Source organism: Streptomyces sp. NPDC127098 (genome assembly GCF_042722465.1).
In the GTDB taxonomy this organism is placed as follows: domain Bacteria; phylum Actinomycetota; class Actinomycetes; order Streptomycetales; family Streptomycetaceae; genus Streptomyces; species Streptomyces millisiae.
The window spans coordinates 221,211-276,070 of the sequence record NZ_JBHXFJ010000002.1 but is presented as its reverse complement, the minus strand read 5'-3'; the positions used below and the strand labels follow the sequence as shown (position 1 = coordinate 276,070).

General features: G+C 73.2%; 53 protein-coding genes and 1 pseudogene (1 of these 54 only partly in view). 36 read left to right on the top strand and 18 right to left on the bottom strand.

Going from position 1 to position 54,860, the window contains the following annotated elements:
- Positions 1-204: 204 nt before the first annotated feature.
- The 5 genes from ACFWI8_RS02770 to ACFWI8_RS02750 all read left to right on the top strand — a co-directional run bounded on the left by ACFWI8_RS02770 (position 205) and on the right by ACFWI8_RS02750 (position 4,256).
- Positions 205-1,530 (top strand): hypothetical protein, encoded by a 1,326-nt coding sequence (locus tag ACFWI8_RS02770; protein WP_387084778.1) that lies wholly within the window; start codon positions 205-207, stop codon positions 1,528-1,530.
- A gap of 18 nt (positions 1,531-1,548) precedes the next feature.
- Complete coding sequence (locus ACFWI8_RS02765; RefSeq protein WP_311600013.1) at positions 1,549-2,031, top strand: sigma-70 family RNA polymerase sigma factor; 483 nt, start codon at positions 1,549-1,551, stop codon at positions 2,029-2,031.
- Complete coding sequence (locus ACFWI8_RS02760) at positions 2,015-2,797, top strand: DUF4232 domain-containing protein (RefSeq protein WP_387084776.1); 783 nt, start codon at positions 2,015-2,017, stop codon at positions 2,795-2,797. The genes ACFWI8_RS02765 and ACFWI8_RS02760 overlap by 17 nt, the downstream gene beginning before the upstream one ends.
- A 135-nt stretch (positions 2,798-2,932) precedes the next feature.
- A complete protein-coding gene (locus ACFWI8_RS02755; RefSeq protein ID WP_311600009.1) occupies positions 2,933-3,154 on the top strand; it encodes a hypothetical protein in 222 nt (73 codons plus the stop codon).
- Positions 3,155-3,236: 82 nt separating this feature from the next.
- Positions 3,237-4,256: a pyridoxal-phosphate dependent enzyme gene (locus ACFWI8_RS02750; protein WP_387084774.1), complete on the top strand. Its 1,020-nt coding sequence runs from the start codon at positions 3,237-3,239 to the stop codon at positions 4,254-4,256.
- Between the two features lie 3 nt (positions 4,257-4,259).
- On the opposite strand, the gene ACFWI8_RS02745 is transcribed toward ACFWI8_RS02750, so the two are convergent.
- Positions 4,260-4,895, bottom strand: coding sequence for an HAD-IA family hydrolase (locus ACFWI8_RS02745; protein ID WP_387084772.1), 636 nt, complete (start codon positions 4,893-4,895; stop codon positions 4,260-4,262).
- Positions 4,896-5,171: 276 nt separating this feature from the next.
- Between ACFWI8_RS02745 and ACFWI8_RS02740 the strand changes: the two genes are divergently transcribed.
- Complete coding sequence (locus ACFWI8_RS02740) at positions 5,172-6,149, top strand: hypothetical protein (RefSeq protein ID WP_387084770.1); 978 nt, start codon at positions 5,172-5,174, stop codon at positions 6,147-6,149.
- Positions 6,150-6,352: 203 nt separating this feature from the next.
- The gene (locus tag ACFWI8_RS02735; protein ID WP_387084768.1) at positions 6,353-7,138 is read left to right on the top strand and encodes a response regulator transcription factor; all 786 of its coding nucleotides are present in this window, start codon (positions 6,353-6,355) and stop codon (positions 7,136-7,138) included.
- 45 nt (positions 7,139-7,183) lie between these two features.
- Here the strand turns inward: ACFWI8_RS02735 and ACFWI8_RS02730 are convergent, their stop codons facing one another.
- The 3 genes from ACFWI8_RS02730 to ACFWI8_RS02720 form a co-directional block, all read right to left on the bottom strand.
- A complete protein-coding gene (locus tag ACFWI8_RS02730; protein ID WP_387084766.1) occupies positions 7,184-7,810 on the bottom strand; it encodes a hypothetical protein in 627 nt (208 codons plus the stop codon).
- A gap of 38 nt (positions 7,811-7,848) precedes the next feature.
- Positions 7,849-12,339, bottom strand: coding sequence for a DUF6531 domain-containing protein (locus ACFWI8_RS02725; RefSeq protein ID WP_387084764.1), 4,491 nt, complete (start codon positions 12,337-12,339; stop codon positions 7,849-7,851).
- 124 nt (positions 12,340-12,463) lie between these two features.
- Positions 12,464-12,850, bottom strand: a complete 387-nt coding sequence (locus tag ACFWI8_RS02720; protein ID WP_387084762.1) for a helix-turn-helix domain-containing protein — start codon at positions 12,848-12,850, stop codon at positions 12,464-12,466.
- Positions 12,851-13,063: 213 nt separating this feature from the next.
- Between ACFWI8_RS02720 and ACFWI8_RS02715 the strand changes: the two genes are divergently transcribed.
- On the top strand, positions 13,064-13,660 hold the full coding sequence (locus ACFWI8_RS02715) for a hypothetical protein (protein WP_387084760.1): 597 nt from the start codon (positions 13,064-13,066) through the stop codon (positions 13,658-13,660).
- 29 nt (positions 13,661-13,689) lie between these two features.
- On the opposite strand, the gene ACFWI8_RS02710 is transcribed toward ACFWI8_RS02715, so the two are convergent.
- On the bottom strand, positions 13,690-14,274 hold the full coding sequence (locus ACFWI8_RS02710; protein ID WP_387084759.1) for a hypothetical protein: 585 nt from the start codon (positions 14,272-14,274) through the stop codon (positions 13,690-13,692).
- A gap of 141 nt (positions 14,275-14,415) precedes the next feature.
- Between ACFWI8_RS02710 and ACFWI8_RS02705 the strand changes: the two genes are divergently transcribed.
- The gene (locus tag ACFWI8_RS02705) at positions 14,416-15,435 is read left to right on the top strand and encodes a hypothetical protein (RefSeq protein ID WP_387084757.1); all 1,020 of its coding nucleotides are present in this window, start codon (positions 14,416-14,418) and stop codon (positions 15,433-15,435) included.
- Positions 15,436-15,450: 15 nt separating this feature from the next.
- On the opposite strand, the gene ACFWI8_RS02700 is transcribed toward ACFWI8_RS02705, so the two are convergent.
- Together ACFWI8_RS02700 and ACFWI8_RS02695 are read right to left on the bottom strand one after the other, a co-directional pair.
- On the bottom strand, positions 15,451-15,744 hold the full coding sequence (locus tag ACFWI8_RS02700) for a hypothetical protein (RefSeq protein WP_387084755.1): 294 nt from the start codon (positions 15,742-15,744) through the stop codon (positions 15,451-15,453).
- 29 nt (positions 15,745-15,773) lie between these two features.
- The gene (locus tag ACFWI8_RS02695) at positions 15,774-20,351 is read right to left on the bottom strand and encodes a DUF6531 domain-containing protein (RefSeq protein WP_387084753.1); all 4,578 of its coding nucleotides are present in this window, start codon (positions 20,349-20,351) and stop codon (positions 15,774-15,776) included.
- Between the two features lie 144 nt (positions 20,352-20,495).
- Here ACFWI8_RS02695 and ACFWI8_RS02690 point away from each other — a divergent pair, with 144 nt between their 5' ends.
- The 3 genes from ACFWI8_RS02690 to ACFWI8_RS02680 are packed head-to-tail and all read left to right on the top strand — an operon-like array spanning position 20,496 to position 22,134.
- Positions 20,496-20,915, top strand: a complete 420-nt coding sequence (locus tag ACFWI8_RS02690; RefSeq protein ID WP_387084751.1) for a cytidine deaminase family protein — start codon at positions 20,496-20,498, stop codon at positions 20,913-20,915.
- Between the two features lie 2 nt (positions 20,916-20,917).
- The gene (locus ACFWI8_RS02685; RefSeq protein ID WP_387084749.1) at positions 20,918-21,652 is read left to right on the top strand and encodes an aminoglycoside adenylyltransferase domain-containing protein; all 735 of its coding nucleotides are present in this window, start codon (positions 20,918-20,920) and stop codon (positions 21,650-21,652) included.
- Entirely contained in the window at positions 21,649-22,134 is a 486-nt protein-coding gene (locus tag ACFWI8_RS02680; protein WP_387084747.1) for a hypothetical protein, read from the top strand. The genes ACFWI8_RS02685 and ACFWI8_RS02680 overlap by 4 nt, the downstream gene beginning before the upstream one ends.
- 30 nt (positions 22,135-22,164) lie before the next feature.
- Here the strand turns inward: ACFWI8_RS02680 and ACFWI8_RS02675 are convergent, their stop codons facing one another.
- Entirely contained in the window at positions 22,165-22,656 is a 492-nt protein-coding gene (locus ACFWI8_RS02675; RefSeq protein WP_387084745.1) for an SRPBCC family protein, read from the bottom strand.
- The gene (locus ACFWI8_RS02670) at positions 22,653-23,039 is read right to left on the bottom strand and encodes a metalloregulator ArsR/SmtB family transcription factor (protein ID WP_387084741.1); all 387 of its coding nucleotides are present in this window, start codon (positions 23,037-23,039) and stop codon (positions 22,653-22,655) included. Before ACFWI8_RS02670 ends, ACFWI8_RS02675 begins: the two co-directional genes overlap by 4 nt.
- 184 nt (positions 23,040-23,223) lie before the next feature.
- Here ACFWI8_RS02670 and ACFWI8_RS02665 point away from each other — a divergent pair, with 184 nt between their 5' ends.
- Complete coding sequence (locus ACFWI8_RS02665) at positions 23,224-23,634, top strand: hypothetical protein (protein WP_387084740.1); 411 nt, start codon at positions 23,224-23,226, stop codon at positions 23,632-23,634.
- A 10-nt stretch (positions 23,635-23,644) separates the two neighbouring features.
- Here ACFWI8_RS02665 and ACFWI8_RS02660 read toward each other — a convergent pair whose 3' ends face one another.
- The gene (locus ACFWI8_RS02660) at positions 23,645-23,962 is read right to left on the bottom strand and encodes a hypothetical protein (RefSeq protein WP_387084739.1); all 318 of its coding nucleotides are present in this window, start codon (positions 23,960-23,962) and stop codon (positions 23,645-23,647) included.
- Positions 23,962-24,177, bottom strand: a complete 216-nt coding sequence (locus tag ACFWI8_RS02655) for a hypothetical protein (RefSeq protein WP_311599984.1) — start codon at positions 24,175-24,177, stop codon at positions 23,962-23,964. Before ACFWI8_RS02655 ends, ACFWI8_RS02660 begins: the two co-directional genes overlap by 1 nt.
- A gap of 116 nt (positions 24,178-24,293) precedes the next feature.
- On the opposite strand from ACFWI8_RS02655, the gene ACFWI8_RS02650 reads away from it, so the two are divergent.
- Genes ACFWI8_RS02650 through ACFWI8_RS02640 form a run of 3 tightly spaced genes read left to right on the top strand, consistent with a single transcriptional unit; the run spans position 24,294 to position 25,587 of the window.
- Positions 24,294-25,142, top strand: coding sequence for a helix-turn-helix transcriptional regulator (locus tag ACFWI8_RS02650; RefSeq protein WP_387084737.1), 849 nt, complete (start codon positions 24,294-24,296; stop codon positions 25,140-25,142).
- Positions 25,121-25,315, top strand: a complete 195-nt coding sequence (locus ACFWI8_RS02645; RefSeq protein WP_387084735.1) for a DUF397 domain-containing protein — start codon at positions 25,121-25,123, stop codon at positions 25,313-25,315. The genes ACFWI8_RS02650 and ACFWI8_RS02645 overlap by 22 nt, the downstream gene beginning before the upstream one ends.
- Positions 25,312-25,587, top strand: a complete 276-nt coding sequence (locus ACFWI8_RS02640) for a DUF397 domain-containing protein (protein WP_387084733.1) — start codon at positions 25,312-25,314, stop codon at positions 25,585-25,587. The genes ACFWI8_RS02645 and ACFWI8_RS02640 overlap by 4 nt, the downstream gene beginning before the upstream one ends.
- On the opposite strand, the gene ACFWI8_RS02635 is transcribed toward ACFWI8_RS02640, so the two are convergent.
- On the bottom strand, positions 25,574-26,620 hold the full coding sequence (locus ACFWI8_RS02635; RefSeq protein WP_387084731.1) for an Rv2578c family radical SAM protein: 1,047 nt from the start codon (positions 26,618-26,620) through the stop codon (positions 25,574-25,576). The two genes, ACFWI8_RS02640 and ACFWI8_RS02635, sit on opposite strands and share 14 nt — an antisense overlap.
- A 131-nt stretch (positions 26,621-26,751) precedes the next feature.
- On the opposite strand from ACFWI8_RS02635, the gene ACFWI8_RS02630 reads away from it, so the two are divergent.
- The 3 genes from ACFWI8_RS02630 to ACFWI8_RS02620 all read left to right on the top strand — a co-directional run bounded on the left by ACFWI8_RS02630 (position 26,752) and on the right by ACFWI8_RS02620 (position 28,429).
- Positions 26,752-27,204 carry an SRPBCC family protein gene (locus ACFWI8_RS02630; RefSeq protein WP_387084729.1) on the top strand — a complete coding sequence of 151 codons (453 nt, stop codon included), beginning with the start codon at positions 26,752-26,754 and terminating at the stop codon, positions 27,202-27,204.
- 131 nt (positions 27,205-27,335) lie between these two features.
- Positions 27,336-28,142 carry a calcium-binding protein gene (locus ACFWI8_RS02625; protein ID WP_387084727.1) on the top strand — a complete coding sequence of 269 codons (807 nt, stop codon included), beginning with the start codon at positions 27,336-27,338 and terminating at the stop codon, positions 28,140-28,142.
- Positions 28,143-28,252: 110 nt separating this feature from the next.
- The gene (locus ACFWI8_RS02620; protein ID WP_387084725.1) at positions 28,253-28,429 is read left to right on the top strand and encodes a hypothetical protein; all 177 of its coding nucleotides are present in this window, start codon (positions 28,253-28,255) and stop codon (positions 28,427-28,429) included.
- Between the two features lie 50 nt (positions 28,430-28,479).
- Here the strand turns inward: ACFWI8_RS02620 and gap are convergent, their stop codons facing one another.
- The 4 genes from gap to ACFWI8_RS02600 form a co-directional block, all read right to left on the bottom strand.
- Positions 28,480-29,478 (bottom strand): type I glyceraldehyde-3-phosphate dehydrogenase, encoded by a 999-nt coding sequence (gap, locus tag ACFWI8_RS02615; protein ID WP_387084723.1) that lies wholly within the window; start codon positions 29,476-29,478, stop codon positions 28,480-28,482.
- A gap of 99 nt (positions 29,479-29,577) precedes the next feature.
- Positions 29,578-30,525 (bottom strand): GlxA family transcriptional regulator, encoded by a 948-nt coding sequence (locus ACFWI8_RS02610; protein WP_387084721.1) that lies wholly within the window; start codon positions 30,523-30,525, stop codon positions 29,578-29,580.
- 9 nt (positions 30,526-30,534) lie between these two features.
- On the bottom strand, positions 30,535-31,593 hold the full coding sequence (locus ACFWI8_RS02605) for an aldo/keto reductase (RefSeq protein ID WP_387084720.1): 1,059 nt from the start codon (positions 31,591-31,593) through the stop codon (positions 30,535-30,537).
- 84 nt (positions 31,594-31,677) lie between these two features.
- Positions 31,678-32,697: a helix-turn-helix domain-containing protein gene (locus ACFWI8_RS02600; protein WP_387084718.1), complete on the bottom strand. Its 1,020-nt coding sequence runs from the start codon at positions 32,695-32,697 to the stop codon at positions 31,678-31,680.
- 163 nt (positions 32,698-32,860) lie between these two features.
- Between ACFWI8_RS02600 and ACFWI8_RS02595 the strand changes: the two genes are divergently transcribed.
- Positions 32,861-33,265 (top strand): hypothetical protein, encoded by a 405-nt coding sequence (locus ACFWI8_RS02595; RefSeq protein WP_387084716.1) that lies wholly within the window; start codon positions 32,861-32,863, stop codon positions 33,263-33,265.
- Positions 33,266-33,442: 177 nt separating this feature from the next.
- Here ACFWI8_RS02595 and ACFWI8_RS02590 read toward each other — a convergent pair whose 3' ends face one another.
- Positions 33,443-34,414, bottom strand: coding sequence for an alpha/beta hydrolase (locus ACFWI8_RS02590; protein WP_387084714.1), 972 nt, complete (start codon positions 34,412-34,414; stop codon positions 33,443-33,445).
- Positions 34,415-34,773: 359 nt separating this feature from the next.
- On the opposite strand from ACFWI8_RS02590, the gene ACFWI8_RS02585 reads away from it, so the two are divergent.
- The 15 genes and pseudogenes from ACFWI8_RS02585 (at position 34,774) to ACFWI8_RS02515 (ending at position 53,258) form a co-directional block, all read left to right on the top strand.
- Positions 34,774-37,296 carry a SpoIIE family protein phosphatase gene (locus ACFWI8_RS02585; RefSeq protein ID WP_387084712.1) on the top strand — a complete coding sequence of 841 codons (2,523 nt, stop codon included), beginning with the start codon at positions 34,774-34,776 and terminating at the stop codon, positions 37,294-37,296.
- A gap of 157 nt (positions 37,297-37,453) precedes the next feature.
- A complete protein-coding gene (locus ACFWI8_RS02580) occupies positions 37,454-37,666 on the top strand; it encodes a hypothetical protein (RefSeq protein ID WP_311599962.1) in 213 nt (70 codons plus the stop codon).
- A 129-nt stretch (positions 37,667-37,795) separates the two neighbouring features.
- Positions 37,796-38,500, top strand: a complete 705-nt coding sequence (locus tag ACFWI8_RS02575; RefSeq protein ID WP_387084709.1) for a class I SAM-dependent methyltransferase — start codon at positions 37,796-37,798, stop codon at positions 38,498-38,500.
- 11 nt (positions 38,501-38,511) lie between these two features.
- Positions 38,512-39,348 (top strand): M55 family metallopeptidase, encoded by an 837-nt coding sequence (locus tag ACFWI8_RS02570; RefSeq protein WP_387084707.1) that lies wholly within the window; start codon positions 38,512-38,514, stop codon positions 39,346-39,348.
- A complete protein-coding gene (locus tag ACFWI8_RS02565; RefSeq protein ID WP_387084705.1) occupies positions 39,341-40,729 on the top strand; it encodes a M20/M25/M40 family metallo-hydrolase in 1,389 nt (462 codons plus the stop codon). Before ACFWI8_RS02570 ends, ACFWI8_RS02565 begins: the two co-directional genes overlap by 8 nt.
- Before the next feature lie 22 nt (positions 40,730-40,751).
- Positions 40,752-42,761, top strand: a complete 2,010-nt coding sequence (locus tag ACFWI8_RS02560) for a prolyl oligopeptidase family serine peptidase (RefSeq protein WP_387084703.1) — start codon at positions 40,752-40,754, stop codon at positions 42,759-42,761.
- Positions 42,762-42,876: 115 nt separating this feature from the next.
- The gene (locus tag ACFWI8_RS02555) at positions 42,877-43,293 is read left to right on the top strand and encodes a CBS domain-containing protein (protein WP_387084701.1); all 417 of its coding nucleotides are present in this window, start codon (positions 42,877-42,879) and stop codon (positions 43,291-43,293) included.
- A 180-nt stretch (positions 43,294-43,473) separates the two neighbouring features.
- Entirely contained in the window at positions 43,474-44,922 is a 1,449-nt protein-coding gene (locus ACFWI8_RS02550) for a glycoside hydrolase family 16 protein (protein ID WP_387084699.1), read from the top strand.
- A 68-nt stretch (positions 44,923-44,990) separates the two neighbouring features.
- Complete coding sequence (locus tag ACFWI8_RS02545; RefSeq protein WP_387084697.1) at positions 44,991-45,335, top strand: lipopolysaccharide assembly protein LapA domain-containing protein; 345 nt, start codon at positions 44,991-44,993, stop codon at positions 45,333-45,335.
- A 102-nt stretch (positions 45,336-45,437) separates the two neighbouring features.
- Positions 45,438-47,423, top strand: a pseudogene (locus tag ACFWI8_RS02540) (DUF5107 domain-containing protein).
- Positions 47,424-48,255: 832 nt separating this feature from the next.
- Entirely contained in the window at positions 48,256-49,017 is a 762-nt protein-coding gene (locus ACFWI8_RS02535; RefSeq protein ID WP_311604638.1) for a DeoR/GlpR family DNA-binding transcription regulator, read from the top strand.
- Between the two features lie 68 nt (positions 49,018-49,085).
- A complete protein-coding gene (locus ACFWI8_RS02530) occupies positions 49,086-50,450 on the top strand; it encodes an ABC transporter substrate-binding protein (protein WP_387084695.1) in 1,365 nt (454 codons plus the stop codon).
- On the top strand, positions 50,447-51,439 hold the full coding sequence (locus ACFWI8_RS02525) for a carbohydrate ABC transporter permease (RefSeq protein ID WP_387084693.1): 993 nt from the start codon (positions 50,447-50,449) through the stop codon (positions 51,437-51,439). Before ACFWI8_RS02530 ends, ACFWI8_RS02525 begins: the two co-directional genes overlap by 4 nt.
- On the top strand, positions 51,436-52,266 hold the full coding sequence (locus tag ACFWI8_RS02520) for a carbohydrate ABC transporter permease (protein WP_387084691.1): 831 nt from the start codon (positions 51,436-51,438) through the stop codon (positions 52,264-52,266). The genes ACFWI8_RS02525 and ACFWI8_RS02520 overlap by 4 nt, the downstream gene beginning before the upstream one ends.
- Positions 52,263-53,258: a zinc-dependent alcohol dehydrogenase family protein gene (locus ACFWI8_RS02515; RefSeq protein ID WP_387084689.1), complete on the top strand. Its 996-nt coding sequence runs from the start codon at positions 52,263-52,265 to the stop codon at positions 53,256-53,258. Before ACFWI8_RS02520 ends, ACFWI8_RS02515 begins: the two co-directional genes overlap by 4 nt.
- Positions 53,259-53,473: 215 nt before the next feature.
- On the opposite strand, the gene ACFWI8_RS02510 is transcribed toward ACFWI8_RS02515, so the two are convergent.
- Entirely contained in the window at positions 53,474-54,277 is an 804-nt protein-coding gene (locus ACFWI8_RS02510; RefSeq protein ID WP_387084687.1) for a methyltransferase domain-containing protein, read from the bottom strand.
- Positions 54,278-54,406: 129 nt separating this feature from the next.
- Between ACFWI8_RS02510 and ACFWI8_RS02505 the strand changes: the two genes are divergently transcribed.
- A protein-coding gene (locus ACFWI8_RS02505; protein WP_387084685.1) for an MBL fold metallo-hydrolase crosses the window boundary here: on the top strand, positions 54,407-54,860 show its 5' portion. The gene runs 590 nt beyond the window's last position; only the first 454 of its 1,044 coding nucleotides appear in the window; the start codon lies at positions 54,407-54,409; the stop codon falls past the right edge of the window.

The following is a 54,860-nucleotide window of genomic DNA, read 5'->3' as shown; positions in this document are numbered from 1 at the left end:
GCTGGCACCCGACCGGGGCTGAGCCGGGCCCGCTCCGGCAGCAGGCGCCGGCCGCCCCGAGGCGGCCGGCGCCGACGCGCTGTTGCACGCCTGTGACAACCGGACGGGCCTGGCCCCGGTCCATGAGGTGTCGGCGCCTTCCGGCGCCGGCAGCACGTACGTGACACGCCACGCACGACGCGCCACGTACGACGCACGCACCGCATGGACCGCGAGAGAGAGCGAGCCGCCGTGACCCCCCACCACCGCCAGCACCCGCCACGAGCCCGGCACGCCGAACGTGGTCTCACCCGCCGTGGCCTGTTCGGCCTGGGCGCCGCCGCGCTGCTCGGCGCCGGCGTCTACTCGACCGTCGCGGCCCCCGCCAAGTCCGTCGGCGCCAACCCCCCGCCGGAACCGGACTTCGGCGGCTCGGGCGACCAGCCCTCGGACCCGGGGCCCAGCGTCGACAACCCCCGGCTCATCGGCGACGGCTCCACCGCCGACACCGGACCCCAGCCGCACCAGCCGGCCGCGCCGCGTCCCCTCGAAGCCGGCGAGCGGCCCCCGCAGTTCGTCGTCGTCTCCTGGGACGGCGCGGCCGCCCTCGACGACGGTCTCTTCCCCCGCTTCCGCGAGCTCGCCGGCGAACTCGGCGCCGCCATGACGTTCTTCCTCTCCGGCCTCTACCTGCTGCCCGAGGCCAGGCGCGAGCAGTACCAACCGCCCCGCAACCAGGCCGGCGCCTCCGACATCGGCTACCTCACGGACGAGCACATCCGCGACACCATCGAGCAGTTGCGCACCGCCTGGCTCGAAGGCCACGAGATCGGCACCCACTTCAACGGCCACTTCCTCGCCGGCTCCGGATCCGTCGGCCACTGGACACCCGACGACTGGCGGAACGAGATAGCCCAGGCCAAGGCGTTCGTCACCCAGTGGCGCACCAACACCGGCTTCGACGACCTCGCTCCGCTGCCCTTCGACTACGAGACCGAACTCGTCGGCGGCCGCACCCCCGGCCTGCTCGGCCAGGAGAGCCTGCTGCCCGTCGCCGCCGAACTCGGCTGGCGCTACGACGCCAGCTCACCCGGCGGCCTCCAGATCTGGCCCGAGCGCCGCGAGGGCGTCTGGGACCTCCCGCTCCAGACCCTGCCGTTCCCGGACCACGACTTCGAGGTCCTCGCCATGGACTACAGCATGCTGGCCAACCAGTCGGGCGACACCACCCAGGGCGACCCGGCGATGCACGAGACCTGGCGCCGGCAGGCCACCGGGGCGTTCCTCGCCGGATTCGAACGGGCCTACACTTCGAACCGCGCGCCCCTTTTCGTCGGCAACCACTTCGAGCAGTGGAACGGCGGCATCTACATGGACGCCGTCGAGGACTCGCTGCGCGAGATGGCCGGCCACGACGAGGTGCGCCTCGTCTCGTTCCGCCAGCTGTGTGACTGGCTGGACGCGCAGTCGCCGCGGGTCCTCGCGAACCTGCGGGCTCTGGGCGTCGGGCAGGCCCCGGCCGGCGGCTGGGACATGGTGGTGACCGGCTGAGGAACGGGCGAGCGGCACGTGAGCGGAGACCAGGAAGCCGAGGCGCTGTTCGAGGCGGTCTACCCGCGGCTCGCCGGGTGGTGCCGCGGCCTGGTCGACGGCGACGAGGCCGCACACGACATCGCCTCCGAGGCGTTCACCCGCCTCTGGTCGCGCTGGACCACCGTGGACAACCCCGAGCCCTACCTGTTCAGCGTCGCCGCCAACCTGGTCAAGGACCACTGGCGGCACCGCGACCGGGAACGCCACACCGCCCGCCGCCTCGACCAGGGCGCCGAGCACGCGCCCGCCGCCGACCAGGGCCTTGACGTGCGGGCCCTCGTCGAGTCGCTGCCCGACCGGCTGCGGGTGCCGGTGCTCCTCCACTACTACGCCGGCCTGCCGGTCGACGAGATCGCCGCCGCGCTGCGGCGCCGGCCAGGCACCGTCAAGAGCGACCTCCACAAGGCCCGAGCGCGCCTGCGGACCGCCCTGAGGGGACTCCATGACCTCACCACATGACTCTGACCAGCCGGAACCGGCCGAGATCGGCCAGGCGTTCGCCGCGCTCGCCGCCCGGGAGCGCCGACTCGCGCCGCCCGCCGGCCACTTCCAGGCCGTCCGGCGCCGCGCCGCCGCCCGCCGGCGCCGCCGCGCCCTCGTCGTCGGCACCGCCACCGTGGCCTGCCTGGCCGGCGCCGGCATCGCCGCCGCCACCCTGCTGCCGGGCCCCGCCCCCGACGACCGGCCGCTCGCCGTCGAGGACCGCGGCAGCCCGGCCGACCCCGTCGAGCCCACCCCCACCCACCCCGCGCCCGGCACCGCCCACCCCGACGGCGGCCGGGAGACGCTGCCCGTCTGCCCGAGCGACCGGCTCGACGCCGCCGTCGCCGCCACCGAGGGCGCCGCGGGCTCCGTCACCCTCACCCTGCGCCTCACCAACGTCGGCGACTCGCTGTGCGCGATGACCGGCTTCCCCGGCGTCTCGCTCGTCGCCGGCGACGAGGGCGAGCAGATCGGCAACCCTGCGGAACGCGAGGACGACGCCGGCGGCCCGGTCCGCGTCGAGCTCGCCCCCGGCGCCGCCGCGGTCGCCCAGGTGCGCGTCACCCGGGCCGAGAACTACCCCGCCGACGCCTGCGAGCCGGTCGCCGCCCGCGGCCTGCGGATCTACCCGCCGGACCAGCGCGCCGCCCTCTTCCTGCCACACGACGGTCTCACCGGCTGCGCCGCCGAGGACGTCACCGTGCTGGCCGTCACCCCGGTCCGCCCCGCCGAGGCGGACTGAAGCGGGCCGAGCCCCCTCTCGGCGACCAACCTCTCCACCGTTGGGAGCAAACCGGCATGTCGGGCGCCGGACCCACCGGACTGATCATGCAAATTGCAGAGGAGTCCGAAAAACCACTCTCCGAGAGGAATGCCCGTGCGTATCCGTTCCGCGCTCGCCGTCGCCGCCATCACCGCCTCGATCTTCGGTGCCGCCGCCACCACCACCACGGCCCACGCCGACGCCATCGTGGCCATCGACATCACCAAGTTCGAGGACTTCTGCAACGTCTACGGCCAGACCTGGGGAGACTTCGTCGCCAACAAGGGCACCGAGAAGAACTACATCGCCTGCTCCTTCAACGAGCTGGAGCTCTGACCGACCCCACGGTCCGAGCCTCGACCGGCCCCGCCCAGCCTCCCCGGCCGGGCGGGGCCGGTCCGCGTCTAGGATCCTCACCATGCGGTCGACGTGGTCCCAGCAGGCGCTGCGCCGCCTCATCGCCGACGGCGAGGAGGCCCGGCCCACCCCGCTGCGTCCCGTGCCGCTCCCCGGAGTGCCGGACGTCGCCCTCCACCTCAAGGACGAGTCCGCGCTCCCCACCGGCAGCCTCAAGCACCGACACGCCCAGGCCATGCTCCACCGGGCCGTCGCCACCGGCGCGGTCGGCCCGGGCACCCCACTGGTCGTGGCCACCGGCGGTCCCTTCGCCGTCGCCGCCGCCCACCTCGCGACTCTCATCGGCCTCCCGCTCACGGCCCTCGTCCCGCCCAAGGTGCCGGCCGCCGTCCGGGCCCGCGTCGAGGCCGCCGGCGGCCACTGCCGGCTCGCCGAGGGCCCGCCGGCCGCGCTCCAACAGGAGGCCCGCGCGCTGGCGGCCCGCCTCGGCGGCCACTTTCTTGACCACTTCGCCGACGCCGCCCCCGCGATGTCCGACTATCCGGGGCCGACGGTCGCCGACGAGATCGAGGCCCGGCCCGGTTCCCCCGCCTGGCTGGTGACCGGCGCCGCGAGCGGCACCACGGCCGCCACCCTCGGCCGCCTCGCCGGCCGCCTGGCCGTGGCCGACCCCGAACACTCCGCCTACTTCGCGGCCTGGGCCAGCGACTGCCGCGACTACGCCACCGGCATGCCGTCCCGCGTCCCCGGCATCGGCCGCCCCCGCGTCGAACCCGGCTTCCCCCTCGACCGCGTCGACCTCGTCATCCCCGTCCCCGACGCCGCCACGCTCGCCGCCCTCCGCTGGCTCCACACCCTCGGCATCCCGGCGGGCCCCGCCACCGGCACCACCCTCTGGGCCGCCTGCCACCTCGCCGCCCGCCTCCACCGGGACGCCACCCCGGGCACCGTCGTCGCCATCATGGGTGACACCACCCCCACCCCGACCTGGCCCGCCGCCACCGACCTCGACCCCACCTCGTTCACCGAACGCCTGACCCGCCTGGCCACGACGGGTGACTGGGACTTCAGCCCCGGCTGAACGTCATCCCCCGAGCCCGAGGAGGCGCGCCAGCCGGTCCGTCGTGTCGGGGCGGCCGTCGGCGTGGAGGGTGGTGATGCCCAACGCCTCGGCGGGCGACAGGTTCTCCGGTCGGTCGTCGACGAACACGCAGGCGTCGCCCGGCAGCCCGACCCGCTCCAGGGTGAGGCGGTAGATGTCCGGGTCCGGCTTGGCCAGGCCCTCGCGCTCCGAGATCACGGTGACGTCGAACAGATCCCAGACGCCGATGTGCGCGTACGGGTCGTAGGGGTCGAGGCCGAAGCTGTTGGAGAGCATGGCCACCCGCAGCCCGGCCGCCCGCGCCGCGCGGGCCAGGGCGATCATGTCCTCGGCCGGCCGGATCCCGGCCCAGGCCCGGCCCATGAGGTTGTGCCCGTCGGCAAGACCGAGCGCGAGCGCGGTCCGCCGGTTCCACTCGTGCTGCGTCATGCGGCCACACTCCAGCGCGGCGTAGCACTCGCGCCCCGCCGGATCCCCCTCCAGGGCGTGCCGCCACGCCCCCGCCGGCAGCCCCTCGGCGAGGGACCAGGCCCGGATGGCGTCACTGATGCCGGTGGCCAGCACCCCGGCGAAGTCGAGAATCAACCCCCGGAAGGGGCGGGACGGTTGAGTGGTCACGCCACAGTCCTACCCCACGCCACTGACACCGGTAACGATCCTGTCTCGAACAGAGGTGCGATGCCCCGATCCTGGGCGAATTGTCGGGGTGGTCGCGAGGTGAGCGTGCGGTGGTCGACTTGCGTCGATGCGAACAGATCATGAAATCTTCGGGGCGCCGCGTTGGTGATTCGTGGGGGGATCGTGCTTCGCATGCCTGCCCTGCCGGTTGGACCGGCTCGCGTCAACGCCTGGCGATCTTGGCCACGTATCGGTTGCGGAGAAGAGAAGTACGACATGGGCAGGAACGACGACTCCAAGTTCCACGGCGAGCCCGAGGGGTGGCGGACCGGGCCGGAGTGGCGGCGGAGAGAGAGACGGTGGTGGGCCGGGCCGGTGGCCGGGCTCGTGACGGTCGTGGTGGCGGTGCTCGCCGTGCGGCCCGAGTTGTTGACCGACCGGCTGTCAGGGGGAGACGCGGGCCCCCCGCCGGCGGAGGTGCTGCCGGCCGAGACCGAGCGGCCGACGGCGCCGCCGCCGCGTGAGGCGCTGCCCGACCGGCCCACCCTCGACGACCCGTTCGCCGGCTCCCCGGCGCGGGAGTGGGCCGACAACGCGGACGGCATCGAGATGCCGGAGCCCGAGGCGGTCGGCGTCATCTCCGCCGAGCGGATGGCGGAAGCCCTCGACCTGGCCCGGGAGTTCCTCGTCGCGACCAACCTCGACCCGGAGGTGATCGCCGGGGAGGTGCCCGAGGAAGGGCTGGCCATCCTGGACCCGACAGCGGACGTCGACGAGTACGTGGACCGGGCGTTGAGCGACCCGAGCCGGGAGTACGACGCCGCGTCCCTCTTCAGCCGCTTCCACGCCGACCACGCCACCCTCCTCGGTGACGTCGTCAAGGTGCGCGGCCGGACCGAGGTCACCGAGGGCGAGGACGGCAGCGCCACCCTGCACCTCGACTACACCTTCGTCTACCCCCTCGTCGCGGCCGACGGTTCCGAGGAGGTCACCCGCACCATCGTCCGCCGCACCATCGACCTCCAGGTCCTCGACCCGGCGCGGTGGCAGATCACCCCAGGCACCCTGTGGCCGGGCGAGTGGCGGGTCGACCGGGGCAACGACGACTGCGCCGTCACGGACGGATTCCTCAACCCGCTCTTCGACTCGCAGTTGTGGGAGCAACCGCCGCCGTCCGGAGAGGAGCGGGACCCGTACGACCGCAGCGAAGAGGTGGCCGAGTCCGAGGAGTGCGGCCTGGTCTCCCGGATCTGACGTCCGCCGCCAGGAACGGCGCGGCGGGCCGCCCGGGCACCCCCCACTGGCGCTCGGGCGGCCACGTTGTGGGTGGTCTTTGTCGCACGGCGGGGGAGGGGCAGGCAAGAGCGGACGGGCGTTCGGTACGCGGAAGTGCGTACCTGGGCGGCGTGTCGGCCTAGACTCGCTGGGAGTCGTCCGGTCGGCACGAGGGGTGAGCGATGGCGCGGTTGGCGCCGCGTGAGTACGAGTTCCTGCTCGACCTGGCGAGCGACGTGTTGCACGGGCGGGGGCCCGAGCAACCGTGGCGGCAGATGATGGGGGAGCTGCGGCGGGCGCTGCACACCACCACGGTGGTGATGACGGAGGCCACCTGGCACCGGCGCGAGGGGCGGGCGCTCGGGTGGTCCGGGGAGCGGATGACGGCGAGCCGGCTGGCCGAGTTGTCGCCGCTGATGGTGCGGGCGGGGCATCCGCTGGCCCGGCACTACTCGACGCGCCGGGACGACGAGCCGCGCACGGCCGCGGACCTGGTCGGTGCGGCGGCCTGGCGGGACAGCGAGGCGTGCGGTCTCACCCGGGAGTTCCTCGGGGCCGAGCACGCCATGGGGATACCGCTGCACTGGGCGGCCGGCACGGCCCGGGGGTTCGTGGTCTACCACGCGGAGGGCGACTTCTGCGCCACCGAGCGGCTCTACGCCAGGCGCGCGCAGCCGTTGCTCGCCGGACTCGACACCCACCTGCGGCTGGTGGCGCGCTGGCGGACCACGGTCGTGGACGGCGAGGAGCGGGCGGAGGAGCGGCGGCTGACGCCCCGGGAGACGACGGTGCTGCTGCTCCTGGCCGAGTCGCTGTCGGCGGTGGCGATCGGCCGCCGCCTCGGGATCTCGCCGCGGACGGTGCAGAAGCACGTGCAGCGGATCTACCGGAAGCTGGAGGTCACCGACCGCGTCGGGGCGGTGCTGCGGGCGCAGGCGACGGGGGTGCTGCCGGTGCCTCGGGGGTGACGACGCCGACCGCGGGCCGTCCGCCTGGCGGCCGGTGGTTCAGGGTCAGGCAGCGGGCGTGACGACGTCTTCGAGCGCGTGGGCGTAGCCGCGTAAGGCGACCTTCGCGGCGTCCGTGGCCGGTGAGTCGGGGCGCAGCAGGCGGGGGAGATGGGCCACGCGCCACATGCGGAAGGTGTCCTGGGGGACCCGTCGATCCGTGCGGCCCAGCAACAGGCCGGCTCTGCCGACCGCCTCGACGATGAGGCCGACGGCACGTTCGAGACCGGGGCCACGAACCCGGGCGGCGCCGACCAACGCGTGCATGAACTCGGTGAGTTGCAGGTCCGAGCCGGTGGCCACCATGCGTCGGACCACCGTGGGGTCGTCGATGTCCGGTGGAAACGCCTCGATGGCACCGGACCAGAGCATCAGGTACGCGGTGGTGGTCGCCACGTCACGGCGGTCCTCCCAGCCGGACTCCTCGAAGATGTCCATGGTCCCGGGCTGGAAGTCACCGATCTCTCGGACCAGTTCGAGTAGTCCGTCCAGGGTGTCGCGGTGCGCCGCCACGAAACGGGCGAGCGAGACATCCCGGAGAGGGCCGCTGTCGGAGGCTGCGACGGCACCCAGCTCCACGATTCCCCACAGCGGGCCGAAGATGTCGCGGGCGATCGTGGTTTCCGAGAACAAGGTGAATCCTCCGTCGTTGCGGCGACGTCATGCCCTTGTCAGAAGCGACCGGCGAAATTCTCCATGATGGCCTGGGGGGTGGGAAGTACGCCCGTGATGCCGTTGTTGATGGTGGCAAGACCCTCGACGGTGTCGACGAAGAACTCCGGCTGGTTGCCATTCGGTCCGCCCATCTGTCTGATCGAGTTCGCGAACTCCTCGGGCACTTGGACCCGCACGATGTGTCCTCCTCGCCCGTACCCGGTGGCGGCCCGGTTGAAGTCATCGGTCAGATAGACGCCGGGCGCGGGCGTGCCGGGACGCCTCGCGGCCTGCGAGACCTCCAACGCGAACTCCGTGCCCTGCCAGTTCATCGAACCGTGATAGAGGATCACATAGGGGGCGAGACCGAGTGGATCGACCGCTACCAGGGGATTGGGAACATATGTGCACGGGTTGGGGGCCGGCTCGAGGCCCAGCGGGTCGAGTGAGAGGTAACGCGCTGTCTCCGCGTCGTAGTACCGCCGCAGGTTGTATGCGAGGCCGGTCTCCGCGTCGTGGTACTGGCCTGGGAAACGAAGAGGTGTGAACGCGACGCTGTCGGCGGACCAGGCCGTGATTCCCCACAGGGTGGCCTGCGCCCGCCAGGCGACGTTTCCCTCCGCGTCGACCAGCTCGGTGGGCGTGCCCACCACGTCGCTGACGATCGCGAAGAACCTGGCGTCGATCTCCTCCTGGCCCGCCGCGGTGGTCAGCCGTTCGGACTGGGCGATCGGGCGCAGGCCGTCGTGTTCCCAGGTGAGGGTGACGGCGTGGGGCAGCGCCGACCCTTCGGTGGTCTGCTCGACCAGAGTGGCGTCATCCCAGGTGAACAGGGTTTCCTCGGCGACGGTCACGCCGTCCGCCGCCATCCGCAGCTTCGCGATTCGCCGGCCGAACGGGTCGTAGTGGTACCGCCAGTTGGTTCCGTCCGGTGTCACCACGGACGTCAGCCGGTCCTCCGCGTCCCACTGGTAGCGCCAGACTTCCGGCTTGCCGGAGAGCCGGGTCCGGCGACGCTCCACCATCCGACCGGCGGCATCGTGCTCGTAGCGCACGGTGCCGGCTCGGGTCACTCGGTTGCCGCGGTAGAGGCGCTCGCCACGCGGTTCAGGGGCGGAGGGGCCGGCGGGCCAGACAGCGCGGGTCTGGTTGCCCACGGCGTCGTAGGCGTAGGACTCGGACCAGCGGTCGGCCCGTACCCGCGTGATGCGGCCGGCCGCGTCGAGCGTGAACCGGGTTTCGCCACGGAGCGGGTCGACCGTGGCCCACGGCGCACCGTCCGACCGGAAGGAGTAGGAGCGAAGCCGGGCTGGCTCTCGGGTGCCGACGGAGAGCTCCTGTGCGGCCAGCCGCCCGGCCGGGTCCCACCTCTGGTGGAGAGCGACGTCGTCACCAATGCGCCGGCTGATCTCCTGGCCGGTGGCGTCTCGTTCGAAGGAGAGCACCAGGCCCTGGGTGGTGCTGAGGGTGGCGGGCCGACCCGCCGCGTCGTAGTGGTAGGTCGTTCGCGCGCCGGTCGGCGTACGGCGCGCGGTCCTGCGGCCGGTGGCGTCGTGGTCGAAGGCGATGGTGCGGCCGTTGAGCGTCTCGGCGACGACCCGGCCGAGAGCGTCCCGCTCCCATGCGACCTCGCAGTTCGGACCGACGGCGCGAACCGGGCGGCCTGTGTCGGCCGAGTAGGAGAAGGTGCTGGTCGCGCCGTCGACGTTCTTGGCCGCGATGCGCCCGACCTCGTCGTAGGCGTAAGTGACTCGCTGGCCGAGGGCGTTGGTGCGCGCGGTCAGTCGGCCGGTGGCGTCGTGTTCGTAGCTCACCAGGCGTCCGTCGAAGTCCCGCTCACTGACGAGCCGGCCGGCCGCGTCGTACCCGTATTCCCAGGTCCAGCCATGGGGACCGGTGACGCTGGTCAGCCGCAGCGCCGCGTCGTAGGCGAACTCGTAGCGCGCCCCGTCCGGGCCGGTGCGTGCCGTCAGCGCGTCGAAGTGGGTGTACTCGAAGGTGGAGTTGGCACCGATCGGATCCGTGTGGCGGACGCAGTTGCCCTCTGCGTCGTACTCCCATGTCTCCTCGGCGCCGTCCGGGCCCAGGCGGCGCGCGAGCTTGCCCTCGGCCGTCCACCACGTCCTGGTCACGGCCCCCAGCGCGTCCGTCACCTCGATCGGACGTCCGAAAGGGTCGTACCGGCGCTGGTTCCGGTGCCCCAGCGCGTCCGTGAGCTCGACGGGAAGCCCGGCCGGGTCACAGCGGACGCGCGTGGTGGCCCCGAGGGGGTCCGTGACGGAGAGCAGCCCTCCGTGCTCGTCAAGCTCGCAACGAGTCGTCGCGCCGGTGGGGTCGGTGATGGCGGTGCAGTTGCCGCGCTCGTCGAACGTGCGTGTCCAACGGCCACCGGGGGAGCTGAGGATCGCCGTGCGCGTGGAGTCGTCGTAGGTCGAACGGGCCCGTGTGCCATCGGGGTAGGTGACGGTCTCCGTCCGACCGAGCGGGTCATACCCGACGTGGGTGGTGCGGCCCAGGGCGTCCGTGTAGCTGGTCAGGCGGTGATGTTCGTCGTATGCGGTGCGGATGACGTTGCCGACGGGGTCGATCTCGGCGACCACGTCGTGGCGTGCGTCGATGACGTAGTGGCTGGTGGCGCCGTCAGCGGTGGTGAGGGTGGTGACGCGGGCGTCCGGCCAGTCGGGGTGGGCGCCGTCGTAGGCGATGGTGAGGGTGAGGTGGCCGGCTTCGCCGCCTTCGGCGACGCAGCGGTCGCGGTCGTCGTAGGTGTAGGCGTAGCTGCGGTCGTTCCGGTCGGTCCAGGACGTCACCCGCAGCCGCTCGTCGTAGGTGAACCGGAGCGGCTGGCCTGCGGGGTTGAGGACGGCGGTGAGGTTGCCCTCGGTGTATCCGTAGCGGCGGATCACGGTGTCGCCCAGGGCGAGGGCGGTGATGCGGCCGTGCTCGGTGGTGAGGGTGAGGTGGTAACCACCGGAGTGCCGGATGGCGGCGGGGGCACCGTCGGGGTCGTAGTCGATGTCGACCCGGTTGCCGTTGCGGTCCGATATGCCGAGGAGGCGGCAGTCGCCGTCCCCGTCGGGGCGGCGGAAGTGGCGGGTGTGGCCGGCGATGGGGTCGGTGAGCGTGTAGCCGCCGTCCTCCTCCCGGGTGAGCGGCCAGCGGGGGCCGGTCTCGGGCAGCACGGCGGCGCCGGGTTCCCCGGGGTGGGGGTAGGCGAGGATCATGCCGTCCTCGGCGAGGAACACCACGCCCTGCTCGTCGATTTCGAGGCGCTGGTCGAGGGTGGAGGCCCAGGAGGGGCCGAACCAGCGGCCGGCGAAGTAGCCGGACTGGACCCGGCGGGTGAAGGCGAACGGCAGCGTGCCGGGCAGGGTGACGTCGGTCTGCGGCAGGTACATGTGGCCGGTGGCCAGGTCGACCGGGTCGGTGCCGCCGCTGCGGATCATGGTGCGGGCGCGGGCGTAGGCCGACTGCATCCCGTCCACGAGCATCGTCCGGCCACGCGACGCCAGACCGCGCAGCCCCTGTGCCATGCCACGCAGGCCCATCGACCCGAGGGAACGCAGGCCGCGGGCGAGGCCGCCGAGGGTGGTGAGACCCTTCATGCCCGGGATGCAGTCGAGCGCCGCGAACGCCACGTCCCACAACGAGGCGCGGCCGTTGGCGTAGTCGTAGAGCGTGTCGGCGAGGACGACGAGGGCGGCGGCGAGGACGACCCAGGCGAGGGGTCCGCCGATGATCATGACGACGATGCCGAGGACGGCGACGACGACCTTGCAGACCTCTACTATCGTGTCCCAGTTCTCCGACACCCAGTGGACGGCGTCCTCCCACCACCGCCGGTTCTGGATGCCAGCGTCGGAGGCGGCGTCGACCTCGGAGGCACAGGCGCTGGCGGCCTCCTCCCGCATCGTCCTGGCGTCGAGGGCGAGTTGACGCGCGGCGGACAGCGCCTCCTCGGCGCTGGCGACGCGGGACTGGGCGGAGGAGGCGGCGCTCTGGGCCGCGTTGGCGTCCCGGGTGGCCGCGCGGACCTCCGCCTCGGACGGTGGCTCGACGTTCTCGCGTTCGCCCTCGCGCTCCAGGCGTTCGGCCTCGTCACCGGCCCGGGACACCCAGTCCTGCGCGTCGGATAACGCCGCCTGGGCTGAGGAGAGGTCGGCCTGCGCCGCGATCGCGCGGTCCAGGGCCCGGTCCGCCATGCCCTGCGCGGTCTCCAGCTTCGGCCAGTACGTCTGTAAGGCCTGGGCGGCCATGTCGTAGGAGGTCTGGAGTTTCTCCAAGTTGCCCGGCACGCCGTCGAACTCCGAGCGGAACGCCTCGGCCGACAGGCCGGCCCAGTCCATCACCGCCCGGTCCTCGGCCATCCCCCTGATGCGGCCGAGTGCCTCGCCCACGTCGTCCGCGAAGGTCTGTAACTCGTCGGCCAGTTGCCGGACCTCGTCCGGATCTCCTGGTGTCGGGTCGGAGTCCATGTCGACGGGACTCCAGTCGGAAGGTCGTGCCATGATCCGCCCCCCCGGGCCGCCTGATGATCATGTACCTGACGCTCTGTGAGACGAGGTTAGGGGGGGCCGGTCCTGTGCGCAATGGCGCACGTGTCGGCCGGCCGGCGCGACTGGGCGTGGCGCGTCAGCCGTTGGTGCCGTTCCCCCGGGGCAGGGTGACGGCCGCGCCCGCGCCGAGGAGGGCGCCGGTGAGGAAGGCGAGGCCGATCGTGCGGGCGCCGTAGCGCCGTTGGCGAGGGAGGGGTGGCGGAGGCGGCGCGGCCGGGCGGCGTCGCCTCGATGCCAGCCACCAGGCGTGTCGCCACTCCTCGGGGTCGCCGCCGCACGCCTCGACGAAGGCGAGCGTGACCTCCAGCGTCGGCAGCCGCCGTCCGCCCGCCGCGTCGGACAACGTCGTGACCGAGTAGTTGCAGCGGCGGGCCAGCTCCCGGTAGCTGGGGCTGCCCGCCGCGTGGCGTAACTCCCGCAGGCCGGCCGCGAATCGGGCGATCGGGCCGGTCGCAGGGTCCAAGGGTCTCTCGGGTCTGCCCATCGAACACCCCCTCTGACGGCGCGCCGCCCGGCGCCCGCGTTGTCCGAGCATTGTCATGCAGGCCGCCGAATAACAGCGCATTGTCGGCCTTTGTTCGACAACTCGACGTCCACGCTGGCCGGACAACGCCGCGTGCGTCCTGAATGGGAGCGACGAGGGCCACCTGGGCCCTCACGCCTGAAGGGAGACTCCGTGAAGAGAGCCTTACGGGCGGCGGCCGTGCTCGCCGCCGCCTCGGGCGGGCTGGTCGCCGTCGCCGCCGCCCCGGCGCAGTCCGCCGACGCCGAGCGCGGCACCTGCGTCGCCGTGCTGGCGAAGGGCGAGACCGACCCCGTCGACACCGCCTGCTTCCACGACTTCCGCGCCCTCGCCTCCTGGGTCACCGAAGGCGAGCTCACCGACGCCCCGCGGGAGGCGGCCGTCGCCGCCGAGGACGAGGCGCTCCAGGACGACCTGGCCGCGCTGGACGCCGTCGTCATCGGCGTCGAGTACGAGCACGAGTGGCTCGGCGGTGCGTCGATCACCGTGATCGGCGAGGACGGCCCCTGCACCGGCGAGCTCACGGACCTGGAGTACGCCGTCGTCAACGTCGGCTGGGAGTTCGCGCCTCCGCCCGGACAGGGCTTCCCGTGGTGGAACGACCGCGTCTCCTCGTTCACCACGGGCGGCAACTGCTGGTCCAACCACTTGGCCGACGAGGGCTTCGGCGGCCGCAACACCGGATTCGTGCCCATCCACAACCACCTCGGCGGCATGAACGACGAGACCACGTCCATCATCTGGAGCTGACCCGCCGGCCCCCGGCGCGGCGGGGTGGATCACGGGACGGGCGCCACGTGCAGCACCAGGGCCTCGGCGTCGTGGGCGACGACCGTGAGCCGCGAGCCGTAGGCGTCGGTCGACCCCCCGGTACCGGTCACCGTGGTCGGCCCCTGGCCGAGGCCGCTTCTCATCGAGCAACGCTGGTTACAGGCGATGGAGCCGCCGGCGGCGGACGGTTCGAAGACGAACGTGTACTCGTCGGCGCTCAGGGCCTCCAGGCGCACCGGAGCCTGCGGAAGCGGGACCGACTCGCCCGCGGTGACGCGGACTTCGCACCGGCCGTCCTCGCACGCTGCCAGGTCCGTGCCGTCCGCCGCCTCGGGGACGGTCGGCGCCGGCGGCACGTCGGCGGGGGACGGGCGTTCGGTCGTGGGTGAGGGATCGGGCGTCCCGGACGCCGGCTCGTCGCCGCCCGGTCGCGAGGTGGTCGGGGACGCGTCGGGCGAGGAGGTGCCGCAGCCGGCGAGAATGACGCTCACCGCCGCGCAGAGCAGCAACCCGCCGTAGAACCTCCGGGCCCGGGGCCGACCGCGCGGCGCGGTCGGGCGCGTCGGGCTGGTCAACGGGTCGCGCCGATCCATGATGTCCTCCCTCGACTCGGGTCGCGGCACGGTCACCCAACCACCCATGGCCCGGGAGGGGTCCCGGACCGGGTCGAGCCGTCACCACCGGCGAGCGGAAAACACCTGCGCCACTCCCGCCCCCGGCGGCACACTGCCCGGATGGATCTCGACTCCGACAAGGTGGCCGCCCTCTTCGGGCTGGGGCGGTCACGGGGCCCCTGGCGTCCGCTGGCCAACGGCGACCACCCCTCCGACAGCCGGGTGTTGACCACCGACCGGGGGCGGTGGGTGGTGCGGAGAGACCGGTTGCTCAGCGACTGGCATCGCAGGCACGCGTACCGCGTGCACCGCCTGGAGAGCGCGGCGTGGCAGGCGGGCATCCCGATGCCGCGGCCGGTCGAGCCTCCCGCCCCGGCCGTCGGGTACTGGCACAACCCGGCAGGCGAGACGCTGGTGCGGGTGAGTGGGTGGCTTGAGGGCCACGATCTGCGGCAGCCTGGCACGGTGTCTCCCGCGACCGTCGCGGAAGCGGCCGGGTGGGTGGGCGCCACGCTGGCCCGCGTCGCCCTGCTCGGCACCGAGGACGACGCCGGCCCCGACGACGAGCCCACGCCGCACCCCCTGGCGGACTGGCACGAGTGGGTCGCCGAGGCCGAGGTGAGCGGCCACCCGGTCGCCACGCCGGCCCGCGCCCTGCTCCCGCTCGTCGAGGAGGCGACGAGGCTGATCCAGGAGGCCCGGCGCGACGCTCCCCGCGCCGTCCTGGTGCACGGGGACACCTCCCGGGCCAACGTGCTGCGCACCCCCGGCGGGTACGCGCTGATCGACTGGGACGGCACCCGGGCGGACGTTCCCTGGTGGGAGGCGGTGAACGTCGCCTTCCGGTTCGCCACCCCGTTCAACGGCCCCACCGCCGACGGCGACCCCCGCGTGGTCCACCCGCTGATCACGGCATACCTGGACCAGGGAGGACCGGCCGGGCCCGCCGACGTCTCGGCGTTCGCCGGCATGCTGCGCAGCCAACTCGCCGTCATCGCCTGGTGCCTCTGGCTGGCGCTGGGCCACCGCGGCGCCGACCCCGAACGCCGCGACTTCGGACTGCGCATCGTGACCTCGGCCGCGGCGGAGATGCCACGGGTGATGCGCGCCCTGGACGGCTGGGCTGACCTCCTGCGATGAGCGGCGAACGGTGGCTCAGCGCTCGCGCACCGTCCAGGACGGCGAGGCGGGGTCGGGCGCCGGCCGTACCGTCCAGGTGGAGCGGTCCGCGTCCTCGTCCCAGTACGGGACGTCCCCGTAGTACAGGCCGTACGCCCAGTGTTCCGGCAGCTCGTGGCAGATGATGTCGGGGTACGGGGCGAACTCCTGGTCCTTGAACGCCTCGTTGACCCGGGCCACGGCCTCCGGGTAGCCGATGGCGAACTCGTCGACCATGAACTCGGCGATCTCGCGGAAGTACTCCTGCATCTCGGGGTCGTCGGTCGCCATGAGGAAGTCCCCCACGGGTGGCCTCCGGGTCACGGCAGGAGCGAGCGGTTGAAGAGGCTGGCCACCTCGGGCGAGAAGACGGCGATCTGGTGGCCCCCGAAGACGGGGTCGGCACCGCGTCTGAGGAAGGGGCCGACGTTCATCAGCATGGGCCCTTCGACCAGGTCGTAGTCGTGCATCGCGCCGCCGTTCCTGTGGTGCCGGATGAAGTCCGCCAGCTCGGAGCTCGGCCCGTCGAAGACGCGCCGGTTGAAGCTCGTCAGCTCATTCTGCGGCACCCGGAAGTGCAGCACCTCCGCGACATCGCCGTTGCGGCCGGCCAGTCGGTTGGCCCACTGGCGGGCCTGGGCCAGGTCGTTGGTCACGTAGAAGCCGCCGCGCCCGAAGTCCATGGCCCGCATGCTGTACGTCAGGTTGATGCCCGCCGTGCGAATGTTCCGGGCGGCCGCGCCGAACGTACCGTGGAAGAGGGCGAGTTGGCAGCCGAGGAGGCCGAGCGGGTCGGCCCACACATGCGGGTTGTGGGGGTAGGCCCGCGGGTTGGGGCCCGGGCCGAGACCCAGCGGGTCCGGGGTGAGGTAGCGGGCGGTCTCGGGGTCGTAGTAGCGGTGGACGTTCTGGTGGAGGCCGGTCTCCGCGTCGTGGTACTGGCCGGGGAAGCGCAGCGGGATGTCCGGCGCGCCGGGTGGGGTGGGCGAGGCCGCGCCCCACAGCGTGACGCGCGGCTCCCACACGATCTCGCCGTCGTCGTCGACCAGCTGCGTCGGGGCGCCGACGAGGTCGGTGACGATGGCGAGGAACCGCCGGTCGTACTCGGCCTGTTCAAGGTCGTCGCCCGCCGCGCGGCCCTCGATCTGCAGGACGGGGTGGTGGCCGCGGTACTCCCAGGTGGTGCTCGACGTGGCCCGCAGCTCGGCGTCGACACCCAGCCGCTCGACCAGGATCGTCCCCGACCAGACGAACTCGGTGCGCTCGGCGACGCTCCCGTCCGGGGCGAGGCGGCTCTTGGCGACGCGCCGGCCGAGCGGGTCGTAGCGGTACTCCCAGCGGGTCCCGTCGGGTGTGGTGACGGCGGTGAGCCGGTCCTCGGCGTCCCACTCGTACCGCCAGGTGTCGGCCTCCTTCGCCAGTCCGGTCCCGCGCCGGACGACGAGCCGCCCCGCGGCGTCGTACTCGTACCGGCGGTGCCCGGCGCGGACGACCCTGGTGCCCTCGTACTGCCGCCCGCCGGTGGACGCGGCCGCGCCCGCCCCGGCGGGCCAGTGCGCGTCGGTCTGGTTCCCCGCGGTGTCGTAGGCGTAGGACTCCTCCCACCCCGGGGCGTTCAGCGAGGTGACCCGGCCCGCCCCGTCGAGCCGGATCTCGGTGTGCCCGGTGAGCGAGTCGGTGATGCCGCTCGGGTGGCCGTCGGCGCGGTAGGCGTAGGAGCGGCGGCGCGGTTCCCGGGCGCCGTGCCGGACGGTCAGCTCGGCCAGGCCGCCGCCGGGGCGCCAGCGGGACGCGACGCGCAGCCCGGGGCCGACGCGGCGCTCGACCTCGCGGCCGAGGGCGTCGTGTACGAACTCGACCGCGTGGCCCGCGCTCAGCAGTCGGGTGGACCGCCCGTCGTCGGTGTAGGACCAGGTGCTGGTCACGCCGCCCGGCGTGTGGCGCCGGGTGACCCTGCCGCGCGGGTCGTACTCGTAGGCGAGGGCCCGCCCGTCGCGGATCTCGGCGAGGACCCGGCCGAGGGGGTCGCGCTCGTAGCGGACCTCGGTGTGGTCGCTGGCGGCGCGGACCAGCCGCCCCGACGCGTCGTACTCGAAGACGCTGCGCGCGCCGTCGCTGTCCTTGCCGACGATCCGGCCCACCGGGTCCCGGTGGTACGCGACGTGTTGGCCCACCGCGTTGGTACGCCCGGTCAGCCGGCCCGCCGCGTCGTAGGCGTAGGCCAGGGCGTGGCCGTCGAAGTCGTGCTCGGCGACCAGGTTCCCCGCGGCGTCGTAGGCGTAGCGCCAGGTCGCGCCCGTCGAGTCGGTGACGGTCAGCGGCCGGCACTCGGTGTCCCACGTGTGGCGCGACCGCAGGCCGTGGGCGTTGGTCCTGGCCGTGAGCAGGCCGAACGGACCGTACTCGTTGGTCACCGTCGCGCCCGTGGGGTCGGTGTACCGGAGGCAGTTGCCCTCGCCGTCCCACTCCCAGCTCTCCTCGGCCCCGTCCGGGCTCCGGTGCCGGGCGGGCTTGCCCTCGGGCGTCCACTCCGTCTCGTCGACGCCGCCCTCGGGGTCGGTCACCCGGGTGACGCGGCCGAAGTGGTCGTACCGGTACCGGGTGACGCCGCCGTCCGGGTCCCGCACGGTGACCGGCAGCCCCAGGGGGTCGCACTCGATGGTGACGGTGTCGCCCCCGGCGTCGGTGACGGCGGCCGGGCCGCCCCGCTCGTCGTAGCGGTAGCGGGTGACCCGGCCCAGCGGGTCGGTCTCCGCGGTGCGGCTGCCACGCTCGTCGTACTCCCACCGCCAGGTGCGGCCGTCCGGCTCGGTCACGGCGAGGGGGAGGCCGGACGCGTCGTGTTCCACGGTCAGCCGTGAGCCGTCGGGGCGGACGACGGTCGTCGTGTTCCCGTGCGCGTCGTACTCGTGGCGGGTGGTGTTCCCCAGCGGGTCGGTGACGGTCAGCGGCCGGTCGTAGCGGTCGAACGTCCGGTGGGTGACGTGGCCCAGCGGGTCGGTCTCCGCGGCCAGCTGGTAGCAGTCGTCGAACTGGTAGGCCGTCGTGTGGCCGAGCGAGTCCGTGAACAGCGTGCGCCGGTTCTCCGGGTCGTAGTCGATCCGGCTGTCGAGGAACCCGCCCGCCCCCTCGGTGCCGACGCAGCGGCCCTCCGGGCTGTAGGCGTACCGGTACCAGCCGTCGTTCCGGTCCCGCCAGCCGGTGATCCGCCCCAGCTCGTCGTGGCTGATCCGCTGCGGCGCGCCGGAGGAGTCGCGGATCGCGGCCAGGCGTCCCGCCTCGTCGTACTCGTAGCGCCTGAGCACCGGTTGCTCGGGGTCGCTCAGCAGCCGCAGCTCACTGACGCGGTGCGCCACGGTCGCGATCCCGACGCGGTGGCCGCCGTCGTGGACGAGCGCGGTCGGGTCGCCGTGCGCGCCGTACTCGACGCGCACCCGGTTGGCGTGGCGGTCGCCGATCTCGGTGAGCGGCAGTTCGGGGCCCGGCCGGCCGGCGACGGGGCGGAAGGACAGCGTCAGGCCCGCCTCCCGCTGGTGGACGGTGAGCGCCGCGCCGGGCTCGCCCGACCAGGAGAGCTCCCAGCGCGGGCCCTCGACCGGCAGCACCGGCTCGCCGGGGATGGGACGCGGGTAGTGCAGCGTCATCCCGTCCTCCGCGTGGAGGCGGACGCCGTCGTCGGCGAGCACCAGTCGCTGGTCGAGGGTGCTGGTCCAGGACGGGCCGAACAGCCGGCCCGTGGTGACGGACGTCCGGTGGTGGCGGGAGAGGACGAGGGGCAGCACGCCGGGCAGTTCGACGTCCGTGGCGGACATGACCATGTCCCCGGTGGCCATGTCGACCGGGTCGGAGCGGCAGAACAGCGCGGACATGATCCGGCCGCTCCCGCGGAACCCCTGGGCGAGGCCGCGCACGCCGGCGGTCAGGCCGTGGAGTCCGGTGCTCGCCAGGCCACGGATGCCGCGGGCCAGGCCGCCGAGGGTGGTGAGGCCGCGCATGCCGGGGATGCAGTCGAGGGCGGCGAAGGCGACGTCCCACAGCGACGCCTCGCCGTTCGCGAACTTGATGAGGGTGTCGGCGAGGACGACGACGGCGGCGGCGAGGACGACCCAGGCGATCGGCCCGCCGATGATCAGCGCGATGACGCCGAGGACGGCGACGACGACCTTGCAGATGGCGACGATGGTGTCCCAGGCGTCCTGGACCCACCGGACGAGGTTCTCCCACCAACTGCGGTTCTGGATACCGGCGTCCGAGGCGGCGTCGATGTCGTCGGCGCAGACCCGGGCCGCCTCCTCCCGCATCTCCCTGGCCTGCTGGGCCAACGCCCGTGCGGCCGTGAGGCGTTCCTCGGCGTCGTCGACGCGGCCCTGGGCGGACGAGGCGGCCTCGCCGGCGGCGGTGGCGTCGCGGGCGGCGGCGCGGACCTCGGCCTCCGATGGCGGTTCCACGCCCTCGCGTTCGCCCGCCTCCTGTAACCGCTCTGCCTCGTCGCCGGCCCGGGACACCCAGTCCTGGGCGTCGGTCAACGCGGCCTGGGCGGTGGACAGGTCGGCCTGGGCGGCGATCGCCCGGTCCAGGGCCCGGTCGGCCATGCCCTGCGCGGTCTCCAGCTTCGGCCAGTACGTCTGGAGGGCCTGGGCCGCCATGTCGTAGGAGGTCTGCAGCTTCTGGAGATTGCCGGGGACCCCGTCGAACTCCGAGCGGAAGCGCTCCGCCGAAAGGCCCGCCCAGTCCTGGACGGCACGGTCCTCGGCCATGCCACGGATGCGGCCCAGCGCCTCGCCGACGTCGTCCGCGAAGGTCTGTAACTCGTCCGCGAGTTCGCGGACCTCGTCCGGACTACCGGGCGTCGGGTCGGAGTCCATGTCGACGGGACTCCAGTCGGCCGGTCGCGCCACGGTCTGCCCCCCAGGGCCGTCTCAAGATGGTGCGCCTGACGGTTCGTCACACAACGGTAGGCTCAGCCGTCTCCTCCGGCAATGGCGCCTCAGCCCCGGAAAGCCGGTGGCCGGCGCGCGGGCGTGGCCGGTAGCTTCTGGCAGATGACGACCACCACCGTGACCAACGACGAGCTCATCGCGGCGGCCGCCGCCGTGCTGCATCCGCACCGGGTGGGGGACCGGCTCTTCGGGGACGTCGCCACGGTGCTGGTCACCGAGGCCGGCAACCGTTACTCGGGGGTGTGTATCGACACCCCCTGCGGGATGGGCTTCTGCGCGGATCACGCGGCGATCGCCGCGATGGTCACGGCCCGCGAGTACCGCATCGCGAAGATCGTCGCCGTGTGGCGGCGCGAGGAGGACGGCGCGCTGCACGTGCTGCCGCCCTGCGGGCGCTGCCGCGAGTTCATCCGCCAGGTCGACCCGGCCAACATCGCCACCGAGGTGGTCCTCGGCCGGGACCGGTCGGCGACGCTCGCGGAGTTGCTGCCGGCCCACGAGTGGCCGAGCCCGCTGGACTGACCGTGCCGGACCGAGTCCTCGGCCACGTCGAGGCGATCGCGGCGACCCTGGTCGCCGGGCGCCTCGACCTGGTCGGCGTCTACCTGCACGGCTCCGCCGTCCTCGGCGGCTTCGACCCGGCGCGCAGCGATGTCGACGTGCTCGCGGTGGTGGCGGGACCGGAGGGCGAGTCCGCGCAACGGCGGACGGGCGAGGCGATCGCCGCGACGGGGGCGCGATGCCCGGGCGCCGGCCTGGAGCTGAGCGTCCTCACAGCCGCGACCGCGCGCGAGCTCGGCGACTGCCCGTTCGAGGTGCACGTCAACACGACCGGCGCCGAGCCCGTGATCGTGCCCGGTGCCGGCGCGGGCGGCGACCCCGATCTCGTGCTGCACGCCGCCGTCTGCCGGGAGTTCGGCCGCGCCGTGCTCGGCCCGCCGCCGGGCGAGGTCTTCGGCCGGCCGCCCCGTCAGCGGATCCTCGCGGCGATGGTGGCCGACCTGCGGTGGGCGATCGACGGGGGCCACGCCGCCTACGCCGTGCTCAACGCCTGCCGGGCGGCGCGGTTCGCCGAGGAGGGCAGGATCTGCTCCAAACTCGACGGCGCCCACTGGTACCTGGCCCGCCACCCGGACGACGCCACGGTGACCGCGGCGCTGGCACGGCACCTCGGTGGTGGCCCGGGCCCGAGCGGCGAACGGGCGCGCGCGTTCGTCGAGGGAAGCGGCATCAGTGGGTGGGCCGAGCAGGGGGGATGAGGGACATGGGAGACGGCGAGAAGAAGGTCTACGTGCTGCCGCGGGCGGCCACCGGTTTCCACCGGCCGAAGGACGGGCCGCCCCCCAGGACCGATCTCCGGCCGTTCCGCACCGGGCTCCACGCGGTCGCCCGCGCCGTCGGGGGCAGGGTGGGGGAGCTGGAGGAGATGAGCCATCCGCGCACCTTCCACGTCGCCTCGATCGTGGAAAACACCGGCGAGCGCGTGGTCCTGTGCCACGCGTACCACCCCTGGATCGCGTTCACCGACGTGCGGCGGGAGTGGTACACCGACCAGTTCCTCGCTCCGCCGCCGTGGGCCGACACCTTCACCCACCTGGGGTTCGAGGTGCTGGGCCTCGACCGGCTCAACCTGCCGCTCTCCGACGTCGACACCTCGGTGCTGAGCCACGGCGAACGGTGTGAGGTGCGGTTCTACCGCATCGACACGCTCGGCGGCGTCCTCTTCAACGGCTGGGACTGAACGGCGGCGGCGCGCCGACGCGGGAACCGCTCAGGCCAGGGACTCGAAGTAGGCCTGCTGGGCGGGGTAGTAGTCCGCGAAGTCGGGCCGGGGCTCGCCCGTGTGCGCGGCGGTGAGCATGTCCAGGTAGTACTCCCAGCCGGGACCGGTCGCCCCGAGGTGCTCGGTGGAGGTGAGATGGTGGACGAGGCGGAGCTCCGTCGTGCCGTCGGTCTCGGTCAGCAGCAACTCCATCAACCAGGATCCGGCCTCGTCCTCGGTTGAGACGGCGAGCCGCCGCGGCGGCTCACAGGACTCGATCCGCATGGGGTACCAGGGCGCCGACTCCTCGAACATCATCCGCACCTCGATGGTGCGGCCGGGCCCCGCCTCGCCGCGCCAGGGGCCGAACCAGCGGGCGGTGCGCTCGGGCTCCGTGACGCTGGCCCAGACGTCGACGGCGGGGGCCCGGTAGGTGCGGGTGAGGATCAGGTCGTGTCCCGTGGGCGTGGGTACGAGCCGTCCGGTGGGGGCAGGGGTCATGCGCTGTCTTCCTCTCTGCGGTGGCGCGGGGCGTCTGCCGACTCGACCCGGGTCCGGTCCCGGCGGGTGCGGTGGACCTCGGTGTCCAGGGCCGCCAGGCGCTGCGACCAGTCGGGCCGTTCGGCCTCGAACTGGGCGAGCCAGGTGGCGAGTCGACCCAGGCGGGAGGGGGCGAGCGAGTAGCGCCGGTGGCGTCCGACCTGCTCGTCCCGGACCAGGCCGCTCTCGCGCAGCACGCGCAGATGACGGCTCACCGCGGGCCGGCTGATGGTGAACCGCGCGGCTATGTCCCCCGCCGTCAGGGGGGCGTGGCGCAACATGACCAGGATCTCCCGGCGCACCGGATCGGCGACGGCATCCGCCACCGCGCTCAGCTCGTCCACGTGTGAAGCGTAACCCACTGGTTACGCGTCGGGTGGCCGAGCGGGCGCCTTCGTCACGGAGACGGTGCGGTTCTGTGACCTCCCTGTCGATCCGTCATCGGCTACTCGCGAGTAAGGTCCGTTTGCGAATGTGCAGTTGGGATCAGTACTCGCGGAGGGGGAGGCCATGAGGGGCAAGACGTAGTTGCTGGGCGGGATCGCCGCCGAGGGCTACTTCCTGGCCGCCGAGCACCAGGACACGGAGATCTGGCTCAGGGAGACCGAAGCCGCCGGTGGCCAGCGGCAGATGGCCTTCGAGACGGTGGGCGGCCCGGTGGGCTGCGGCGACACCGGGCCGCTCGTCGACCCCTCGATCGACACACCTGACACGCCGAACGGCCACTACGTCGAGTGCAACGTCGCGTCGGAGGGCGACTCGCTGATGCTGGCGCTCGTTCCCCTGGACACCCACTCGGGGAACGCGCAGTTGGAGAGCGGCGAAGAGGTGCCGATCGAGGTCTATGACATCCCGAGGGACGACTGGCCCGCGAGTCTCGCCGTGGCGACCGCGCGTTCCGACGACGGCTTCAGGCCGATCGTCACGGACCTGGAGTAGGGGACGGGGCCTATCCCCGGAACGCGACGAGCCAGGGCCTGGTCAGCGTCTCGGTGTAGGTGTGGTGCGTGGGATGGGCGGCGGCGTGCCGCAGTTGCCAGTCCTGCACCCGGCCGAACTCCACACAGCGGGGTGAGCGTTGGCCGCACGTGTCACACCGCATGCGGTGGGTCAACGGCGGCGCGTCGGCCGCGCGGTTCGGCTCGCTGACGAGGAGGGACCGGCCGAGTACCGGGTAACCGCCCAGCGTGTGGCGGCGGTTGCGGTCGCTGATGGCGTTGGCCTGCCGTAGCAGGGAGCCGAGCAACGGCCGCCGGTCCGGCGCCATCACGCGCACCCCCGCAGCACGGACGCCAGCTTGCGGACCATCGCGAGGTTGCAGCAACCGAGGTCCACGAGGGGCCGGTTGGCCTCCGCGGTGCAGGACGCGAGGTCGACGCGGAGCGAGGGCAGGACGACGCCGAGCGTCTCCAACGCCTGCCGCAGCTCTTCGGCGGCCGATTCCGCGTCCCTGAGCCGTTCGGCGGTGGTGGTGGCGGCCATGGGGGTCTCTCCTTCGGGTTCGCTTTCACGGAAAGTGTCACCAGCATGACGCTCCGGAAGTAGCGTGAGGAGCCCTACGGCGTTGCTCACGCGACAGGCAATCGAAGGAGTGGCCGATGGACCAGCGGCACGGCGATGTGATCCCCCCTCTGACCCCCCGAGGCCTCCTCGGCTACGAGGCCCGCCGCCTCCGCGAGGACGCGAAGCTGTCCCTCGCGGACGTGGCGAGGATCGCCGCGTGCGACAAGACGTACCTCAGCCGAGTCGAACGCGCGGAGAAGTTCCCCAGCGAGATCTTCATCGCGGCCGTGGACACCGCGCTGGGCGCGGGCGGCCTCCTCAACCGGCTGTGGGAGGCCGCGTACAACAGTACGTTCCCCGACTATGTGCGGCGCTTCATGGAGTTGGAAGCCAAAGCCGTCAAGATGCACAAGTACATGGCGCACGCTGTACCGGGCCTGTGGCAGACCGAGCATTACGCCCGCGCGGTCATTCGGTCGGCCAATCCCAACGCGACGGCTGAGTTCGTGGAGGAGATGGTTGTCGCCCGACTGGCCCGGCAGCGGATCCTGAACCGCCCGAAGCCGCCGTTGCTCTGGGTGGTGCTGGACGAAGCCGTACTGCGGCGCCCGATCGGAGGCGCACAGGTCATGGCCGCTCAGCTGTCCGCCGTGGTCAAGATGGCTGGGCAACCGAACACGGTCGTTCAGGTGTTGCCGTTCGGCGCCGGGGAACATCCCACTCTGGGAGGTTCCTTGACCATGCTCTCGTTCACTGACGACCACGATGTCGCCTACGTCGAGGGCGTGCAGACCGGTCAGCTCATGGAGGCGAGGGACACCGTCGCTGAGTACGGGCTCGGCTACGATCTGGTCCGGGCGAAGGCGCTCTCCCCCGACGCGTCCATCGACATGGTCCGGCAAGTAGCAGAGGAGTATCGGCAATGCGCAGCTCCGAGCCAGTAAACGCCCGGTGGCGGAAGTCGAGCTACAGCAACGGGAACGGCGACTGTGTCGAGGTGGCCGATGTCGTGTCCGGCGTGCTGCCGGTCCGAGACAGCAAGGCTCCGGTCGGCGAGGTGATCACGGTAGCTCCCGCCGCGTGGAACGCGTTCCTGCGGCACGTCGCTGAGTCGTGAGCTCTGTGATCGAAGAGTTGGTTCGGTGGCGGAAGCCGAGTCACAGCAATGCCAATGGTGATTGCGTCGAAGTGAGCGAGCGGCCGCTGTCGGAGCCGAACGGTCCCTGGCGCAAGTCCAGCCGCAGCAACGACAACGGTGACTGCGTCGAGGTCGCCGACGGCCTGCCCGGCATACTTCCCGTCAGGGACAGCAAGGTTCCCGCCGGCCAGGTGGTGACGTTCTCCGTGCCCGCGTGGAGCGCGTTCCTCACCGGCCTCAAAGAATCGTGAGCTGCGTCGGCTCCGGCTCCGCCGGAATCCGCTCCGGCGGAGCCGGGACCGGTTCTCGTAGGTTCCGGTGCGCGCCCGGTCTGGCCGCCGGGCCGATCCCGTACTCGGCCGCCAGTTCGTGGACCTGGCCGGTGATGCGCCGCTGGTACCACTTCGGTGCGTACGCACCGGCCGCGTACATCACCTCGTAGTTGCGGACGAGCCTCGGGTGGTGCGTGGCGAGCCACCGCATGAACCACTCCCGCGCGCCCGGCCGTAGGTGGAGCGCCAGTGGTGTCACCGAGTTCGCGCCGGCCGCCGCGATGGCGCGGACGGTTTCCCGTAGCTGCGCGGGTGAGTCCGTCAGGTAGGGGATGACCGGCGCCATCAGGACCCCGCACGGGATGCCGACGGCCGTCAGTCGGCGCACCACGTCCAGGCGCCGTTCCGGCGCCGGCGTGCCGGGTTCGATCGTGCGCCACATCGTCGGGTCGACGAAGCCCACCGAGACCGAGATGCCTACGTCCGTCACGGCCGCCGCCTGCCGCAGCAGCTCCAGGTCGCGCAGGATCAGCGTGCCCTTGGTGAGGATCGAGAACGGGTTGGCGTAGTCGCGGAGCGCGCCGATGATGCCGGGCATCAACCGATATCTCCCCTCCGCCCGCTGGTAACAGTCGACGTTGGTGCCCATCGCGATGTGGTCGCCCTGCCAGCGCCGGGAGGCCAGCTCGCGCCGCAGCAGGTCCGGCGCGTTGACCTTCACCACGATCTGGGTGTCGAAGCCGATCCCGGTGTCCAGGTCCAGATAGCTGTGTGTCTTGCGGGCGAAGCAGTACACACACGCGTGGCTGCATCCCCGATACGGGTTGATCGTCCATTCGAAGGGCATCCGGGAGGCCCCCGGCACCCGGTTGACGATGGACCGGGCCCGCACCTCGTGGAACGTGATGCCACGGAACTCGGGGGTGTCGAACGTCCTGGTCACGACGTCCGTGCCGAACAGTGCCGGGGTCGCCGACGCCGCAGGGCCCTCACTCAGGTTGTTCCAGCGCATGGGGCTCTCCTCCCGCTCGTCCCGGTATTAGGACACACGTTCGAATAGGCGGTGTCAAGCCAGATTTGGGCCCCGGACGCCGGGGGTGATTGGCTTTCCGCTCAAGTCCCTACGACGGCAGGAGCATTGACATGGCGTTGCTCGAAGTGGTTACGCAGCGTGACATCGCTGCGGAGCCGAACGACGTGTTCGACGCGATCGCGGACTACCAGGACGTGCATCCGCGACTGCTCACCGAGCACTTCTCGGAGTACGAGGTGCGGGACGGCGGCGACGGCGAGGGGACCGTGCTCCACGTCCGTTTCGCGGCCACGTCGCGGCGGGTTCGTGAGCTCCTGCTCGACATCACCGAGCCCGAGGACAACACGCTGGTCGAGAAGGACCGCAACTCCACCCTCGTCACCACGTGGACGGTCACGCCGAGTGACGGCGGCGCGGGGGCGCACGTGAGGGTGCGCACCACCTGGGAGGGCGCGGGCGGCGTCGGCGGCTTCTTCGAGCGCCGCTTCGCGCCGCGCGCGCTGGCCGGAATCTACGACCGGATTCTGGCCAACCTCGCCCGCGAGATGGAGAAGGGCGAGTAGCCGCACCCCGCGTCCCCCGGGCGCCCCGCCCCCGAGCGTTCCGCCGCCGTTCGTCTTCCGTTCGCGCAACCCAAGGGCCGTGGCGGGAGTCGAACGGGTGGACAGGCTCAATGGGGAAATGAGGGGGAATCATGCGAAAGGTGCTTGTCGTCCTGGGGGCGGGCATGCTCGCCGGGGCGGGACTCGGGGCGAGCCCCGCGTCGGCGGCCACCGGGGCCACCGTCTACGCCGTGGGCAACACGGCCCACTACACGGCGGGCGGCGGTCAGGCCAACGACGTGGCCGTCACGCAGGTCGCCAGTGCCGACGTAGGCGACCAGTGGCTGTACGTCTTCAACGACGTGTTCCCGATCGACCCGGGACAGGGCTGCTTCCGGCCCGAGGAGGTCGACCCGACCGTGGTCGCCTGCCACATCGCCGACAGCGGCGACATCCCGTATGTGGGTCTCGACCTCGGTGACGGGGACGACGAGGCGGCGGTCCGCACCACCGGCATCGGCTACGTGTTCGGCGGAACCGGCGACGACACCCTCCACGCCGCGAGCACGGGCCACGAAGTCCAGGGTGGCGCCGGGGACGACTCGCTCACCGGCGCCTACAACCAGTACGGCGGCTCGGGGAACGACACCCTCCTCCCGAGCCCGGGCGGTTGGGGCTACGGCGGCGAGGGAAACGACACGCTCGTCGGCAACGCCGGGGACGAGCGCCTGTACGGCGGGCCCGGGAACGACGTGATCTACGGCCAGGACGGGGACGACGTCGCCTACGGGGACGCCGGCGAGGACGAGATCCACGGCGGCACGGGCAACGACGAGCTGCACGGCGGCGCCGACGACGACCTCGTCTTCGGGAACAGCGGCGACGACCGGCTCTACGGCGAGGGGGGCACCGACGAGCTCTCCGGCGGCGCCGGGAACAACGTGATCCGCCAGGACTGACCCGAGCGCGCCGCGGGGCCGGTCCGGGGGGTCGGCCCCGCGGCGCGGTGACGGATCCGCGGGCGGCTAGGATCGCGCGGCGGGGACTGCTCCGAATGAGGGAGAACGAGATGGGGCGTGGCCTGAAGACGGCAGTGCGGGTCGGGATGGCGATATTCGCGCTGGCCGGCTGCGTCCTGGTGGTGGACGAGGTGCTCGGGGGCCGCTACCTGCGGGCGCTCGCGGTGGCCGTGCTGACCGTCGCCCTGCTCCTGATGGGCCGCACCGCCTTCCGCTCGGCGAGTTGACGGAGAGCTGACGGAGGGGTTCGACCGGCGACCGGCCGAACCCCCTGGGCTCAGTCGCGGGCCAGCAGCTCCAGCGTGTCGACCACGCGGTTGGAGAAGCCCCACTCGTTGTCGTACCAGGCGACGACCTTGACGTGCCGGCCTTCGACCCGGGTGAGGGCGGAGTCGAAGATCGAGGACGCGGGGTTCCCGGTGATGTCGCTGGAGACCAGCGGCGCCTCCGAGTACTCGAGGACGCCCTTCAATCGGCCCTCGGCGGCGGTGCGGTAGGCCGCGAGCACCTCGTCCCTGGTCACCTCGCGGGAGACCGTGGTGTTCAGCTCCACGATCGAGCCCACCGGGACCGGCACGCGGATCGAGTCGCCGGACAGCTTGCCGTCGAGGTTCGGCAGCACCAGGCCGATGGCCTTGGCGGCGCCGGTGGTGGTGGGCACGATGTTCACGCCGGCGGCGCGGGCCCGGCGCAGGTCGCGGTGCGGGCCGTCCTGGAGGTTCTGCTCCTGGGTGTAGGCGTGCACCGTGGTCATGAAGCCGTGCTCGATGCCGGCCAGGTCGTCCAGCACGGAGGCCAGCGGGGCGAGCGCGTTGGTGGTGCACGACGCGTTCGAGACGACCGTGTGCCGGGCCGGGTCGTAGACCTCGGTGTTGACGCCGTAGGCCAGCGTGACGTCGGCGCCGGCCGAGGGGGCGCTCACCAGCACGCGCCTGGCGCCCGCGTCGAGGTGCGCGCGGGCGGCGTCCGCCGCGGTGAAGCGGCCGGTGGACTCCAGCGCGATGTCGACGCCGAGCTCCGCCCACGGCAGCTTCGCCGGCTCGCGCTCGGCGAGCACCCGGACGCGACGGCCGTCGATCACCAGGTCGGTGCCGTCGACCGAGACGGAACGGTCGAGCTGGCCGAGCGAGCTGTCGTAGGCGAGCAGGTGCGCCAGGGTCTCCGGGGCGGTGAGGTCGTTGACGGCGACCACCTCGAGCTCGCTGTCCCGGGCGAGCAGGGCGCGGAAGGTGCTGCGGCCGATGCGGCCGAAGCCGTTGACGGCGATGCGGGTCATTGCGGGTTCCTTTCGACTCACCCCCCATGCTCGGCGGCGGCGCGCCGGGCCGCCACTGGCTCGAACGACAGCGTGCGCAAGGATCTCGCCAGGAGTGGCTCACGCCGAGAAGGTGTGCCGGTACTCGGTCGGTGAGGTGCCGAGGATGCGCTGGAAGTGCAGGCGCAGGTTGGCGCCGGTGCCGAGGCCGACGCGGGTGGCGATCTGTTCCACGCCCAGGTCGGTGCGTTCCAGCAGCTCGCGCGCCAGGTCCACCCGGGCCCGCAGCACCCACTGCATCGGCGTGTAGCCGGTGTCCTCGACGAACCGCCGGGAGAAGGTGCGCGCCGAGACGCGCGCGTGGCTGGCCAGCGTCTGGAGGGTCAGCGGCTCGTCGAGGTGTGCCAGGGCCCACTCGCGGGTGTCGGCGAACAGATCGCCCAGCGGCTCCGGCACGCTGCGGGGCACGTACTGGGCCTGGCCGCCGCTGCGGTACGGCGCCGCCACGAGACGCCGCGCCACGCGGTTGGAGAGCCCGACGCCGTGGTCGCGGCGCACCAGATGCAGGCACAGGTCGATGCCGGAGGCGGCGCCCGCCGACGTCAGCACCTCGCCCTCGTCGACGAACAGAACGTTCTCGTCCACCCGCACCCGAGGATGCCGCTCGGCGAGCGCTCGCGTGTAGTGCCAGTGGGTCGTCGCCCGCCTGCCGTCGAGCAGGCCGGTCGCCGCCAGCGCGAACGCGCCCGTGGAGATCGCCGCGAGCCGGGTGCCGCGCTCGTGGGCGGCGAGCAGCGCGTCGACGACGGCCGCCGGCGGCTCGGTGGTCGCCGGCTCCCGGTAGCCGGGGATGAAGACGGTGTCGGCGTGCTCGAAGGCGTCGAGGCCCTCGGCCACGTGGTACGAGAGGCCGTCGCCGCCGGTCACCGGGCCCGGCGCGGCGCCGCACACCCGCACCTCGTAGGGCATGCTCGGCCGGTTGGCGAACACCTGCGCCGGGATGCCGACGTCGAGCGGCTTCGCGCCGTCCAGCACCAGCACGGCGACCCGATGGTTGATCCGACTCATCGGACCTTCCTACCGCACCTCGGTGGTGGTGCGACGGTAGGTCGAGCGGCGGTCGACGATGTCGGCCGCGCGGTCGCCGTAGACGTTGCGGAGGATGCCGGGCTCGCGCAGGAACGCGTGCGGGAAGCCGAGCGGCACCGCGCTCACCCGGTCCAGGCGCTCCAGCGCGTCCGCGTCGAGCTCGACGTCCAGGCAGGCGAGGTTGTCCGCGAGCTGGCTCTCCCGGGTGGCGGAGACGATCGGGATCACGTTGCCCGGCTGGGCGCGCAGCCAGGCCAGCGCCACCTGCGCGGGGCTCCAGCCGCCCTGCTCGGCGATCTCCAGCACGGCCGTGATGATCGCCGCCTCGCGCTGGTCCTCGGCGTTGTCCCAGCCCTCGCCGGACAGCCGGCCCGTGCCGCCGGTCCGGTACTTGCCGGTGAGCTTGCCGCCCTCCAGTGGGCTCCAGGCCAGCACCGCCAGGTCGAACGCCCGGGCCTGCGGCAGCAGTTCGCGCTCCGGGGTGCGCTCCAGCAGGTTGTAGCGCAGCTGCGAGCCGGCGAACGCCGTCCAACCACGCAGCTCCGCGAGGGTGTTGGCCTGGGCGATCTCCCAGGCCGGCCAGTCGGAGACGCCGACATAGAGCACCTTCCCGGCCCGCACCACGTCGTCCAGGGCGCGCATCACCTCCTCGACCGGGGTGAAGTTGTCCCGCGCGTGCACCCACAGGATGTCGATCCTGTCGGTGCGCAGCCGCCGCAGGCTGTCCTCCAGGGAGCGGACCAGGCTCAGGCGGTGGTTGCCGCCCGAGTTGGGGTCGCCGTCCACGGTCGGGCAGGTGTACTTGCTGGCCAGCACGAACCGGTCGCGGCGGCCGGCCAGCAGCTCGCCCAGGATCCGCTCCGAGCTGCCGGCCGTGTAGATGTTGGCGGTGTCGACGAAGTTCCCGCCGGCGTCCGCGTAGGCGTCCAGCAGCCGCCCGCTGGTCTCCCGGTCGGCGCCCCAGCCGAGGTCCTCGCCGAACGTCATGGCGCCGAGGCTCAGCTCGCTGACCCGCAGCCCCGTCCTGCCGAAAAGCGTGTACCGCACGGTGTTCCCCTCTGTCGGCGTCGGCGTGCGGCTCCGACGCTACGAGCTGGAGTGGGCTCCAGGGCAAGCGGGACGCGGCCGACGTCATCCGGGCGGCCGGCGGCCGGCCCTGAGCATGGCCGCGCCGGCCGGGGTGAGGGTGTGCAGGACGCTGGTGGCGAACCGGCTGCTGCTGAGCAGGCCGGCCTCGCGCAGCACGGAGGCGTGCCGGCTAGCCGACGAGTCGGAGACCGCGGCGGCGCGGGCCAGCTCCCCGGTGGTGGCGCCGGCGCCGGACGCGGCGGCGCGCAGCACGGTGGCGCGGGTACGGCCGAGCAGGGCGGTCAACGGCTCGCCGGAATCGTCGGCGAGCGGGGCCGGCTCGTGCAGCAGCGGGTAGAAGAGGACGGGCGGCAGCTCCGGGTCGTACATGCTGACCGGGCTGCCCCAGCAGAAGTACGACGGCACCAGGCGCAGTCCACGGCCGTCGAGTCGCATCTCGCGCTCCTCGGCCGGGTAGTCGACGTGCAGCACCGGCGGCCGCCAGCGGATCGAGGGGCCGAGGTTGTCCAGCAGGGCGTGCACCCCGCCGTCGAGCAGGTTCCTGGCACGGGCGGCACGCTCGGCGTCGACCCGGGCCCGCATCAGGTCGTCGGCGGGGGCCAGCGCCACCGCGTGGTAGGTCCGGATCGCCCCCAGCAGTTCCGCCCGCTCGCCGCCGCGGGTCAGCCGCCCGATCCACGACGGCGCGCCGACCCGCCGTTCGAACAGCCGCAGTTCACGCGCCACGCGGGGCGTCGGGGTGGCGGCGATGGCCTCGAGTCCGGCCTCCAGACCCTGCTCCGACTGACTGGGCGTCAGAAAGTCCGGAAAGTAGGCCGCGCGCGGAAAGAGCGGGACGAGGACTTCCCTGACCAGCCGTTCCAGGCGGTGCTCGGCGACGCGCTGCCGGGTGCTCCGGTACCAGCCGGCATACGCCCAGCGGCCGGTGCGGCTCTGTAATCGGTGCAGGCTGGACGCGACCTCCCAGAGCGGGTCGGGCGCCGCCGCGATTCGCGTTCTCGCCAGGTCCGCGTCGGAAAAGTGAATACGCAGCACCGTGGTCCCCCCACTTGAGCTGGGCATTTGTCCCCTGGTGCAACAGCATGGACGAGCCCGGCCCCGCCTCGCAATAGTGAAGGTGTCCGAACGGCTCCGCGGTCGAACAGGCGCGGCGGATCTCCGCCAAGATCGCCGGTCGTGCCCGGGGCTTGTCCGAATGGGAGGGGAACGGAAGATCATGCGGAAGATGACGAAGCGGGCCGCGGCGGTCGCGAGCGGGCTGCTGCTGACGTTCGGGGGACTCAGCGGCGCGGCCACGGCCGCGGACGCCGACACGCGGGGCGACGTGGGGGCGCAAGCCTGCTACGACGTCATCAACTCGTACATCAAGCCCGCCGGCCAGAGCTACTACCCGTACGGTGGCCCCGACCTCGGCACCACGAGCCGCTGCAATGACATCAACATCCTGCCGAACACCAGTGGGTACATCGCGGTCTGCTTCAAGCCGAGCTCGGGGCCGCAGTACTGCAACGGATACAGGTGGGCGCCGGCCGGCCAGTGGACCGTGGTCGCCACCGACGTCCGGGACGGCACCCGCTTCTACTTCGCGTTCGCTTCGAGCGCCCGGTCCACGGGAGGCTGGGCCGCCTGACGACGACCGTCCCCGTCGTGGGAACGACGTGCGCGGCGGGGGCGGTGGCCCGGACGGTGGGTGCCGTCTGGTGGGGACCCACCGTCCGTAGGGGGAGAAACGGCCCGGTCGGGTCGTCGTGGCCGGCGTGGCACAGGGGATGACACGCCGGCCACGGTATGCCCCGGCGCCCGCCGGTCAGTCGTGCAGGGCGGTGCGCAGCGCGTCGATCGCCAGGCGGCGGGCGGCGGACGTCGCGTTGCAGTTCCGCAGGCTGTCCAGCATCAGGAAGTCGTGCACCATCCCCTCGACACGGACGGCGGTCACGTCGACGCCGGCCTCGCGGAGCTTGGCGGCGAACGCCTCGCCCTCGTCGCGCAGCACGTCGGCCTCGTCGGTGATCACCAACGTCCGCGGCAGGCCGCGCAGCTGCTCCGTCGAGGCGCGCAGCGGGGCGGCGTAGGGCTCGGTGCGCCGGCCGGTGTCGGGGAGGTACTGGTCCCAGAACCACCTCATGCCGTCCCTGGTGAGGTAGAAGCCGTCGGCGAACTCGCGGTAGGAGCCGGTCTCGAAGTCGGCGTCGGTCACGGGGTAGAGGAGCACCATGGCGCGCAGCGGGATCGTGCCCCGGTCCTTGGCCATCAGGGCGAGGACCGCCGACATGTTGCCGCCGACCGAGTCGCCGCAGACCGCGATCCGGGACGGGTCCAGGCCGTGCTTGGCGCCCTCCGCGACGATCCACTCGCCCACCGTGTGGTTCTGCTCGATGGCGACCGGGTAACGCGCCTCGGGCGAGCGGTCGTAGACCGGGAAGACGGCCGCGCAGCCGGCGCCCACGGTCAGTTCGCGAACCAGCCGGTCGTGGGTCCGCTCGTCGCCGAACACCCAGCCGGCGCCGTGGATGTAGAGCATCACGGGCAGCGGTCCCGTCGCGCCGCGCGGGCGCACGATCCGGGCCCGGATCTCGCCGGTCGGGCCGCCGGGCACCGTCACCCACGCCTCGTCGACGGTCGGCTTGGGCACGCCCTCGCCGTTCTGCAGGTCGGCCAGGATGTCCCGGCCCTGGTCGGGCGGTACCTCGTAGATCCGGGGATGCGGTGCGGTGGCCTCGACCAGCTCCCGGGCCGCAGGCTCCAGGATCTCGGCGGGGGAGCGGGACAGGGTGGTCATCGGCGGGCTCCTCTCGGTGACGCGCCGCGTGGACGCGCTGCGTGCTCGGTCTCACCAGCAGCGTCGCGGGTGGGGTGGCCGGCGCAACCGGGAGGCGGCCGAGCCGCGGCGGGCGGGGCGGAGTGGGCGCTCAGCCGTGGGCCGTTCGGGTGGGTCAGCCAGTCGAGCCGGACTCACCCGTTCGGGTGAAGGTTGTGGCTTTTCCCGCCTCGCCGGGGCGGCCGGGCGGATCGTCGAGGGGGCGTACTCCCGGTCGCGCGGGTGCGAACGCGCGCGGGCGCACCACCACCTTGGCCATTGGCTCCCGCCGAAGCCCCGGCGGGGCGTACGGTGGTGAACGCTCCCTCCGGGAAGGAGAGATGGTGGCCCCCGATCCGGAACCCCACCACCCACAGCACGAAGAGCCCAGGACCACCGCCGCGGTGACCGGTCGGATCCCGCTGGCGGTGGTCGTCGTCGACGGTGCCGGGGAGATCTCGCACTGGAGCGCCGGCGCCCGGCGGCTGTTCGGCATCGAGCGGGACGAGGCCGTCGGCCGGCGGGCCGCGGAGGTCATGCCGATATCGGCCGTGATGTCCGCCGAGGGCGACCCGGCGGACGAGGCGGGGCACGAGGCCGGCGGCATGGGGCCGCTGGACCCGGAGGAGCAGGTCGAGTTCGTCTTCGGCACCGACACCGTCGCGTTCGCCCAGCCGCTGGCCGGTCGTTTCTGGACCCAGGACCCCGTCCTCGCCGAGACCCGCGACGTGCTCTGGTGGGCCTACCCGCTGAACGGTCCTGGGGCCGCCAGGGTGTTGGTGCTCGCCGCCGACGGCGCGGCTGCCCAGCCTGGCGAGCCGACCCGCGAGGACCGCGTCTCGCCCGGCTTCGCGCCGCACACCAGGTTCGAGGAGGCCGACGAGCTGGCCAAGCGGCTGCCGGAGATCATGCCGAGCATGAGCCCGCAGGAGGCAGGGCACATCGCCGGGCAGGTCATCCGACAGGGCTACCCGGTGCTGGAGTTCAGCCGCCACGCGCGGGTGCCGGTCACCGCCGACTGGGGCGTGCCACAGCGGGTGGTGCGGCGCGAGGGCCTGGAGCGCGCCGTCCGCGCGGCCCGGGCGGAGCACGACGAGCGGCGGGCCGCGGCGGCCGAGGCGGAGCTCGCCTCCGAGCTGGAGTACGCGGCCGTGCGGGAGCGGCTCGAGTTCCTCAACGAGGTGAGCGGGCGCATCGGCTCCTCCCTCGACCTGGCCCGCACCATCCAGGAGGTCAGCCAGGCCGTCGTGCCCCGCTTCACCGACGTCGCAGGCACCTACCTGCGCGAACAGGTCGTCGCCGGCGAGGGGTTCCCCGACGGGCCGCCCGACACCAGCACGATGTGGCACCGGGTGGCCGTGGAGCACAACGACGAGCCGGGCCGCTGGGACGACGTGGTGCCGGTCGGCGAGTCCATGCCGTTCCCCGCCAACACCCCGTTCTTCCAGTGCATGACCACCGGCGAGCCGGTGCTGGTGCCGCGCATCAGCGAACAGATGGGCGACATGATCGCCGCCCAGTTCGAGAAGCGGGACATCAGGCCGCTGATCAACCACCGCTCCATGCTGGTCGTGCCGCTCAAGGCCCGGCAGGTGGTGCTCGGCTTCATGATCCTGCTGCGCCACCGCGAGCGGCCCGAGTTCAACGACATGGACCGCGTGACCGGCGCCGAACTCGCCGCCCGCGCCGGCCTGGTGCTGGACAACGCGCGCATGTACACGTACCAGGAGAACGTCGCCGACACCCTCCAGGACAGCATGCTGCCCCGCATCGAGCCCCGGATGGCCGGCTGCGACACCGCCACCCGCTACCTGCCTGGCACCCGGCTCGGCCGCGTCGGCGGCGACTGGTTCGACACCATCAGGCTGCCCGGCTGCCGCACCGCGCTCGTCGTCGGCGACGTCATGGGACACGGCCTCAACTCCGCCGCCATGATGGGCCAGTTGCGCACCGCCGTGCAGACCATGGCGGCGCTCGACACCGACCCGGCGCAACTGCTGCGCAGCCTGGACGACCTGGCGCAGCGGCTCGGCGACCACTACCTGGCCACCTGCCTGTACGCCGTCTACGACCCGGTCCGCTCCGAGCTGCGCATCGCCAACGCCGGCCACATCCCACCCGTGTTGGTGCGCGCGGCGGACGGGTCGAGCGAGCTGCTCGACCTGCCGACGGGCGCGCCGATCGGCGTCGGGCAGGTCGCGTTCACCACGGTCACGGTGCCGGTCAGCCCGGGCGACCGGCTCGTCATGTGCACGGACGGACTGGTCGAGGTGCGGGGCCAGGACATCGGCGCCGGGCTCGCCGCGCTGTGCGAGTCGGCGGCGCACCCGGCCGCCTCCATGGACGCGGCCTGCGACACCATCATCCGCGCGCTGGCCGCCTCCACTGCCCCCGACGACCGCAAGGACGACGTGGCGCTGCTGATGGCCAGGCTGAACGGCATCGCCGAGGGCGACGTCGCCACCTGGCGGCTCGGCCTCAACCGCGCCGAGGTGCCACGGGCCAGGGCCGTGGTCCGCGAGCGGATGGCGGCCTGGGACCTGCCGGAGCCGGTGCGGGCCACGGCGGAGCTGCTCGTCGGCGAGCTGGTCACCAACGCGGTCCGGCACGGCGAGAGCGGCCCCGTCGAGCTCCGCCTGGTCCGGGCCGACGCGCTGCTGTGCGAGGTCTCCGACGAGGGCCACGAGCTGCCGGTGCTGCTCGACTGCGGCCCGCTGGACGACGCCGGGCGCGGGTTGCACGTGGTCAGCAGGCTGGCCCGGGCCTGGGGCACGACGCGGACCGGGCGCGGCAAGACCGTCTGGTTCGAGCTCGGCCTGCGGGACCAGGCCGACCCGCGGGCGCGTCGCCACGGCTACCGCTGACCCGCCGGGGGGCGTGCGGAGAGTCAACCCGCGCTCCCGCAGTCGGAGTATCGAGTGGTTCCCCGTGACTCCTTGATCGGCAAAGCCGATAAGCAGGGCGAAACCCGGCGCGTGGCCGGGTGGTCGACCTTGGACAACGGGAGCGGAGGGGCACGCCATGAGTGGCAGGCTCGTACGGAATGTCAGCCGATGGGCGATCGCCGGCGCGGGCGTCGCGACGGTCGTGGGGCTCGGGAGCGAGGTCGCGCGGGCCGACGGGTCGCTGACCTCGCCGGGCTTCGCGCTGATCAACATCGGCCAGATCGACGACCCGATGGAGGACGTGCTGGAGCACACCCTGAACTTCGGCGACGGATACGCCTGGGACTGACCACCGGGCCCGCCCGATGACCGAACGGGCGGTGGGCGTGCCCGCTCACGGGCACGCCCCACGAGCGCTTAGCGGCCACCCCTCCCGGGGACAAGGTGCCAGGGGGACGGCGTTCGGAGGGAGCGGGACATGCGCGTCGACGAGGGCTGGGACGGGTTCTGGGCGCAGGCACCGACGGCGGCGGAGAGCGTCTTCTGGGACGCGCCGCCGGAGCAGGTCGCGGCGCGGCATCTGGCGTTGTTCGAGCCGTACCTGACGGGCGACCTGCCGCTGGTCGACGCGGGCTGCGGCAACGGCACGCAGACGCGTCACCTCGGCGAGCGGCACGGCGTCGTCGTCGGGGTCGACCTGTCGCCGGCCGCCGTGGAGCTGGCGCGCCGCCGGCCGGGCGGCGCGGAGTTCGAGGTGCTCGACCTGGCGGACGGCGCGGCGGTCGCCGCCTTCCACGAGCGGCGCGGGGACTGCCACGTCTACCTGCGGGGCGTGCTGCACCAGGCCCCGCCGGAGGAGCGGGCGCGGATCGTCGACGGGGTGGCCACGCTGCTCGGCGCCGCCGGGCGCGGGTTCGTCGTCGAGCCGGCGTCGGCCGCCAGGGAGACGCTGGCCGGCCTGATGCGCCGGCCCGGCGGGCCGCCGCCCTCGCTGGCCGCCGTGTTCGCGCACGGCATCTCGCCCATGGAGATGCCCGACGAGGCCGTGCCGGCGCTCTTCGCCGAGCGTGGCCTCGCCGTGCTGGACGCCGGCCGGGCCCCGCTCGCCACCACGGTGCGGGACCCGGAAGGCACCCGTGTCGAGCTGCCGTCAAGCTGGCTGGTCGTCGGCCGCACCGGGTAACGTGACGCGGCATGACGAAGATCCTCGTCTCGGCCGACATGGAGGGCGCCACCGGCGTCACCTGGCCGGCCGACTGCCTGCCGGGCACGCCGGAGTGGCAGCGCTGCCGGCCGATGTTCACCTCCGACGTGAACGCGGCGATCGCCGGCTTCTTCGACGGCGGCGCCGACGAGGTGCTCGTCAACGAGGCCCACATGACCATGCGGAACCTGCTGCTCGAACAGCTCGACGACCGGGCCCAGCTGCTCACCGGCCGGCACAAGGACCTCAGCATGGTGGAGGGCGTCCAGCACGGCGACGTCGACGGCATCGCCTTCGTCGGCTACCACACGGGCGCCGGGGACGAGGGCGTGCTGGCCCACACCTACCTGGGCAACTCGATCACCGGGGTCTTCGTCGACGGCGTCCGCGCCAGCGAGGGCCTGCTGAACTCGCTGGTGGCCGCCGAGTACGGCACACCCGTCGTCCTGGTCACCGGCGACGACCGGGCCTGCGCCGACGCCGCCGGCTACGCGCCGGACGCCAGGACCGTCGCGGTCAAGGACTACGTCTCGCGGTACGCGGCGGTCTGCCGCACCCCCACCCGCACCGCCGCCGACATCCGCGCCGCCGCCGCCAGGGCCGTGGGGCTCGCCACCCGCCACGCGCCGCCCCCCGCGCGGGAGCGGGTGATCGAGGTCGGGTTCGACGCCGAACACCTGGCGGGCGCCGCAGCCCTGGTGCCCGGGGTCGAGCAGATCGGGCCGCGCCGCGTGGCGTTCACCGCGACCACCATGTACGAGGGAATCCGCTGTTTCAAGGCCGTCACCACCATGGTGTCCGCCGCCGTGGAGGAATGGTATGGCTGACCGGATCGCGTCCGCCGGCATGACCGGCGCCCGGGTTGACGCGCGTCACATCGACGACCGCGCCGATGACGAGGTGGTGCGCTTCACCGCCGACCTCATCCGGCACGACACCACCAACCGGGGCGGGGGAGACGGCGTCGAGCGCCCGGCCGCCGAGTACGTCGCGGCGGCGCTGGCCGACGCGGGCATCGAACCCGTCATCGTGGAGAAGGCCGCCGGCCGCACCAACGTGGTGGCGCGCGTCGCGGGCACGGACCCCGGCGCCGACGCGCTGCTGGTGCACGGCCACCTGGACGTGGTGCCGGCCGACGCGAGCGAGTGGAGCGTGCCGCCGTTCGCCGGCGAGGTCGTCGACGACGTGGTCTGGGGGCGCGGCGCCGTCGACATGAAGGGCTCGGACGCCATGGTCCTCACCGTGGTGCGGGCCTGGGCGCGCGCCGGCGTGCGCCCCCGGCGCGACATCGTGCTGGCGTTCACGGCCGACGAGGAGGACAGCGCCGAGTTCGGCGCCGGACACCTCGTCCGGCTCCGGCCCGAGCTGTTCGAGGGCTGCACCGAGGCCATCGGCGAGTCCGGCGCCTACACCTACCACCCGGGCGACGGCCGGCGGATCTACCCGGTGGGCGCCGGCGAGCGAGGCACCTCCTGGCTGGCCCTCACCGCCCGTGGCCGGGCCGGACACGGCTCCAAGATCAACCGGGAGAACGCCGTCACCCGGCTCTCGGCCGCCGTCACCCGGATCGGCGAGCACACCTGGCCGGTCCGCCTCAGCCCCACCGTCCGGGCGGCGCTCACCGAGCTGGCCGCCCTGTACGAACAGCCGCTGCCGGACCTCGACACCCCCGACCCCGACGAACTGGCCCGGGGCGTCGAGGAGTTGCTCGACCGCCTCGGCCCGGCCGCCGCACTGGTCGCCGGCACCGTCCGCAACAGCGCCAACCCCACGATGCTGGACGCCGGGTACAAGGTGAACGTGATCCCGGGCAGCGCCACCGCGCACGTCGACGGGCGCGTGCTGCCCGGCGGCGACGAGGAGTTCACCACCACCCTCGACCTGCTCACGGGACCCGACGTCGACTGGGAGTACGCGCACCACGAGATCCCCCTCCAGGCGCCGGTCGACGCGCCCACCTTCGACGTGCTGCGCGCCGCGCTGCGACACTTCGACGCCGACGCCCACGTCGTCCCCTACTGCATGACCGGCGGCACCGACGCCAAGCAGTTCTCCCGACTCGGCGTCACCGGCTACGGATTCATGCCGCTGCGGCTGCCCGAAGGCTTCGACTACCAGGCGATGTTCCACGGCGTGGACGAGCGCGTGCCCGTCTCCGCGTTGCGCTTCGGGATCCGCGTGCTCGACCGCGCGCTGCTGACGCTCTGAACACCCGCCCCGAGGAGGCCGCATGGGCACCACACCACGACCGGCACCATACGGCGCCTGGCCCTCGCCGATCGACGCCGCCCTGGTCGCGGCGCACGACGGCAAACCCGAGTACCTGGGCGCCGTGGGCGAGGAGTTGTGGTGGACCGCGCCACGGCCCGAGGAGGGCGGGCGGCGCGCCCTGCTGCGGCTCACCCCCGACGGCGCGGGCGCCGTCAGCGTGCTGCCGCCGCCGTGGAACGTGCGCAACCGGGTGATCGAGTACGGCGGCGTGCCCTGGGCCGGGGTGCCGCGCCCCGCCGGCGGCCCGCTGGTCGTCTTCACCCACTTCGCCGACCAGCGTCTTTACGCCGTCGAACCCGACGCGCCCGGCGGCCCCGCGCCACGCCCGCTCACCCCCGTCTCGCCGGTCGGCGGCGGCCTGCGCTGGGCCGACCCGCTGGTGCGCGGCGACGAGGTGTGGTGCGTGCTGGAGGAGTTCACCGGCGAGGCGCCGGGGGACGTGCGGCGGGTGGCGGTCGCCGTGCCGCTGGACGGTTCGGCCGCCGACGACCGCGCCGCGGTCCGCGAACTCACCGCCGAGGCACACCGCTTCGTCACCACGCCGCGCCCCGCGCCGGACGGCCGCCGCGCCGTCTGGCTGGCCTGGGACCACCCGCGCATGCCATGGGACGGCACCGAGCTGGTGATCGCCGAGATCGACGCCGACGGACTGCTGACCGGCGCCCACGCCATCGCCGGCGGCCAGGACGAGTCCGTCGCGCAGGCCGACTGGGCCCCGGACGGCAGCCTGTTGGCCGTCACCGACCGCTCGGGATGGTGGAACCTGCACCGCGTCGACCCCGACACCGGGCACGCCGTCAACCTGTGCCCACGCGAGGAGGAGTTCGGCGACGCGCTGTGGAAGCTGGGCCACCGCTGGTTCGCGCCGCTCGACGACGGCACGGTCGCCGTGGTGCACGGCCGGGGCGTGGCGCGGCTCGGCATCCTGGACCCGGCCACCGGTGAGCTGGCCGACGCGACCGGCCCCTGGACCGAGTGGTCGCCCGCGCTCGCGGTGCGCGGCACCCGGGTCGCCGGCATCGCCGCGGGACCGCACCGGCACCACGAGATCGTCTGCCTCGACACGGCGAGCGGGCACAGCCGGGTGGTCGCCGAGGAGCACCACGACGTCGTCGACCCCGCGTACCACCCGACGCCGCGCGCCCGCGTGATCACCGGGCCCGACGGGCGCGAGATCCACGCCCAGGTCTACCCGCCCCACCACCCCGAGGCGACGGGCCCCGAGGGCGAGCGCCCGCCCTACGTGGTGTGGGCGCACGGCGGGCCCACCTCCCGGGCCCCGCTGGTGCTCGACCTGGAGATCGCCTACTTCACCTCGCGCGGCATCGGCGTCGTCGAGGTCAACTACGGCGGCTCCACCGGCTACGGCCGCGCGTACCGCAACCGGCTGCGCGAGCGCTGGGGCGTCGTGGACGTCGAGGACTGCGCGGCGGTGGCCACGGCGCTCGCCGACGAGGGCACCGCGGACCCGGCGCGGCTCGCCATCAGGGGCGGCAGTGCCGGCGGCTGGACGGCCGCCGCCGCGCTGGTCTCGCCGGCCGCCGAGGGGCGCTTCGCGTGCGGCACCATCAGCTACCCCATCCTCGACCTGACCGGCTGGGCGGTGGACGAGACCCACGACTTCGAGTCGCACTACCTGGAGTCACTGGTCGGCCCGCTGGACAAGGTGCCCGAGCGCTACCGGGACCGCTCCCCGGTCAACCTCGCCGACCGGCTGCGGGTGCCGTTCCTGCTGCTCCAGGGTCTCGACGACGTGATCTGCCCGCCGGTGCAGGCCGAGCGGCTGCTGGCGGCGGTGGCCGGGCGCGGGGTGCCGCACGCCTATCTCGCCTTCCCCGGGGAGGGGCACGGCTTCCGGCGCGCCGAGACCATCCGCCGGGCGCTGGAGGCGGAGCTCGCGCTCTACGCGCTCGCCTTCGGCCTGGGCGAGGGCGGGGCCGGGGTGCCGCCGCTCGACCTGCGCGACTGACCGGCGGCGGGCCATGCCCACTCCCCCGATTGGCGGGCGGCCGCGCCAGCGGGGAGGATGGGAACTGGAGCAATCCGGCAAAACGTAAGGACGCATCCAAACAAGGAGGGATGCCATGACCACGGCCGCCGACATCATGAGCCCCGGTGCCCACTGGATCCCCGCCACCGAGACCCTGGACCGGGCGGCGCAGCTGATGCGCCAGTTCGACGTGGGCGCGTTGCCCGTGAGCGATGAGAACGAACGGATGCGCGGCATCATCACCGACCGCGACATCGTCGTGAAGTGCATCGCCTCGGGCCACGACCCCGCTCAGGTCACGGCGGGCGAGCTGTGCGAGGGCACGCCGCGTTGGGTCAGCATCGACGCCAACGTCGACGAGATCCTCCAGGAGATGGAGACCCACCAGATACGCCGACTGCCCGTGATCGACGAGGGCAAGCGGTTCGTCGGCATGATCAGCGAGACCGACCTGGCCAAGGCCCTGTCGGACGACCAGCTGGCCGAGTTCGTCGAGCGCGTCTACGCCTGACCCGGGCGGGCGGTCCCGATGGCCCGGCGGCGGGCACGGCCCCCGCCGGGCCATCGGCATGTCGACACCGGTGCGACGCCGGGGCGTTGACGGGGGAGATGGTGGGGCTTATAAGAGGGCCAGAAGAGTTTCTGAGAGCGCTCTCAGTCGTCCGCCACCCCCCCACCGGAAGGCGCCCGCATGAGCTCGATCCACGCCCCCTCGCGCGCCACCGCGCCCACGACCCGGTTAGCCGGCGCCTGCCTGCTGCTGATCGTCGGGCTGCTCGCCTCGATCACGGCCGCCACGCCGGCGCGCGGCGCCGTGCCGTCCCTCCCCGGCTGGACCCTCGCCTGGAGCGACGACTTCACGGGCGCCGCCGGCACGCTGCCGTCCAGCGCCAACTGGCAGATCGACACCGGCCACTCCTACCCGGGCGGCCCGGCCAACTGGGGCACCGGCGAGATCCAGAACTACACCTCGTCGCCCGACAACCTGAGCCACGACGGCAACGGCAACCTCCGCATCACGCCGCTGCGCGACGGCGCGGGCAACTGGACCTCGGCCCGCATCGAGACCCGGCGCGCCGACTTCACCGCCCCGGCCGGTGGCACCCTCCGCATCGAGGGCCGCATCCAGATGCCCAACGTCACCGGGGAGGCCGCCCTCGGCTACTGGCCGGCGTTCTGGGCGCTCGGCTCGCCCTACCGCGGCAACTACTGGAACTGGCCGGGCATCGGCGAGTTCGACGTCATGGAGAACGTCAACGGGCTCAACACCGTCTGGGGCGTCCTGCACTGCGGCACCGCGCCCGGCGGCCCCTGCAACGAGAACAACGGCCTCGGCGGCAGCCGGGCCTGCCCCGGCGCCAGCTGCCAGTCCGCGTTCCACACCTACCGCTTCGAGTGGGACCGCGCCGTCACCCCCAACGAGCTGCGCTGGTACGTCGACGACCAGCTCTACCACTCGGTCAGCCAGGCCCAGCTCGACGCCACCACCTGGTCCAACATGACCAGCCACGCCGGCTACTTCATCCTGCTCAACGTCGCCATGGGCGGCGCCTTCCCCGACGGCGTGGCCGGCCGCGCCACGCCCGTGGCCGCCACCGTGCCCGGGCGCTCCATGCTCGTCGACTACGTCGCCGTCTGGACCAGGGGCGGCGGCACCACGCCCCCGCCCACCGGCGGCACGCTCAACCTGCGGGGCGACGGCACCCTCGGCGCCGCGGCCGGCTCGGCGACCACCGCCCCGCTGGCGTCCGCCGGCGGCGTCAACCACGACGGCACGCCGTACCAGCCGCAGACCTTCACCGCCAGCGGCGTCACCGGCACCTACACCGGCGGATCCACTGCCTTCGACCTGTTCGTCGACGCCGGCACCACCGTCGCCAACGGGCAGCAGGTACGCGTCTCCTACGACCGGACGGGTGACGGCAGCTGGGAGCGGGTCGAGACCTACCGGTACTTCGCCACCGACCCGGTGCCCGGCTACGAGCACTACACCCAGGCCAGGGGCCTGGCCTCCGCCACCGGAAGCCACGGCGACATGACGAACGGCCGGGTCAGGGTCGAGGTGTGGAACGCCATCGGCAACGGCCCCAGCACCCTCGGCACCGGCAACCAGTCGACGGTCACCATCCCCGTCCGCTGACCGGCGGCACTCACCGGATGGGAGCGGCCCGACGGGCGAGATCCGCGGCCCGCTCCCATCCTGGAGCCATGAGACCCGACACGAGCGACGAAGGACCGTACGAGCCCCCGCGCGGCGGCCCCGCCGGCGGCCCCGCCGGGGGCGGCCGCCCCGTCGGCGGCCCCACCCACGTCTCGGTGAGCCAGACCGAGGTACAGCCGGGCTTCTGGAACACCAGCCGAGTCATCGCCGCGCTGATCAGCGCCCTCGTCCTGGTCTTCATCTTCCAGAACACCAGGACGATCAAGGTCCACCTGCTGATCCCCGAGGTGCGGCTGCCCCTGTGGGTGGTGCTGCTCGGCACCGCCTTCCTCGGCATGCTCGCCGGCATGTTCTGGGCCCACCGCCGCCGCGTGCGGCGCGCTCGGCGGTAGCCGCCTCCGGCGCCCCCTTTCACCCGAACGGCTCAACGTGTCCCATGGTGATCACGCGGCCGTCCGGCGACGCCCGGAGCGAGGCGAGCAAGGGGAGCGAGCATGGCGGCATACTCGGCAGCCGGCACCAGCGGATCGGCCGGCGGCACCACCAGGGCCGTGGTCACGCGCACCACCCTCACCCTGCCGGCCGCCGCCCTCGGCCCGGAGAACCCGCTGCCGCCCCTCGTGCCCAGGGACGACCCGCACCGGATCGGCGAGGAACTGCGGGCCACCCTGCCGGCCGAGATGGCCCGCCAGATCGGCTACGCGCCGCTGACCACCGTGCTCCCCACCCGGATCAGGGACGGCTACACCCGGGACCGCACCCCCACCGCCGTCGACGCCCTCGTCATCGAGAACGACCGGCTGCGGGCCACCGTCCTGCCCGGCTACGGCGGGCGCGTCCACTCCCTGCGCCACAAGCCCACCGGCCGGGAGCTCCTCTACAGCAACCCCGTCCTGCAGCCGGCCGACTTCGCCCTCAACGGCGCCTGGTTCTCCGGCGGCATCGAGTGGAACATCGGCGCCACCGGACACACCACGCTCTCCTGCGCCCCGCTGCACGCCGCCGTCCTGCCGGCCCCCGACGGCGGCCAGATGCTGCGCCTGTGGGAGTGGGAACGGCTGCGCGACACGCCGTTCCAGGTCGACCTGTGGCTGCCCGAGGGCTCCGACTTCCTCCACGTCGGCGTCCGGATCCGCAACCCGCACGAGACCACCGTCCCCGTCTACTGGTGGTCCAACACCGCCGTGCCCGAGACCGAGCACGCCCGCGTCCTCGTCCCCGCCGACGCGGCCTGGCACTTCGGCTACGAGCGCGACCTGCGGCTGATCCCGACCCCCCGCTGGGACGGCGAGGACCGCAGCTACCCGCTGCGCGGCGCCTTCCCGGCCGACTACTTCTACGAGGTGCCGGCCGACGCCAGGAAGTGGATCGCCGCCCTCGACGAGACCGGCACCGGGCTCGTCCAGACCTCCACCGCCACCCTGCGCGGCCGCAAGCTGTTCGTCTGGGGGGCCGGCCCCGGCGGGCGCCGCTGGCAGCGCTGGCTGACCGAACCAGGCACCGGCGGCTACGCGGAGATCCAGGCCGGCCTCGCCCGCACCTAGCTGGAGCACGTGCCGCTGCCGGCCGGCGCCGCGCTCAGCCGGCTGGAGGCGTACGGCCCGCTCGCCGCCGACCCGGCGGCCGTGCACCACGCCGACTGGGCGACGGCCAGGGCGGAGGCCGAGCGGCGACTGGCCGAGGCGCTGCCCGCGGCCACCCTGGACGCCGCCCACGCGGCCTGGCTGCCGCACGCCGACCTCGACCCTGCCGAGACCCTGCACGTCGGCTCCGGCTGGGGCGCCCTCGAAGTGGCCCGCGGCGGGCACGAACTGCCCGGCACCCCGTTCGACCCGGGCACGCTCGGGCCCGAGCAGCGACCCTGGCTCGACCTGCTGGACACCGGCCGGCTCCCCGAACCGTCGGCCGGAGCCGTGCCAGGACCCTCGCTGGTCTCGCCCGCCTGGCGGGAACGGCTCGAGTGCGCGCCCGGCGGCCCGCTGACCGACTACCACCTGGGCGTGGCCCAGTGGCACGCCGGCGACCGCGCGCAGGCGCGGCGCAGCTGGTCGCGTGCGCTGGCCGCGGGCGAGAACCCGTGGGCGCTGCGCTGCCTGGCCGTGGCGGACGCCTGCGACGGCGACGTGGCGTCGGCCGCCGAGCGCTTCCAGCGGGCGCTGGCGCTCGCGCGGGCGGACACGGCGGAGTCGGCGCTGGCTCGTGAGGCGGTGCCGGCGCTGCTGGCCGCCGGCCGCGTCGCGGACGCCCGCCTGGCCTTCGACCGCCTGCCGGCGGAGGTGCGCGCGACGGGCCGCTTCCGGCTGCTCGACAGCCGGATCCTGCTCGCCGAGGGACCGCGGGCGGACGCCCGCGCCGTCTTCGAGGCCGGCTTCGAGGTCGCCGACCTGCGGGAGGGCGACGAGATCCTGAGCGACACGTGGGCCGCGATCACCGACGAGCGGTTGCCGGAGCGGTACGAGTTCCGCATGCGACCCGCCTGACGGCGGGGTCTCGACGCCGACCCGGCGCTCCGCGCCGGGTCCACGGCCTGCGGCCGACGTGTCGCCGGACGCCGGGCGCTGCGCGGTTTTCCCCCGCCCACCCGCCCTTTCCCGGGCTTCGCCGGGTGGGGTTCGGTGCCTGCGGCTGCGCCGGGCGCTTCGCGCGGTTCTTCCCCGCCCGCCCTTTCCGGCTTCGCCGGGTGGGTTCGGCGGTGCCCCGGTGCTTCGCACGGGGTGTTTTCCCCGCCCGCCCGCCCCTTTCCGGCTTCGCCGCGGGAGCGGGGGCCTGCGGCCCGGGCCTGCCCGGGCTGCGGCGCCTGCCCGCCTCAATGCGCGGCTTCGCTGGGCGGGCCTGGAACCCGCGCGAAGCGCGGGACGGCGGCCAGGCGCCAGCCACGTACCTACCCCGGCGAAGCCGAGAAGGGACGGGCGGGCGGGGGGAAACCGCGCAGCACCTCCCGCAGCCGCAGGCACCGAACTCCACCCGGCGAAGCCGCGAGAAGGGGCGGGTGGGCGGGGGGAACCCCCTCCCGGTCGGGCGGTGCGGGTGCGGGCCCGGTGCCCGAGTGGTGGGGTGGAACGGGCCGGGAACGGGCGGGAGTCGGGCGGGTGCGGGCCCGTTCGGTGGGTCGGTCAGGCGCCGCGGGCCGGACGTTTCGGCCGTTCAGCGGCCAGGTTCCGGCCGGACCACAGGAACCGCAAGCGGTCACATCCGGGCGCGATAACCCGGACCTCATGACTGTTCAGACCCGAACCACGACGGTAGAACTCTGCGTGCGGGCCCAATCGGGCATACAGAAGGCAGAGTCGGACTGGCCGCGGGGAGGCAGGCATGTCGGCAGAGGAGCGTCAGCGCGCCATCGTCGGTGCCGCCCGTCGGGCAGGTTCCGTCGAGGTCACCCACCTCGCCGAGGAGTTGGGCGTCGCGAAGGAGACCGTCCGGCGCGACCTGCGGGTGCTGGAGGCGCACGGGCTGCTGCGCCGCACGCACGGCGGCGCCTACCCGGTGGAGAGCGCCGGTTTCGAGACGACCCTCGCGCTGCGCGCCACCCGGCACGTGCCGGAGAAGCGGCGGATCGCCGCCGCCGCGGCCGAACTCACCGGTGAGGCCGAGACCGTGTTCATCGACGAGGGCTTCACCCCCCAGCTCATCGCCGAGAACCTGCCACACGACCGCCCGCTGACCGTGGTGACCGCCTCCCTCGCCGTCGCCGGGCAACTCGCCGCCGTCGAGGGCTTCACCGTGCTGCTGCTGGGCGGCCGGGTGCGCGGCGGCACCCTGGCCACCGTCGACCACTGGACGGCGCGGATGCTCGCCGGCTTCGTGATCGACCTGGCGTTCATCGGCGCCAACGGCATCTCCCGCACCCACGGCCTGACCACCCCCGACCCGGCGGTCGGCGAGGTCAAGCGGCAGGCCGTGCTCGCCTCGCGGCGCCGGGTGTTCGCCGGCATCCACACCAAGTTCGGCGCCGCCGGCTTCTGCCGCTTCGCGGACATCCACGACCTCGACGTGATCGTCACCAGCACCAGCCTGAGCTCGACCGAGGCCCACCGCTACTCCCTGCAGGGCCCCCAGGTCATCCGGGTCTGAAGACCCTCACACACGCCGGAAGACGTCGGCCCCGCCGACACGACCACACCCACCCCAGGAGCCCCACCATGCGCACCAGTCAGAGCCGACGCACCGCGCACGCGCTCGCCGCCAGCACGGCGGCGCTCACCCTGCTCGCCGCCTGTGCCGGAGCCGGGGGCGGCGGCTCCTCGGGCGACGGCGACAGCATCAACGTGCTGATGGTCAACAACCCGCAGATGGCCCAGCTCCAGGAGCTCACCGCGGAGCACTTCACCGAGGAGACCGGCATCACCGTGAACTTCTCGGTGCTGCCGGAGAACGAGGTCAGGGAGCGGATCAGCCAGGACTTCGCCAACCAGTCAGGCCAGTACGACGTGGCCACCATCAGCAACTACGAGACGCCCATCTACTCGCGCAACGGATGGCTGCACTCGCTCGACGAGTACGTCGAGGCCGACGCCGACTACGACGTCGAGGACATCCTGGAGCCCATCAACCTCTCCCTCACCGGCGAGGACGGCCAGCTCTACGCCCAGCCGTTCTACGGCGAGTCCTCCTTCCTGATGTACCGCACCGACCTCTTCGAGGAGCACGGGCTCACCATGCCCGAGCGGCCCACCTGGCAGGAGGTCGCCGACCTGGCCGCCCAGGTCGAGGAGGCCGAGCCGGACGTCGCCGGCATCTGCCTGCGTGGCCTGCCGGGTTGGGGCGAGGTCATCGCCCCGCTCACCACCGTCGTCAACACCTTCGGCGGCACCTGGTTCGACGCCGACTGGCAGGCCAGGCTCACCGACCCCGAGTTCGTCGAGGCCACCGAGTTCTACGTGAACCTGGTGCGCGAGCACGGCGAGTCGGGCGCCGCCCAGGCCGGCTACGCCGAGTGCCTCAACAACATGGTCCAGGGCAACGCCGCCATGTGGTACGACGCCACCGCGGGCGCCGGCTCCCTGGAGGCCGAGGACTCGCCGGTGGCCGGCTCCATCGGCTACGTCCCGGCCCCGGTCGAGCAGACCGACAGCTCCGGATGGCTCTACACCTGGGCCTGGGGCATCCAGCGTGCCTCCGAGAACGCCGAGGCCGCCTGGGAGTTCATCTCCTGGGCGTCGAGCAGCGAGTACGAGGAACTCGTCGGCGAGACCCTCGGCTGGGAGAACGTCCCGGCCGGCAAGCGGGCCTCCACCTACGAGAACCCCCGTTACCAGGAGGCCGCCGCCGCGTTCTACGAGGTGACCAGGGACGCCATCGCCGAGGCCGACCCGATCAACCCCGGCGTCCAGGAGCGGCCGGCGCCCGGCGTCCAGTTCGTCACCATCCCCGAGTTCGCCGACCTCGGCACCCGCGTCTCGCAGGAGATCAGCGCGGCTATCGCCGGCCGGCAGTCCGTCGCCGAGGCGCTGGAGAACGCCCAGGGGATGGCCGAGGACGTGGCCGAGGAGTACCAGGACCGATGAGCGACACCGCCACCCCGGCGACGTCGTCGCCGCCCTCACCGCGGAGTGGGGCGGGGGACCGGGCCCCGGCCCTCCCGCCGCCCGCCGGCCGGCCCACCCGGGCCCGCGCCTGGGCCACCAGGGCGCCGCTGCTGCCCGCCCTGGTCTTCATGATCGTGGTCACCCAACTCCCGTTCGTGGCCACGCTCGTCATCTCCCTCTTCGAGTGGAACGCGCTCTTTCCCGACGACCGCGGCTTCACCGGCTTCGACAACTACGACACCGTCCTCAGCGACTCCGACCTGCGCTCCTCGGTCACCACCACGGCGCTGCTCACCGCCACCGTGGTCCTCGTCAGCCTGGTGCTCGGCCTCTGCCTCGCGCTGCTGCTCGACCGGAGGTTCCGGGGCCGGGCGGTGGTGCGCACCATGACCATCGCGCCGTTCCTGATCGTGCCCATCGCGGCCGCGCTGCTGTGGAAGCACGTCCTGTTCAACCCCGAGTACGGGCTGCTCAACGGTCTTCTGGGGCAGTTCGGCGACCTGTTCGGCTTCACCGCCCCGCAGCCCGACTGGATCTCCGACATGCCGCTGATCGCCGTCGAGATCGCGCTGATCTGGCAGTGGACGCCGTTCATGATGCTGATCCTGCTCGCCGGCCTGCAGAGCCGACCGGTCGAACTCGCCGAGGCCGCCCGCATCGACGGCGCGGGCGACTGGCAGATCTTCCGCCACCTGACCCTGCCGCACCTGCGCCGCTACCTCGAACTCGGCGCGCTGCTCGGCTCGATCTACATCGTGCAGAACTTCGACGCGGTCTTCACCATCACCGCGGGCGGGCTCGGCACCGCCAACCTGCCCTACGTCATCCACCAGGAGTTCACCCAGGCCCAGGACTACGGCGTGGCCTCGGCGGCCGGCGTGCTGGTCGTCATCGGCTCGCTGATCCTCGCCATGTTCGCGCTGCGCGTGGTGTCCTCCCTGTTCCGCGAGGAGGGCAGCCGCGCATGACGACCAGGACCCTTCGCTCCCGCCTGCTCGGACCGCTGGCCTGGCTGGCCGGGCTCGTCTTCTTCCTGCCGGTCGCCTGGATGGCGCTGACCTCGTTCCACTCCGAGTCGGACGCCGCGAGCAACCCGCCGGCCTTCCTCGCGCCGCTCACCCTGGACGGCTACCGCGAGTTCTTCGGCGCCGGCGGCGGCGCCGACCCCTGGCCGCCGCTGATCAACTCACTGACGGCGTCCGTCAGTTCCACGCTGCTGGTGCTGCTGCTCGCGCTGCCGGCGGCCTACGCGCTGGCCATCAGGCCGGTGCGGGCCTGGCGGGACGCGCTGTTCTTCTTCCTCTCCACGAAGATGCTGCCGGCCATCGCGGGACTGCTGCCGATCTACCTCTTCGCCCGCAACGTCGGCATGCTCGACAACATCTGGCTGCTCGTCCTCCTCTACACGTCGATGAACCTGCCGATCGCCGTGTGGATGTTGCAGTCCTTCCTGGCCGAGGTGCCGGCCTCCGTCATCGAGGCCGCCCAACTCGACGGCGCCCGACTGCCGGTGCTCCTCACCCGGGTGATCGGCCCCATCGTGCTGCCCGGCATCGCCGCCACCTCCTTGATCTGCTTCATCTTCAGCTGGAACGAGATGCTGTTCGCCCGGGTGCTGACCGGCGTCCGGGCGGAGACGGCGCCGGTCTTCCTGACCGGCTTCGTCACCAGCCAGGGCCTCTTCCTCGCCCAACTCTCCGCCGCCGCCCTCGCCATCTCGCTGCCGGTGCTCGCCGCCGGCTTCGCCGCCCAGGACAAGCTGGTCCAGGGCCTGTCTCTAGGAGCAGTCAAGTGAAAGCCGCCCTGATCGAGTCCGTCGGGACGATCAGCCTGACCGAGGTCCCCGACCCGACGCCGGGACCGCGCGACGTGGTCGTCAAGGTCGCCGCCTGCGGCCTGTGCGGGACCGATCTGCACATCCTCCAGGGCGAGTTCGCGCCGCGACTGCCGATCGTGCCGGGGCACGAGTTCGCCGGCGAGGTCGTCGCGGTCGGCAAGGACGTCGGGGCCGGCGAGGTGGCGGTGGGCGACCGGGTGGCCGTCGACCCCTCCCTCTACTGCCACGAGTGCCGCTACTGCCGCAACGGGCACGCCAACCTCTGCGACCGCTGGCAGGCCATCGGCGTCTCCGTGCCGGGCGGCGCGGCCGAGTACGCGGTTGCGCCGGCCGCCAACTGCGTGGTGCTGCCCGAGCACGTCCGCGTCCAGGACGCGGCGTTGATCGAGCCGCTGTCCTGCGCCATCCGCGGCTACGACGTGCTGCGCTCCACGCTGGGCGCGCGGGTGCTGATCTACGGCGCCGGCACGATGGGGCTGATGATGCTGGAACTCGCCAAGCGCACCGGCGCCAGCGGCGTCGACATCGTCGACATCAACCCCGACCGGCTCGCCACCGCCTTCGTGCTCGGCTGCTCGGGCGCGGCGGCCTCGGCCGAGGAACTGGACCGGCCGCAGGGCTGGGAGATCGTCATCGACGCCACGGGCAACGCGGCGGCCATCCAGGACGGCCTCGGCCGGGTGGCCAAGGCCGGCACCTTCCTCCAGTTCGGGGTGGCGGACTACGCGGCGCGCGCGACGATCGAGCCGTACAAGATCTACAACCAGGAGATCACCATCACCGGTTCGATGGCCGTCCTGCACAGCTACGAACGCGCGGCGGACCTGTTCGCCACCGGCATCCTGGACCCGGACGTGTTCATCACCGACCGGCTGCCGCTGGCGGAGTACCCGCGCGCGATGGAGCAGTTCGCGGCCGGGGTGGGACGCAAGACGGTCGTCGTGCCGTAGCCCGCCGGGGCTCGCCCCGGGGTGTGCCCCCACCCACCTGCCCTTTCCGCGCTGCGCACCACGGGCCGCGGCGGCTTCGCCGCCGGGCCGTGCGGCGCTGCCGCGCAAGGCCACCGCCAAGGGCTGGGTGGGCGCGGCACCGCACGGCCGCAGGCCCACCTCGCGCGAAGCGCGCGAAAGGGCGGGTGGGTGGGGAAGAAGGCAACCGGCCGTGGTTAGGCGCGGCACCGCAGTTCGCCGTGGAGGCTGGTGAACCAGCCGTCCTCGGAGGTGGCGAACGCGCGCCATGCCGAGGCGAGCTCGGCCAGCTCGGCCTCCGTCGCGTGTCCTTCGGCGACCGCCCGTTCGGCGAAGGCCGAGGAGAGTGTGCGGTCCGCCCAGAGACCGCCCCACCAGGCACGGTCCTCCGGCGTGGCGAAGCACCACGTGGTGGCCGAGGCGCGGACGTCCGTGAAGCCGGCGGCGTGTGCCCAGGACAGCAGGCGGCGGCCGGCGTCCGGTTCGCCGCCGTTGGCGCGGGCGACGCGGCGGTAGAGGTCGAGCCAGTCGGCGAGCCCCGGCACCTCGGGGAACCACGTCATCGCCGCGTAGTCCACGTCCCGGACGGCGACGACGCCGCCGGGGCGGCAGACCCGCCGCATCTCGCGCAGCGCCCGCACCGGATCGGTGACGTGCTGCAGGACCTGGTGCGCGTGGACCACGTCGAAGGAGTCGTCGGGGAAGTCGAGCGCGTGCACGTCGGCCGTGGCGAACCGCAGGTTGGTCAGGCCGCGGGACTCCGCCTCGGCGCGCGCCGTCCCGAGGATGTCCGCCGCCTGGTCGACGGCCGTCACCTGGCCGGGGGCGACCCGGGCCGCCAGGTCGGCGGTGATGGTCCCGGGGCCACAGCCGACGTCGAGGAGCGAGAGCCCCGGGCTCAGCTCGGGCAGCAGGTAGGCGGCCGAGTTCTCCGCGGTGCGCCAGCGGTGTGACCGCAGCACCGATTCGTGGTGTCCATGGGTGTACACGGCTTCCGACATGCGTGAAGCCTGCCCGTCGTCTCGCATGTCGAGCAAGTCCATTCCGCAATGCGGGCACGTTCACCGGCATGGCCCAGCGGTCCGGCGCGCTGGATTGCCGGGCGCGGGACGCGTGCTGATCTGGTCCTTATGACGGAACGGACCGAGCACCCCGCGGGGGCCGACCGGCCCGCGCCGGCCGAGCCCCGGCCGCTGTTCGAGCGCCGCACCTGGCCGCGTGGCTTCGCCGACCGGCTCACGTCGCCGCTCCCCGGGCTGCGGCCGTTCGCCCGCGCCCTGCGGCACGGCGCGCTGCGCCCCCCGGCCACCGCGCTGCGCGAGGCGAGCGCGCTGCCGTACCGGCCGGCGCCGCTGCCCGCGCCGGACGCCCGTGCCGTCGCCCTGACCTGGGCCGGGCATGCGAGCTGGGTGGTCGGGATCGGCGGCCTCACCATGCTGACCGACCCCGTCTGGTCGCGCCGCATCCTCGGCACCCCGCCCCGGCTGACGCCGGTCGGCGTCGCCTGGGAGGACCTGCCGCCGATCGACGCCGTGCTGATCTCGCACAACCACTACGACCACCTCGACGCGCCCACCCTCAGGC

Coding starts and splice junctions, on each gene's coding strand:
- ACFWI8_RS02770 (WP_387084778.1), top strand. CDS start 205: ATGGACCGCGAGAGAGAGCGAGCCGCCGTGACCCCCCACCACCGCCAG.
- ACFWI8_RS02760 (WP_387084776.1), top strand. CDS start 2,015: ATGACCTCACCACATGACTCTGACCAGCCGGAACCGGCCGAGATCGGC.
- ACFWI8_RS02750 (WP_387084774.1), top strand. CDS start 3,237: ATGCGGTCGACGTGGTCCCAGCAGGCGCTGCGCCGCCTCATCGCCGAC.
- ACFWI8_RS02740 (WP_387084770.1), top strand. CDS start 5,172: ATGGGCAGGAACGACGACTCCAAGTTCCACGGCGAGCCCGAGGGGTGG.
- ACFWI8_RS02735 (WP_387084768.1), top strand. CDS start 6,353: ATGGCGCGGTTGGCGCCGCGTGAGTACGAGTTCCTGCTCGACCTGGCG.
- ACFWI8_RS02725 (WP_387084764.1), bottom strand. CDS start 12,339: ATGGCACGACCTTCCGACTGGAGTCCCGTCGACATGGACTCCGACCCG.
- ACFWI8_RS02710 (WP_387084759.1), bottom strand. CDS start 14,274: ATGGATCGGCGCGACCCGTTGACCAGCCCGACGCGCCCGACCGCGCCG.
- ACFWI8_RS02705 (WP_387084757.1), top strand. CDS start 14,416: ATGGATCTCGACTCCGACAAGGTGGCCGCCCTCTTCGGGCTGGGGCGG.
- ACFWI8_RS02700 (WP_387084755.1), bottom strand. CDS start 15,744: ATGGCGACCGACGACCCCGAGATGCAGGAGTACTTCCGCGAGATCGCC.
- ACFWI8_RS02690 (WP_387084751.1), top strand. CDS start 20,496: ATGACGACCACCACCGTGACCAACGACGAGCTCATCGCGGCGGCCGCC.
- ACFWI8_RS02680 (WP_387084747.1), top strand. CDS start 21,649: ATGAGGGACATGGGAGACGGCGAGAAGAAGGTCTACGTGCTGCCGCGG.
- ACFWI8_RS02675 (WP_387084745.1), bottom strand. CDS start 22,656: ATGACCCCTGCCCCCACCGGACGGCTCGTACCCACGCCCACGGGACAC.
- ACFWI8_RS02660 (WP_387084739.1), bottom strand. CDS start 23,962: ATGGCGCCGGACCGGCGGCCGTTGCTCGGCTCCCTGCTACGGCAGGCC.
- ACFWI8_RS02655 (WP_311599984.1), bottom strand. CDS start 24,177: ATGGCCGCCACCACCACCGCCGAACGGCTCAGGGACGCGGAATCGGCC.
- ACFWI8_RS02650 (WP_387084737.1), top strand. CDS start 24,294: ATGGACCAGCGGCACGGCGATGTGATCCCCCCTCTGACCCCCCGAGGC.
- ACFWI8_RS02645 (WP_387084735.1), top strand. CDS start 25,121: ATGCGCAGCTCCGAGCCAGTAAACGCCCGGTGGCGGAAGTCGAGCTAC.
- ACFWI8_RS02635 (WP_387084731.1), bottom strand. CDS start 26,620: ATGCGCTGGAACAACCTGAGTGAGGGCCCTGCGGCGTCGGCGACCCCG.
- ACFWI8_RS02630 (WP_387084729.1), top strand. CDS start 26,752: ATGGCGTTGCTCGAAGTGGTTACGCAGCGTGACATCGCTGCGGAGCCG.
- ACFWI8_RS02625 (WP_387084727.1), top strand. CDS start 27,336: ATGCGAAAGGTGCTTGTCGTCCTGGGGGCGGGCATGCTCGCCGGGGCG.
- ACFWI8_RS02620 (WP_387084725.1), top strand. CDS start 28,253: ATGGGGCGTGGCCTGAAGACGGCAGTGCGGGTCGGGATGGCGATATTC.
- gap (WP_387084723.1), bottom strand. CDS start 29,478: ATGACCCGCATCGCCGTCAACGGCTTCGGCCGCATCGGCCGCAGCACC.
- ACFWI8_RS02610 (WP_387084721.1), bottom strand. CDS start 30,525: ATGAGTCGGATCAACCATCGGGTCGCCGTGCTGGTGCTGGACGGCGCG.
- ACFWI8_RS02600 (WP_387084718.1), bottom strand. CDS start 32,697: ATGCCCAGCTCAAGTGGGGGGACCACGGTGCTGCGTATTCACTTTTCC.
- ACFWI8_RS02595 (WP_387084716.1), top strand. CDS start 32,861: ATGACGAAGCGGGCCGCGGCGGTCGCGAGCGGGCTGCTGCTGACGTTC.
- ACFWI8_RS02590 (WP_387084714.1), bottom strand. CDS start 34,414: ATGACCACCCTGTCCCGCTCCCCCGCCGAGATCCTGGAGCCTGCGGCC.
- ACFWI8_RS02585 (WP_387084712.1), top strand. CDS start 34,774: ATGGTGGCCCCCGATCCGGAACCCCACCACCCACAGCACGAAGAGCCC.
- ACFWI8_RS02580 (WP_311599962.1), top strand. CDS start 37,454: ATGAGTGGCAGGCTCGTACGGAATGTCAGCCGATGGGCGATCGCCGGC.
- ACFWI8_RS02575 (WP_387084709.1), top strand. CDS start 37,796: ATGCGCGTCGACGAGGGCTGGGACGGGTTCTGGGCGCAGGCACCGACG.
- ACFWI8_RS02570 (WP_387084707.1), top strand. CDS start 38,512: ATGACGAAGATCCTCGTCTCGGCCGACATGGAGGGCGCCACCGGCGTC.
- ACFWI8_RS02565 (WP_387084705.1), top strand. CDS start 39,341: ATGGCTGACCGGATCGCGTCCGCCGGCATGACCGGCGCCCGGGTTGAC.
- ACFWI8_RS02560 (WP_387084703.1), top strand. CDS start 40,752: ATGGGCACCACACCACGACCGGCACCATACGGCGCCTGGCCCTCGCCG.
- ACFWI8_RS02555 (WP_387084701.1), top strand. CDS start 42,877: ATGACCACGGCCGCCGACATCATGAGCCCCGGTGCCCACTGGATCCCC.
- ACFWI8_RS02550 (WP_387084699.1), top strand. CDS start 43,474: ATGAGCTCGATCCACGCCCCCTCGCGCGCCACCGCGCCCACGACCCGG.
- ACFWI8_RS02545 (WP_387084697.1), top strand. CDS start 44,991: ATGAGACCCGACACGAGCGACGAAGGACCGTACGAGCCCCCGCGCGGC.
- ACFWI8_RS02535 (WP_311604638.1), top strand. CDS start 48,256: ATGTCGGCAGAGGAGCGTCAGCGCGCCATCGTCGGTGCCGCCCGTCGG.
- ACFWI8_RS02530 (WP_387084695.1), top strand. CDS start 49,086: ATGCGCACCAGTCAGAGCCGACGCACCGCGCACGCGCTCGCCGCCAGC.
- ACFWI8_RS02525 (WP_387084693.1), top strand. CDS start 50,447: ATGAGCGACACCGCCACCCCGGCGACGTCGTCGCCGCCCTCACCGCGG.
- ACFWI8_RS02520 (WP_387084691.1), top strand. CDS start 51,436: ATGACGACCAGGACCCTTCGCTCCCGCCTGCTCGGACCGCTGGCCTGG.
- ACFWI8_RS02510 (WP_387084687.1), bottom strand. CDS start 54,277: ATGTCGGAAGCCGTGTACACCCATGGACACCACGAATCGGTGCTGCGG.